The organism is Actinobaculum suis (assembly GCF_900102025.1).
Classification (GTDB): domain Bacteria; phylum Actinomycetota; class Actinomycetes; order Actinomycetales; family Actinomycetaceae; genus Actinobaculum; species Actinobaculum suis.
Map to the genome: position 1 here is coordinate 1 of NZ_FNAU01000008.1, position 57,671 is coordinate 57,671.

General features: G+C 58.5%; 49 protein-coding genes, 1 tRNA gene, 1 pseudogene and 1 riboswitch (1 of these 52 running past the window's edge). Of the genes and pseudogenes, 37 read left to right on the forward strand and 14 right to left on the reverse strand.

Translation table 11 applies throughout. From position 1 onward, the window contains the following. Both BLT47_RS09715 and BLT47_RS05230 read right to left on the reverse strand, forming a co-directional pair. Positions 1 to 271: pseudogene (locus BLT47_RS09715) on the reverse strand (hypothetical protein); the annotation flags it as partial. A gap of 23 nt (positions 272 to 294) precedes the next feature. Continuing rightward, a complete protein-coding gene (locus BLT47_RS05230) occupies positions 295 to 708 on the reverse strand; it encodes a hypothetical protein (RefSeq protein WP_049620045.1) in 414 nt (137 codons plus the stop codon). A 233-nt stretch (positions 709 to 941) separates the two neighbouring features. On the opposite strand from BLT47_RS05230, the gene BLT47_RS09550 reads away from it, so the two are divergent. Then, on the forward strand, positions 942 to 1,181 hold the full coding sequence (locus BLT47_RS09550) for a hypothetical protein (protein WP_049620044.1): 240 nt from the start codon (positions 942 to 944) through the stop codon (positions 1,179 to 1,181). Positions 1,182 to 1,534: 353 nt separating this feature from the next. Continuing rightward, on the forward strand, positions 1,535 to 2,020 hold the full coding sequence (locus tag BLT47_RS05240) for an Abi family protein (protein WP_065415079.1): 486 nt from the start codon (positions 1,535 to 1,537) through the stop codon (positions 2,018 to 2,020). 385 nt (positions 2,021 to 2,405) lie between these two features. Here BLT47_RS05240 and BLT47_RS05245 read toward each other — a convergent pair. After that, positions 2,406 to 2,479: transfer RNA gene (locus BLT47_RS05245), tRNA-Gly, on the reverse strand. Positions 2,480 to 2,787: 308 nt separating this feature from the next. Here BLT47_RS05245 and dcd point away from each other — a divergent pair. The 14 genes from dcd (at position 2,788) to BLT47_RS05315 (ending at position 19,114) form a co-directional block, all read left to right on the forward strand. Then, the gene (gene dcd, locus BLT47_RS05250; protein WP_049620042.1) at positions 2,788 to 3,387 is read left to right on the forward strand and encodes a dCTP deaminase; all 600 of its coding nucleotides are present in this window, start codon (positions 2,788 to 2,790) and stop codon (positions 3,385 to 3,387) included. Positions 3,388 to 3,756: 369 nt separating this feature from the next. Next, entirely contained in the window at positions 3,757 to 6,936 is a 3,180-nt protein-coding gene (locus BLT47_RS05255) for a Na+/H+ antiporter subunit A (RefSeq protein ID WP_083330090.1), read from the forward strand. Then, positions 6,929 to 7,477, forward strand: a complete 549-nt coding sequence (locus BLT47_RS05260; protein WP_065415078.1) for a Na(+)/H(+) antiporter subunit C — start codon at positions 6,929 to 6,931, stop codon at positions 7,475 to 7,477. The genes BLT47_RS05255 and BLT47_RS05260 overlap by 8 nt, the downstream gene beginning before the upstream one ends. Beyond that, on the forward strand, positions 7,474 to 9,168 hold the full coding sequence (locus tag BLT47_RS05265) for a Na+/H+ antiporter subunit D (RefSeq protein WP_074662474.1): 1,695 nt from the start codon (positions 7,474 to 7,476) through the stop codon (positions 9,166 to 9,168). The genes BLT47_RS05260 and BLT47_RS05265 overlap by 4 nt, the downstream gene beginning before the upstream one ends. Further along, on the forward strand, positions 9,165 to 9,800 hold the full coding sequence (locus BLT47_RS05270; RefSeq protein ID WP_049620040.1) for a Na+/H+ antiporter subunit E: 636 nt from the start codon (positions 9,165 to 9,167) through the stop codon (positions 9,798 to 9,800). Before BLT47_RS05265 ends, BLT47_RS05270 begins: the two co-directional genes overlap by 4 nt. Beyond that, positions 9,797 to 10,417 (forward strand): monovalent cation/H+ antiporter complex subunit F, encoded by a 621-nt coding sequence (locus BLT47_RS05275; protein WP_074662477.1) that lies wholly within the window; start codon positions 9,797 to 9,799, stop codon positions 10,415 to 10,417. The genes BLT47_RS05270 and BLT47_RS05275 overlap by 4 nt, the downstream gene beginning before the upstream one ends. Further along, on the forward strand, positions 10,414 to 10,791 hold the full coding sequence (mnhG, locus tag BLT47_RS05280; protein WP_049620038.1) for a monovalent cation/H(+) antiporter subunit G: 378 nt from the start codon (positions 10,414 to 10,416) through the stop codon (positions 10,789 to 10,791). Before BLT47_RS05275 ends, mnhG begins: the two co-directional genes overlap by 4 nt. Positions 10,792 to 11,316: 525 nt before the next feature. Next, complete coding sequence (locus BLT47_RS05285) at positions 11,317 to 12,495, forward strand: hypothetical protein (protein ID WP_143021777.1); 1,179 nt, start codon at positions 11,317 to 11,319, stop codon at positions 12,493 to 12,495. A 176-nt stretch (positions 12,496 to 12,671) separates the two neighbouring features. Continuing rightward, on the forward strand, positions 12,672 to 13,289 hold the full coding sequence (locus tag BLT47_RS05290; protein ID WP_176764484.1) for a hypothetical protein: 618 nt from the start codon (positions 12,672 to 12,674) through the stop codon (positions 13,287 to 13,289). A gap of 256 nt (positions 13,290 to 13,545) precedes the next feature. Next, a complete protein-coding gene (locus tag BLT47_RS05295) occupies positions 13,546 to 13,800 on the forward strand; it encodes a DUF4235 domain-containing protein (protein WP_074662486.1) in 255 nt (84 codons plus the stop codon). 48 nt (positions 13,801 to 13,848) lie between these two features. After that, positions 13,849 to 13,955: riboswitch (TPP riboswitch) on the forward strand. Between the two features lie 348 nt (positions 13,956 to 14,303). Beyond that, positions 14,304 to 15,476 carry a thiamine ABC transporter substrate-binding protein gene (locus BLT47_RS05300; RefSeq protein WP_256332540.1) on the forward strand — a complete coding sequence of 391 codons (1,173 nt, stop codon included), beginning with the start codon at positions 14,304 to 14,306 and terminating at the stop codon, positions 15,474 to 15,476. After that, positions 15,473 to 17,566 (forward strand): ABC transporter permease, encoded by a 2,094-nt coding sequence (locus tag BLT47_RS05305; protein ID WP_074662489.1) that lies wholly within the window; start codon positions 15,473 to 15,475, stop codon positions 17,564 to 17,566. The genes BLT47_RS05300 and BLT47_RS05305 overlap by 4 nt, the downstream gene beginning before the upstream one ends. Next, entirely contained in the window at positions 17,559 to 18,215 is a 657-nt protein-coding gene (locus tag BLT47_RS05310) for an ABC transporter ATP-binding protein (protein WP_074662492.1), read from the forward strand. Before BLT47_RS05305 ends, BLT47_RS05310 begins: the two co-directional genes overlap by 8 nt. Before the next feature lie 5 nt (positions 18,216 to 18,220). Beyond that, positions 18,221 to 19,114 carry a GNAT family N-acetyltransferase gene (locus BLT47_RS05315; protein ID WP_143021779.1) on the forward strand — a complete coding sequence of 298 codons (894 nt, stop codon included), beginning with the start codon at positions 18,221 to 18,223 and terminating at the stop codon, positions 19,112 to 19,114. Positions 19,115 to 19,186: 72 nt separating this feature from the next. Here BLT47_RS05315 and BLT47_RS05320 read toward each other — a convergent pair whose 3' ends face one another. From BLT47_RS05320 to BLT47_RS05330, 3 genes are all read right to left on the reverse strand, one after another. After that, positions 19,187 to 20,110: an aldo/keto reductase gene (locus BLT47_RS05320; protein ID WP_074662497.1), complete on the reverse strand. Its 924-nt coding sequence runs from the start codon at positions 20,108 to 20,110 to the stop codon at positions 19,187 to 19,189. A gap of 9 nt (positions 20,111 to 20,119) precedes the next feature. Then, a complete protein-coding gene (locus BLT47_RS05325) occupies positions 20,120 to 21,442 on the reverse strand; it encodes a DUF4921 family protein (RefSeq protein ID WP_074662499.1) in 1,323 nt (440 codons plus the stop codon). A 194-nt stretch (positions 21,443 to 21,636) separates the two neighbouring features. Further along, positions 21,637 to 22,128 (reverse strand): general stress protein, encoded by a 492-nt coding sequence (locus BLT47_RS05330; RefSeq protein ID WP_049620031.1) that lies wholly within the window; start codon positions 22,126 to 22,128, stop codon positions 21,637 to 21,639. Between BLT47_RS05330 and BLT47_RS05335 the strand changes: the two genes are divergently transcribed. After that, on the forward strand, positions 22,127 to 23,482 hold the full coding sequence (locus tag BLT47_RS05335) for an MFS transporter (protein ID WP_074662502.1): 1,356 nt from the start codon (positions 22,127 to 22,129) through the stop codon (positions 23,480 to 23,482). The two genes, BLT47_RS05330 and BLT47_RS05335, sit on opposite strands and share 2 nt — an antisense overlap. Here BLT47_RS05335 and BLT47_RS05340 read toward each other — a convergent pair. Next, a complete protein-coding gene (locus BLT47_RS05340) occupies positions 23,479 to 24,414 on the reverse strand; it encodes an ROK family glucokinase (protein WP_074662505.1) in 936 nt (311 codons plus the stop codon). The two genes, BLT47_RS05335 and BLT47_RS05340, sit on opposite strands and share 4 nt — an antisense overlap. 217 nt (positions 24,415 to 24,631) lie before the next feature. On the opposite strand from BLT47_RS05340, the gene BLT47_RS05345 reads away from it, so the two are divergent. The 8 genes from BLT47_RS05345 to BLT47_RS05375 all read left to right on the forward strand — a co-directional run bounded on the left by BLT47_RS05345 (position 24,632) and on the right by BLT47_RS05375 (position 34,674). Further along, a complete protein-coding gene (locus tag BLT47_RS05345) occupies positions 24,632 to 25,168 on the forward strand; it encodes a hypothetical protein (RefSeq protein ID WP_141670134.1) in 537 nt (178 codons plus the stop codon). Then, positions 25,165 to 25,737 (forward strand): DUF6036 family nucleotidyltransferase, encoded by a 573-nt coding sequence (locus tag BLT47_RS05350; RefSeq protein ID WP_049620027.1) that lies wholly within the window; start codon positions 25,165 to 25,167, stop codon positions 25,735 to 25,737. Before BLT47_RS05345 ends, BLT47_RS05350 begins: the two co-directional genes overlap by 4 nt. A gap of 288 nt (positions 25,738 to 26,025) precedes the next feature. Then, positions 26,026 to 27,897: a molecular chaperone DnaK gene (gene dnaK, locus BLT47_RS05355; RefSeq protein ID WP_074662511.1), complete on the forward strand. Its 1,872-nt coding sequence runs from the start codon at positions 26,026 to 26,028 to the stop codon at positions 27,895 to 27,897. After that, positions 27,894 to 28,709 carry a nucleotide exchange factor GrpE gene (locus BLT47_RS05360; RefSeq protein WP_256332541.1) on the forward strand — a complete coding sequence of 272 codons (816 nt, stop codon included), beginning with the start codon at positions 27,894 to 27,896 and terminating at the stop codon, positions 28,707 to 28,709. The genes dnaK and BLT47_RS05360 overlap by 4 nt, the downstream gene beginning before the upstream one ends. Before the next feature lie 143 nt (positions 28,710 to 28,852). After that, positions 28,853 to 29,872 carry a DnaJ C-terminal domain-containing protein gene (locus BLT47_RS05365; protein ID WP_074662654.1) on the forward strand — a complete coding sequence of 340 codons (1,020 nt, stop codon included), beginning with the start codon at positions 28,853 to 28,855 and terminating at the stop codon, positions 29,870 to 29,872. A 307-nt stretch (positions 29,873 to 30,179) separates the two neighbouring features. After that, positions 30,180 to 30,683: a heat shock protein transcriptional repressor HspR gene (locus tag BLT47_RS05370; protein WP_049620025.1), complete on the forward strand. Its 504-nt coding sequence runs from the start codon at positions 30,180 to 30,182 to the stop codon at positions 30,681 to 30,683. A gap of 82 nt (positions 30,684 to 30,765) precedes the next feature. Further along, positions 30,766 to 31,011: a hypothetical protein gene (locus tag BLT47_RS09720; protein ID WP_221884753.1), complete on the forward strand. Its 246-nt coding sequence runs from the start codon at positions 30,766 to 30,768 to the stop codon at positions 31,009 to 31,011. Positions 31,012 to 31,200: 189 nt separating this feature from the next. Further along, positions 31,201 to 34,674 carry an ExeM/NucH family extracellular endonuclease gene (locus BLT47_RS05375; protein ID WP_074662514.1) on the forward strand — a complete coding sequence of 1,158 codons (3,474 nt, stop codon included), beginning with the start codon at positions 31,201 to 31,203 and terminating at the stop codon, positions 34,672 to 34,674. A gap of 137 nt (positions 34,675 to 34,811) precedes the next feature. Here BLT47_RS05375 and BLT47_RS05380 read toward each other — a convergent pair whose 3' ends face one another. Both BLT47_RS05380 and BLT47_RS05385 read right to left on the reverse strand, forming a co-directional pair. Beyond that, positions 34,812 to 35,021, reverse strand: a complete 210-nt coding sequence (locus tag BLT47_RS05380; RefSeq protein WP_074662517.1) for a hypothetical protein — start codon at positions 35,019 to 35,021, stop codon at positions 34,812 to 34,814. 163 nt (positions 35,022 to 35,184) lie between these two features. Continuing rightward, on the reverse strand, positions 35,185 to 36,090 hold the full coding sequence (locus BLT47_RS05385; protein WP_143021780.1) for an HNH endonuclease family protein: 906 nt from the start codon (positions 36,088 to 36,090) through the stop codon (positions 35,185 to 35,187). Positions 36,091 to 36,398: 308 nt separating this feature from the next. Here BLT47_RS05385 and BLT47_RS05390 point away from each other — a divergent pair, with 308 nt between their 5' ends. From BLT47_RS05390 to gluQRS, 3 genes are all read left to right on the forward strand, one after another. Further along, a complete protein-coding gene (locus BLT47_RS05390; RefSeq protein WP_074662520.1) occupies positions 36,399 to 37,718 on the forward strand; it encodes a C1 family peptidase in 1,320 nt (439 codons plus the stop codon). A 261-nt stretch (positions 37,719 to 37,979) separates the two neighbouring features. Continuing rightward, entirely contained in the window at positions 37,980 to 39,341 is a 1,362-nt protein-coding gene (locus tag BLT47_RS05395) for a C1 family peptidase (protein ID WP_074662524.1), read from the forward strand. A 19-nt stretch (positions 39,342 to 39,360) separates the two neighbouring features. Beyond that, complete coding sequence (gene gluQRS / locus BLT47_RS05400) at positions 39,361 to 40,350, forward strand: tRNA glutamyl-Q(34) synthetase GluQRS (protein ID WP_074662527.1); 990 nt, start codon at positions 39,361 to 39,363, stop codon at positions 40,348 to 40,350. 194 nt (positions 40,351 to 40,544) lie between these two features. On the opposite strand, the gene BLT47_RS05405 is transcribed toward gluQRS, so the two are convergent. Further along, the gene (locus BLT47_RS05405; RefSeq protein WP_074662530.1) at positions 40,545 to 40,799 is read right to left on the reverse strand and encodes a hypothetical protein; all 255 of its coding nucleotides are present in this window, start codon (positions 40,797 to 40,799) and stop codon (positions 40,545 to 40,547) included. A gap of 1,003 nt (positions 40,800 to 41,802) precedes the next feature. On the opposite strand from BLT47_RS05405, the gene BLT47_RS05410 reads away from it, so the two are divergent. The 5 genes from BLT47_RS05410 to BLT47_RS05430 all read left to right on the forward strand — a co-directional run bounded on the left by BLT47_RS05410 (position 41,803) and on the right by BLT47_RS05430 (position 47,451). Then, positions 41,803 to 42,999, forward strand: a complete 1,197-nt coding sequence (locus tag BLT47_RS05410) for a hypothetical protein (RefSeq protein ID WP_074662533.1) — start codon at positions 41,803 to 41,805, stop codon at positions 42,997 to 42,999. Beyond that, complete coding sequence (locus tag BLT47_RS05415) at positions 42,989 to 43,741, forward strand: ABC transporter ATP-binding protein (RefSeq protein WP_074662536.1); 753 nt, start codon at positions 42,989 to 42,991, stop codon at positions 43,739 to 43,741. The genes BLT47_RS05410 and BLT47_RS05415 overlap by 11 nt, the downstream gene beginning before the upstream one ends. A 139-nt stretch (positions 43,742 to 43,880) precedes the next feature. Beyond that, on the forward strand, positions 43,881 to 44,402 hold the full coding sequence (locus tag BLT47_RS05420) for a hypothetical protein (protein WP_143021781.1): 522 nt from the start codon (positions 43,881 to 43,883) through the stop codon (positions 44,400 to 44,402). 296 nt (positions 44,403 to 44,698) lie between these two features. Beyond that, positions 44,699 to 45,466 carry an SDR family NAD(P)-dependent oxidoreductase gene (locus BLT47_RS05425; RefSeq protein ID WP_083330093.1) on the forward strand — a complete coding sequence of 256 codons (768 nt, stop codon included), beginning with the start codon at positions 44,699 to 44,701 and terminating at the stop codon, positions 45,464 to 45,466. Positions 45,467 to 46,011: 545 nt separating this feature from the next. Then, entirely contained in the window at positions 46,012 to 47,451 is a 1,440-nt protein-coding gene (locus tag BLT47_RS05430) for an ATP-binding protein (protein ID WP_049619505.1), read from the forward strand. 65 nt (positions 47,452 to 47,516) lie between these two features. Here the strand turns inward: BLT47_RS05430 and ybaK are convergent, their stop codons facing one another. Continuing rightward, the gene (gene ybaK, locus BLT47_RS05435; protein ID WP_049619506.1) at positions 47,517 to 48,065 is read right to left on the reverse strand and encodes a Cys-tRNA(Pro) deacylase; all 549 of its coding nucleotides are present in this window, start codon (positions 48,063 to 48,065) and stop codon (positions 47,517 to 47,519) included. Between the two features lie 62 nt (positions 48,066 to 48,127). Further along, a complete protein-coding gene (locus BLT47_RS05440) occupies positions 48,128 to 49,339 on the reverse strand; it encodes a zinc finger domain-containing protein (RefSeq protein ID WP_074662541.1) in 1,212 nt (403 codons plus the stop codon). Positions 49,340 to 49,893: 554 nt separating this feature from the next. Between BLT47_RS05440 and clpB the strand changes: the two genes are divergently transcribed. Further along, the gene (gene clpB / locus BLT47_RS05445) at positions 49,894 to 52,548 is read left to right on the forward strand and encodes an ATP-dependent chaperone ClpB (protein WP_074662544.1); all 2,655 of its coding nucleotides are present in this window, start codon (positions 49,894 to 49,896) and stop codon (positions 52,546 to 52,548) included. Positions 52,549 to 52,649: 101 nt separating this feature from the next. Beyond that, entirely contained in the window at positions 52,650 to 53,645 is a 996-nt protein-coding gene (locus BLT47_RS05450; protein ID WP_074662663.1) for an NAD(P)/FAD-dependent oxidoreductase, read from the forward strand. Positions 53,646 to 53,775: 130 nt separating this feature from the next. Here BLT47_RS05450 and BLT47_RS05455 read toward each other — a convergent pair whose 3' ends face one another. Further along, a complete protein-coding gene (locus BLT47_RS05455) occupies positions 53,776 to 54,186 on the reverse strand; it encodes a hypothetical protein (protein WP_143021782.1) in 411 nt (136 codons plus the stop codon). 158 nt (positions 54,187 to 54,344) lie between these two features. Here BLT47_RS05455 and BLT47_RS05460 point away from each other — a divergent pair, with 158 nt between their 5' ends. Then, positions 54,345 to 55,892: an amidase gene (locus tag BLT47_RS05460; RefSeq protein ID WP_049619511.1), complete on the forward strand. Its 1,548-nt coding sequence runs from the start codon at positions 54,345 to 54,347 to the stop codon at positions 55,890 to 55,892. Positions 55,893 to 56,207: 315 nt separating this feature from the next. Next, positions 56,208 to 57,290, forward strand: a complete 1,083-nt coding sequence (locus BLT47_RS05465) for a 2,3-butanediol dehydrogenase (protein ID WP_074662551.1) — start codon at positions 56,208 to 56,210, stop codon at positions 57,288 to 57,290. A 257-nt stretch (positions 57,291 to 57,547) separates the two neighbouring features. On the opposite strand, the gene BLT47_RS05470 is transcribed toward BLT47_RS05465, so the two are convergent. Continuing rightward, positions 57,548 to 57,671: the 3' portion of a serine hydrolase domain-containing protein gene (locus BLT47_RS05470; protein WP_074662553.1), read on the reverse strand. It continues 788 nt past the right edge of the window; 124 of the gene's 912 nt are visible here — the last part of the coding sequence; the start codon falls outside the window, past its right edge — the gene reads right to left on this strand; the stop codon is at positions 57,548 to 57,550.

Genomic DNA, 57,671 nt, shown 5'->3' on the forward strand with positions numbered 1-57,671 from the left:
GGCAGAAGTAGAAGAAGAGTTTTGGACTAGCAACCCAAATCACGAGAGAATGGAAATCAAGGCAAATGCCTAGGAACAAAACCCGGGGCACTTCACGGCCGGTGCGTAGGGCGCGTGTGACTTCGAGTTTGAGGGAGCCTTTGGCTTGCACGTAGATGGCTTGGTAGATCGTTTCGTGGCAGGCATGCATAGCCTTATTATCCGGGAAAGTGCGCGTGAGCCAAGCAGATATTTGTTCCGGGCTCCAGTGTTTAGCGAGTTTGTTTTTCACGGCTCTAAAAAGGGCTGGGTTGGCTAGGATTTTGGGTTGTTTGGGACGGCGTCGTCGTTCTTTCGTGGGTGGCGGCGATAGAAGTAGTCCGAAAGAAAGATGATGAAGAGGCCGATGAAGACACCATTAAAGAACATCGACCATCCCCATTCGGTGATGGGGAGCACGAGCTCTTTCGCCGCGAACAACAACCCCAGAGGAACGCTCATCACGGCATCAAGTGCAAAGCCACACGCACCCGTCACCGTTGTGGCAAGGGGACGCACACCCAGGTAAGCCGCCACGTAGATCACGCAGGCCACAGCAAGAAACCAGAGCGATAAGCCCGAGTGTCCGCTGACTGCCTCCACCCCAAGGCCGGTGGCGAACCCACCACCAATGAGTAGCGCAAGCGTCAACGCGCGCGATGCCAGATCAGGGTACGAGCTCAATCGCATGTCTGCCTCCTATACTGCAACCAATTCTACGTAGCTCATAGACGAAGGGAATCGGACCTATGGATGATTCGCGCCCTGCGTGACGGTTGGGGTGGGTCCGGTCCCGGATCGTATCGACGTCGGGGCGCGCCGCTCGCGTCAGTGCCTGCCCTACGGGTCGGAGGAGAAACATCGGGTCGCGCCATTGTTCTGGATCTCTGAAGACAACCTGCCGGTACGGGTCGTGCGTGATCATGTCCCTATGGTTTTTGGCGGCGGCAGGGTTTTTGGAAACCGTGGAGGGTGATGTCGTCCACTACGTCCATATCGAAGCTCGCATCGAGCAACTCGGTGAATGCTTCGACATTCATGAGATTGCGTTCGACAGCCTTATTTGGTGGGCAGATCGATATGGCGTGATTAGTGCTCCCCGCGCAGGCGGGGATGAGCCCCGGCGCGCTATCCGCGCTCAGCTCACCCCGCTAGGTGTCTGATTTCTCAGTCCAACTAATGGGGAGCAGTTCAACACGTGGAGGGGCATGAGGAAGCTGGAAAATTGGAGTATTGGAGCACTCTGACGCTTGATGGCTGCGTGCTTTTTGGCTCCCGTAGCAGTTACGTACTAATCTGGTCCTACCAGTACCGGCTCGCCACGTCTTCGGATGTGGTCAGAGCCGGTCATCATGTGCCGAGGGTGTCCTATCGGAACAGAGAGGCCAGGCCTCTGGCGCAATCGTGACCTAGTGCGTGCTCGGCATCAGTGTGCTATCATGGATGTCAACACGACCGGTTCCGCTGCCCATCTCGGGAGTCCAGGGCCGGTCTCTTTCTATCTTCACGAGGCCGCATGGGGACAAAGCCGTTCAAGAGCTATGAAGAACAGGTCAGCATCCTCCAGTCACGAGGATTAGGCATCGACGATCCGGCTCATGCTGCCGAAGTTCTGCGCACACATAACTATTATCGGTTATCGGGTTACTGGCACTCGATGCATCAAGTAGATCCCCAAACACGTACGGCACTCGATGTTTTCAAGGACGGCGCCACCCTCGATCTTGTCCTCGCGCTCTACGACTTCGATGCTCGATTGCGTCACGCGGTTTTTGCGAACCTTGCTCCCATAGAGCTAGCGATCCGTTCATTGCTGGGCTACCACCTCGGGGCACTTGACCCCCTGATTCATCTCGATGCATCGAAGCTCAATGCCACCGCGAGCAATCCTTCAAAGCGCACTAAGGGCGCTACTGACAGCATGTTGCTACCGACCAAGACGAGTACACCAAACAGATCAAACGCATCGAGGCCGACTACAACCACGCCACCAACCGATTGACGAACCTGGAGACGCAGATCAACGAGCGCCAAGTCAAACACAAGGCCTTGCTCACGGCATACGACCAACTCTCAAGCGCACCGATTAGCGCGTTCCAGCCAACCCAGTGGACAGCCTTGATCGACCACGCCATCGTCAGGGGGAGAGGCCATTGAGTTCTTCTTCCGCGACGGGCGCAGGATCACCATCGACCTGTAGAACTGTTCCGCATAGCTGAGCCCGCCTCATATGAGGCGGGCATTTTCATGCCCGTAACTAGCCGTCGCTCAACCCGCCAACGCTCTGACTAGGGAAAACACGAACTCGCCGACGCTTGCCGAGATCTAGGCCCCTTAGGGCATACTCGCTAAACGCAACCCCGGCCTTATCAAATGCGACGTCATAGTGGAGCGGGTGACGGGAATCGAACCCGCCTCTGCAGCTTGGGAAGCTGCCGTTCTACCGATGAACTACACCCGCAAGCAGTAAAACTGCAACGAGCAACGAGCTAAAACCGCTGCCCAGCTCGAATAGCCACTAAAGCCATCGAAACTTACTGCCGCAGCTAAAAGCTCGCGCTGGGATAAGAGTGTACCGGTTCGCCGCCCAATGAGCAAAATGTAGTTGCGCACGCCCTACGCCCACGTTCCGCGCGCCGTCGTCTTGCGCAATCCAGTGCCCACGTCCAGCGCGCCCAACCCGCATCCCGCGCACCCAGCCCGCACACGCCGCGCCCGCACCTCGAAACGTGCGGCCACAAACGGCCTAAATGTGCCAGAATCGAAGGCGTGCTACTGTCTGACGTTGATATTTACGAGTACGTGAAGGCGGGCGAGATTACTTTGGATCCTTGGGATCCGAAGATGGTGCAGCCCTCGTCCATTGATATTCACTTGGACCGTTTTATCCGGCTTTTCGATAACCACCGCTATCCGGTGATCGACCCTGCCGAACCGCAGGAAGAGCTCACGCGGCTGGTGGAAGTGCCGGCCGATGGGGATTTCGTGCTCCACCCCGGAGAGTTTGTGCTCGGCTCTACTTACGAACAAGTAACGCTCGGCCCCGGCGTCGCCTCCCGTTTGGAAGGTAAATCCTCCCTGGGCCGGCTCGGGCTGCTCACTCACTCCACCGCCGGGTTCATCGACCCCGGTTTTTCCGGGCACGTGACCCTCGAACTGTCTAACACCGCCACGATGCCGATCCGCCTCTACCCGGGCATGAAGGTCGGCCAACTCTGCTTCTTCCAGCTATCGTCTCCAGCCCGCCGCCCGTACGGCGCCGGTGCGGAAGGTTCGCGGTACCAAGGTCAGCGCGGCCCCACCGCCTCGCGTTCGTACCTTAATTTCCACCGGATCGACGTCGGCAACCACCCGCTCGACCCCGCCTAACGTAACGCGGTAGTAACGTAGCGCGGTACTAACATAGCGCGGTACTGACGTAGCGCGGTACTAACGTAGCGCGGCGCTCCCGGGTGCCGGCGTCCCGCACGTGCACCTAACGTTGTCCTAGAAACATTCGCCGCGGCGGGGCAACTTCCGCGGCGTCCCGCACGTGCACCTAACGTTACGCTCCGGCCTAATTACCAGCTAATTACCGGACCCTTTTCTTCTCACACACTATGGCTTTCAAAGCGCTCTGCACATAAAATGGTACGGTAATTTGCTCCGCTACCACCTGGGAGCACCGCACACCGAAAACACTAAAACCGCACGCAAAGCGCATATAAAACCGCACACCATGTACGCACTGGGAGGGCCATGCCAGTTCTACTTCCGCTATTTTTCTTAGGTGCCCTGTGCGCGCCGCTGATCATGAGCCGCGGGAGGGGAGGCTTTGCGGCGCTCTCACTCATTCCGAGTGCTGCGTTCATTTGGCTTCTCACGCTCATTCCCCGTACTGCCCGCGGCGATTTTTATACCGTAGACATCCCGTGGATCCCGCAAATCGGGCTCAACTTAGACATTCGGATCGACGTCCTTTCCCTCGTGCTCGCGCTCATTGCTTCCGGAGTGGGCGGGGTGGTGCTGTTCTACTCGGCACGCTATTTCAGCCGGGAAGCTTCCTATCTGGGGCGGTTCGGTGCGATTTTCCTCGCCTTCGCGGGCGCTATGCTCGGCCTGGTAACCACGGATAACACGCTGGCCCTATACGTGTATTGGGAACTCACCACCATTTGTTCCTTCCTGCTTATCGGCCACTATTCCGACCGTGCTTCTTCGCGCCGCGCCGCCGTGCAGGCCCTCGTGGTCACTACTTTTGGCGGGCTCGCCATGCTTGCGGGCATTGCGATTTTGGGGGAGGCCGAAGGTGGATCTTATTCCGCGGCGGCCCTAATTGAAGCCGCGCAAACTGGCCGCCTCGCCCCGCAACAGCCGGGCCTCATCACCGCGGCCATTGTGCTCCTACTGTTGGGCGCGCTTTCCAAATCGGCGCTCATACCTTTCCACTTCTGGCTACCCGCGGCCATGGCCGCACCCACCCCGGTTTCGGCGTATTTGCACGCCGCTTCCATGGTGAAAGCCGGCGTTTACTTGGTGGCACGCTTCGCCCCCGGGTTTGCGAGTAACCCGGTGTGGCATTGGTTGGTCACGATAACCGGCGTCGTTACCTTGCTCCTGGGCGGCTACCGGGCCCTCAAACAAACCGATATCAAACTGGTAATCGCTTTCGGCACGGTTTCCCAGCTGGGGCTCATCATGCTTTTCGTGGGTTACGGCGAACCGACGATGCTACTTGCCGGGATGATGCTTCTGCTCGGCCACTCGCTATTCAAATCCGCACTATTTCTTTCCGTGGGGGTTGTGGACGTATGCACCGGCACGCGTGACCTGCGCGAACTTTCCGGCGTGGGTAAGCAAATGCCGAAGGTGGCGATTTGTGCGGCGCTGGCAGATATGTCCATGATGGGCCTGCCACCCTTTGCCGCTTTCGTGGCCAAAGAAGCCGCCCTCACCCACCTGTGGGGCGGCACGCTGGCAGATACGCTCGTGCTTCTCGGCATCGCCGCCGGTTCGGCCCTCACCGTGGCCTATGGTCTGCGTTTTTGGTGGGGTGCGTTTATGAGCAAACCGGGCGTAGCGCCGACGCCGGTGCGGCACGCTTCCTACGTTATGGTGATACCCGTTGCGGTGCTTTCCCTGCTCGGGCTGGTAGCCGGCTTGGCCACCGAGCCGCTCAATAAATTCCTTTCCGTACATATCGACCAGTACGTGCCGGCCGGTTCGTACGGCGAACTACATTTGTGGAGCGGTATTACCGGGCCGTTTGTGCTGACTCTCGCCATTATTGCCGCCGGGATTGCGATCTTTGCGGTGCGGGAACGGTGGACGGCGTGGGGCCGCGCGCACCGCTTCCCGCTTTCCATGGAAAGCATTTACCACCGGATTATTTCCTCGCTGGAACGCGGCTCGACGATCGTCACCTCCCGCACCCAAACCGGTTCCCTGCCCGGCTATGTACAAACGATTTTCTGGACCCTCGTGATCGGCCTGCTGGTAGCGATCGCGGTGGGAGCGCCAATTTTGCCGGAAGGCGTGCGGGCGTGGGATGGCTCAGTGCAAGCCCTGGTAGCAATCGTGGGTTGCGGGGGCGCCATTTTGGCGGCCCGGGCCCGCCACCGCCTGAAGGCCGTGATCCTCATGGGCGTGGCCGGGTACGCGGTGGCCCTCACCTACGAACTGTATGGTGCCCCGGATTTGGCACTCACCCAGGTGCTTTCCGAAACCCTTACCCTCGTGGTATTCGTGTTGGTTTTGCGCCGCATGCCGATCTATTTTTCTTCCCGACGCCGCCACCGGTTCCAGGTGCGCCGCATCGCTTTGTCAGTATTAGTAGGCGTGCTCTTTGCCGGCCTGGCCATGCTCATGGCCGGCGCGCGCATCCACGCCCCGGTTTCGCAGAATTTCGCGGCGGAAGGTTTCAGCTTCGGCTACGGCAAAAACATCGTGAATGTGACGCTGGTGGATATTCGCGCGTGGGATACCATGGGCGAAATTTCCGTGATCGTGGCAGCCGCCGTCGGCATTGCTTCCCTCCTCTTTATTAGGGACCGCGCCGGCGGTACCGATCGGCTCCGTAACGTACTGGGCCTTTACAACGAAAACCGGAAGCAACAGCAAGAAGAAATGGCCCGCGATCCGCAAAGCTACCTGATGCACGCGCTCCGCCGGGACGAAAACGAACGGAAAGAGGGGAGGGGTCGGCGCTGGTTGGCTTCAGACCGGCGCCCGGGCGTCACCAGCCGGCCGATCATGTTACAGATCGGCACCCGCGTGGTATTCCATTCGATCATTATTGTTTCCCTATTCTTCCTGTTCTCCGGGCATAATCTGCCCGGCGGCGGATTTGCGGGCGGACTGCTGGCCGGTATCGCCCTGGTATTGCGATACTTGGCCGGCGGCAGATTCGAACTCGGCGTGAGCTTGCCAGTACTGCCCGCGCATTTGACGGGCTTTGGCCTGGCACTTGCCACCCTGGCCTGCCTGGCCCCGATCGTGCTGGGTGGCACGCCCCTGCAAACTGCGCGCGTAGACCTAAACATCCCGATCTTCGGGGACGTACATTTCACTACCGCACTAGTTTTCGATACCGGGGTCTACCTGGTGGTGCTCGGGCTCGTGCACGAAATCTTGCGTTCCTTGGGCGCCGAAATTGACAGGCACGGCGAACGCGAAGCCGGGCTCTTGCCAACCGAACCGCGGCTGGTACCGGCCGCCGATTCCCGGCGAGACCTGCGCGAAGAAATGCAATCACACGAAGAAGCGCGGCAGCGCGCCAAAACCATGGGCACCTACTCGCCGCTCCCATCCCGCGCGAAAGGTAGCGGCGCGAACGGTAGCGCTGGCGGCACGCCCGCGAAGGCGACCGCTACGGCAACCGCGAACGGTAACGCGCCCACCGAACCCACCCCCAGCGAAACAGGAGGAAACCGTGACTAGTTCACTTACTCTCGTCATTATGTGCGGCGTGCTGGTCGCGGTTGGTGTCTACCTGCTTATGGAGCGTTCGCTCACCCGCGTGGTACTCGGCATTTCCTGCCTGGGCAACGGGGTGAATATTATGTTCCTCATCGCGGGTGGGCGGGCCGGTAACCCGCCTTTCGTGGAGCAAAGCCAACCAGATTCGTGGTCGGATCCGCTGGTGATGGCCATGATGCTCACCTCGATCGTGATTACCTTGGCCACCACGGGCTTCCTGGCCGCCATGGCCTACCGCACTTGGCAGTTGCGGGATAACGACGAAGTGCGTGACGACGTAGAAGATCGCGCCATCGCCCTGCGCTCCGAAATCAGCGGGCACGTAGACGAAAGGTCCGAGGCCGGTACCGATCTGGAACAAACTTCTGAAGAGTTCCGGGACGAAACCGAAGGTTCGGAAAGTTTCTTCAAACCCGCTGGCCGCGTGGTGCGCCGGTGGGTGCGCCGGCAAGGCGTTATTTCTAATCCGGATGCAACCCGCGGCACGGAAGGGCGGCGATGAACGTAGCGTTACTTCTCCCTTTGCCGATCGTCCTACCGCTATTTGCGGCGGGCGTGCTCCTCGTTTTGGGGCGCCGGCGCAATGCCCAAGCCTGGACGTCCGTGGCCATAATGAGCATTGTCTTGGTCACCTCGATTATTTTGCTCATTTGCTCAGCAGATGGTCCGGTGGTGCTCGACGTCGGCAACTGGGCCGCCCCGGTAGGTATCTCTCTGGTAGCAGACCGGCTTTCGACGATCATGCTCGCCACCTCGGTGGCCGTCACCCTTCTGGTACTTATCTACTCGATTTTCCAGGGCGTGGCAGACGGCGAACGCGGCGCCCCCACCGCCGTCTACTACCCGGCATTCATGATCCTTTCCGCCGGTGTTTCCGACGCTTTCCTTACCGGTGACCTTTTCAATATGTACGTGGGCTTCGAAATGTTGCTCACCGCTTCCTTCGTGCTCCTCACCATGGGCGGCACTTCGGAACGGATGCGTTCCGGTTCGGTGTACGTGATCGTCTCCCTCGTTTCCTCCATGATTTTCCTGGCCGGCTTGGGAATGACGTACGCGGCCGTAGGTACCGTAAACATGGCGGACCTCGCCATAAAACTGCCCGAAATCGATCCCGGGATACGCCTAATTTTGCAAGTCATGTTCCTGGTAGCTTTCGGCCTGAAAGCCGCGATCTTCCCGCTTTCCGCCTGGCTGCCGGATTCGTATCCCACTGCTTCCGGGCCGGTGACCGCCGTATTTGCGGGCCTGCTCACCAAAGTGGGGGTGTACGCGATTATTCGCACCCAGTTCCTGCTCTTCCCCGGCGGAAAACTCGATACCGTGCTCGGCGTTTTCGCGATCGTCACCATGGTGGTGGGAATCCTCGGCGCCATCGCCCAAGAAAACGCTAAACGCCTCCTCTCCTTCACCCTGGTTTCCCACATCGGTTACCTCATTTGGGGAGTTTCCATTGGTAACGCCGCCGGGCTTTCCTCCACGATCTTTTACGCCATCCACCACATCGTGGTGCAAACAGCACTGTTCTTGGTGGTCGGTTTGATCGGCTGGGTAGCAGGCACGACGTCGTTGGTGAAACTCGGTTCGATCATGAAGGCAGCTCCGGTGGTAGCGGTTCTCTACTTCCTGCCCGCCATATCCCTGGGCGGAATCCCACCATTCTCCGGATTCCTCGGCAAAATCGGGCTTATTGAAGCCTCCGCGGAACGGGCCACCGGGCTCGACTACGCACTAATCGCCGCCGGGCTGATCACCTCGCTCCTTACCTTGTATGCGGTGATCCGGGTGTGGAATATGGCCTTCTGGCAAGAAGCACCGGAAGAACTGCCCGACCGCGCCTACCCGGGCGGTATGGTGGCCACCGCTTCCGGGCTGGTAGCGCTCATGCTCGCAATTACCGTTTGCGCGGCCCCGATTCGCAGTTTTACTGACGGCGCCGCCACCGAACTACTGCAACGCACCCCGTATATTTCGGCCGTCTTACCAGACTATAAACGAGGCTCGGGAATCTCTCCGGAAGTGGCCGAAAAAGATCCCGTGCCCACACCCGAACCGGGCGCCACCCCCTCGGTGAAATTCCCCTTCGGGGATGAACCCACCCAAAGTGGCCCCACCGGTAAACCCAGCAAAACGCCGCGCAGCACGCCCAGCCCGGCGCCGACTACCGCGTCCAACGGAGGTGAAACGCGATGAGTAGAGCAAGTGAAGCGATCCGTATCGCCACCCGCAGCGGCGGGAGATTCCCCAAGGCCTCGCTCGGCCTTTTGGTATGGCTAACCATGGTGTGGGTCCTACTGTGGGGCGAGGTGAGCGCCGGCAACGTAGTGGCCGGTTTCGCGCTCGCGCTTTTGGTAACCGAAATATCCCCATTCCCCGCCACCGATTACGACGCCCGTTTCCGCCCGCGCGCTTTGATACGCCTCTTCGCCATCTTTTTCAAAGACCTTGTGGTGGCCTCCACCCAAATGGCCTGGTTCATTTTCAAGCGGAAAGAACCGCGCGGCGCCGTGATCCGCGTACGCCTACGTTCCCAGTCCGATCTTTACCTGTTCCTCACCTCCTGCATGTCCACCCTGGTGCCCGGCTCCCTGGTGATTGATACCGATGCCGATACGGGCACCCTGTACGTGCACGTGTTCGACGTCGAACTTGCGGGAGGCGTTTCCGCCGCGCACAAATCTGTACTCGACCTCGAAGAACGAGTGTTGCGCGCGCTAGCTTCCGGCCGGGAACTCGTGGCCGCGGGCTTCGTGCCTGGTGCCTCCCCGAAGGCCGGGCGCCTTCCCACGCCCTTCGCCCCTGATTCTTCCGAGGAGGCCGCATGAATGCACTGACGATCGTAATCGGGATCTGCGCGGTGATGCTGTTCATTTCCGCGCTTTTGGTACTGGTACGGATCCAAAAAGGCCCCACCGCGCTCGACCGCGTAAACTCGCTAGACGTCATGGCTTCCATCATGATGAGCGCCATTGCCCTGCTGGCCAGCCTCACGCGGCGGACGGATCTGTTGGCGGTGTTTATCGTCGTCGCCGTGGTGGGCTTCCTCGGATCCGTAACCGTAGCGCGCTTCACCCGGCCCCTCGACCCGGTAGATCCGCGCGAGCTTCGCAAAGAACAGGCCGCGCAAGCCGCAGAAACCGGCACCTACAACCCGGAAGCCGAAGATGCCGCCCCGGCCCACAACCCAGATATTGACGACGCCGCCACGGACTACGTGCCGGTAAGCGCCGAAAGTGGGAGCGGGGAAGCTGCGAGCAAACCGGGAACCCAAGGAACGCACGGAACACGAGGCGCGCGGGGATCGCGTGACAGCCAAGGAACGCGAGGAAGCGAAGGGGCCCCAGGAGCGCCGGGAGCGCGAGGAAGCGAAGGTGCCCCAGGAACGCCGGGAGCGCGAGGAAGTGAAGGCTCCCAAGGAACGCACGGAGAGGACGCAAAATGACCTGGAATATTGTGTGGGATGTGGTCGGCGCGCTCTTTTTGATCGCGGGCTGTTCCCTAACTTTGGTGGCCTCTATCGGCATGTTTCGCTATGACGAAATGATGGCCCGGCTCCATATTTCTACTAAGCCGCAGGTGCTATCGCTAATTTTGTGCCTGATTGGTGCTATTTTCTTCGTGCGAGATGTTTCTGTAACGTGGACGCTGATCCTGGTGATCATGTTTCAACTCATGACCTCGCCGATCTCCGCCCACATGCTCTCGCGTACCGGATATCGCACCGGGCGGGTAGACACCGAAAATATGACGATCGACGAACTGCGTGAAGATATGCGTTTCCGCCACGAACACGAAACTGAGACGGACGGGAAATAAAAAACGATGCTGCTTCCCGGTTGGGAAAATGTATTTCTAAGTGGCCGGCCGAATAAGCCGGCCACTTTTCGTGTCACGAAGTGGGAAACAAAACCTAAGGGATAATGCGCAGTGCGTCACGGTGTATGTGAGCGTACCGCGAAATTGTACGTTATAAATCGTGCTAATAAAGCGTACCTCGAACAGTTTCCGAGGTTAAATAGTAATGGCATTCAACGAGGTGGCTGGGGAAGTTTTGGAAATGCTACAGTACCCCCCCCCCCGAGGACTTAAGGCCCGACCTTTTCCCGCTGGTCCGCCATTTCGCGCACCATAGCCCAGGCTTGAAGATAGTTGCTAAGCTCTATTTGCATTGGACTTACCCGTCTCAATCAAGGAGGGAACATGTCGAAGAACGTGAAGGGTAAGATCGCCACGCTTGCAGGGGGGGGGCTCAGCGCTATTGCCGCTGTAGCACTCGCTTTTGGAGCTAACGCTCCGGCTGCGTTTGCAGCGCCTGGCGATCAGATTAATGAAAACGCCGCCATGCCGACCGTTGTGGTCAATGCTCCGAATATGGACATCAAGGTGCCGAACATTGAAAATGCGGAGATTGTCTACACCGTCATGACTGATACTGGCGCGAAATTCACCATCACGGATGGTGATCCGAGTGGTTATTCGCTGGGCGAAGCCAACAGTGTTGTAGTCAAGGCCGTTATTCAGGGTGAAGAGTACTTCTACCTGGCTCCGACCAACGGAGCACCGGTGAAGGAAGCTACCTGGACGCTCGGAGTTGACCGTTCTCAGTTGGATAAGGCGAACGCCGAAGAAAAGAAGCAGGAAGCTAAGAAGCCTGTAACTGTTGGCCTTAACGAGGCTATGCCTACCGTCACCACGGACGGTGTAAACCGCGACATTCGGGTTCCTTCCATCGAAGGTGTCGAAATTGAGTACACGGTTAAGCCCTTTACCGGTAAAGCCTTCACGATCAAGAGCGGTGACAAGGACGGTTACTCCGTTGGTGAGGGTGATGTTGTAGTCAAGGGTGTTATTACCAATGACGCCAACTTCGGTTACACCCCCACCAATGGCGCTCCGATCAAGGAGCACACCTGGACCCTCGCTGCTCCGAAGCTGATTCCGGTTGATGGCGATGTTGTTGTTTGGTTCACCGACAAGCCGGGCGTGGAAAATGACACCTTCCGGGTTGCCAAGGTTGACCACGTCAACTACTGGTTCAAGGCTCCGGGTGCTGAAGGCTGGACCAAGGTGAATCCGGATTGGCATGGTCAGGAACTTGCTGTTGGCGCTTGCGGCGGCGAATTCCTGGTAAAGGCCAAGGCTGATCCTGGTTACAAGCTTGCTTCCGTGGAAGAAGAACCGGTATGGGGTCACTTCTTCGCGTGCGATGCGGACCAGTCTGAACAGACTGAAGGTACGACCGAAGAGGGCCCCACTGAAGAGGGCACCGCTCCGTCTGCTGAGGAAACTCAAGCCCCGGCTGACGAAGTGAAGGATCCGGCTAAGGACGCCGTAAAGGAACCGGCCAAGACCGATAAGAAGGTTGAGAAGAAGGCTGATCCCAAGGTTTCCAAGCCGAAGGCTGACGCCAAGAAGAAGCTGGTGAAGACCGGTGCGGATATCGCTGGTTTCGCCGGTGCGGCCGCGTTGCTCTCTGCGATTGGTGTGAGCGCCTTCGCTTACTCCCGCCGCAAGAAGTAATGCCTAATATCTTCTAAATTAGTGCGAGAATGCCGGCCCTGATCTTAGGATCGGGGCCGGCATTTTTTGACAGAAGGAAATGCACTTTGTGTTTTATAAATGGGTCCTTTAGCTCCAGTGTTACTGCTTCCCGTTCTGACCGGGGAAGAATTATTGGCAGCAAGAGTTTCATGCGCGTGGGCACACTCATAGCAGGCTTGTTTGTCACGCTTATCTTGGTGGCGGCAAGTTTTCTGCCGCACAGCGCGCAGGCCGATCCCAATCCAGGGCCATCCCAACCGGCCGCTACAACTGACTCCTTCCCGCTTTCCCTTGGACTTGTGGACTCCTGCGGAAAAGATGAGGATCAAGTTGTACTCCCGGAAGTTTCCGGGATCCACTATGAACAAAACGGGCAAGTAGTTTCAGGCACGGTTACTATCACTCCGGATAATCCGATCAACGTTATTCTCACCGCTGGAGATGAAACGCGGATCGTACGCACCCTTACCTGGGAAAATTTGGAACTTACAGACGAAGTTTGCGATACCGCGGCCCCTAATTCTGGTGAGGAAAAAATATCTGCGCCCGGCACCATCATTGGTAGTAAGGATAGTGCTGATGCGGGCGGCGCAGGCGTTCCGGTGTGGCAATTTATTTTAGGCGCGGTAGGCATTATTGCCCTCATCGCCTCCTTGCTGGCCTTGCGGGCGGTAAATCGGAGGAATGAACGCGAGGGGCGCAAGCTACGCATTCGTGCCCGGCACGTTGGCCCGGAACGCCCGACCCGCCCGGACCGGCCAGCTACCAAATAGCACCAGCTCAGCCCGAACACTCACCAAGTACAAACAGCAGCGATACGTATAAGAAGCGGTCTGCTTAGGTTTCGCGGGTGGGTAAAGAAAACTATCCGGCAGATTGCACCTGCCAGCTGGGAAAGAATTTCCAGGCTGGCAGGTGAACTGTGGCTGGGAACGCGGTAGTTTTAAGTCTGAACGGTGTGTGTGTCGCGCGGGGCTGATGTGGCCCGCCGTCACATGCGCATACAGGTACGTGAGGGTAGGAGTAAACGTGGATATCGGATGGAAAGTTGTAAGCGCCGGAGTGGGCCTTGTGGCCGGAGCTGTAGCAAACCGCGTAGTGGACGTGGCCTGGAAGGCCACGTTCGGCAAGGAATCGCCCAAGTCTGACGATATTGAAGTGCCGATCGTCGAAGCGGTTGCTTTCGCCGTGGTCTCCGCGGGCGTTGCTACCTTGGTTTCGCAACTATGCCAGCGCAAGGCTGCCCAGTGGTACGGCCCGGTACTGGATCGCGCCCAAGCCTAAATAGCCAGCTCTTGCGCCTCTCATCAGGCGGGCTACAATAGAGAAACATCGAAACGACAGGGGAGCGCCACGGTAGGCGCTGAGAGTGCGAAAGAACGCAGACCCTCGAACCTGATCCGGGTCATGCCGGCGAAGGGAGTCGAGATTTCTCTCCCCCGCATTTGTTGCGTGCCTTAGCTACGTCTTGGTCGCGTGTTTTGGTTGCGTCTAAAGCGGCACCTTAGCTGCGTCTAGTCGCCTCTGAGCTGTGCTTAGCCGCGCTCTGGCCGCGCTCTGGCCGCGTCTAAGTTGCGTCTTAGGTGCGTCCTGGCGGCGTCTAAGTAAAACGCGGGCGCATCTTCAGGCGGCAAGCAAATGTGGGGCCCTCCAACCTTTTCCGGAAAGGACGGAGGAAAATGGTACGTCGCGTACATAAACCAAGTAAACCAACCAGTACCTTAACAACGAGCACTTTATCAACCGGTACCTTTACAGCCAGCGCCTTAACCAAAATCGCTGGACTGTTGAGCGTTATCACGCTCGCGCTGGCCGGATGCAGTGGGAACCCAAATACGGCCAGCACTACAAATGGCCAAAACCCCACCACTTCCGAAAACGTTCCCGCGCCTGGCACGAATGGAAACAAAAATGGGGGCAAGGCCGGCGTCGTCACGGTGATGACGCACGATTCTTTCAATGTACCGCCAGAACTGATCTCTAAATTTGAAGAAGAGAGCGGGTCCCGCGTGGTGCTCACAGCGCCTGGCGATGCTGGTACCGTGGTCAACCAGCTTGTGCTCGCGGAGGGCAAGCCGGTTGCCGACGCCGTGTACGGCATCGATACGTTTACGGCCTACCAGGCACTCGACGCCAACGTGCTCGAACCCTATACGCCCGCGGCATTAGCTACCATCGCGAATACCTCCGGCACTGCGAATAGCGCTGCCACTGCGGGTACAGCCGGCACCGCGAATACCGCCGCCACTACGCCGGATCAAGATAGTGCCGCGCCTACCGGCCAGCACCCGGCGCAACTGGATGGCAAACTCACCCCTATCGACCATGGGGAAGTATGCGTGAACTATGACAAAAAGTGGTTTGCCGATAATAATCTGGCAGTGCCAGAAACTTTTGCGGATCTAGTTGAGCCGCAGTACGCAAAACTGTTGGTTACCACCAACCCGGCGGCGTCTTCGCCAGGCTTGGCTTTCTTGGCCGCCACCGCCGAATATACCGGCCAGGATCGGGAAGCCTTGCGCGAATACTGGCAGCAGTTGTTCGCGGGCGGCACCCTGGTAGAGGAAAGCTGGGCGGATTCTTATAACGCCGATTTTTCGGCTAAGGGGAGTGGGGAATATCCGCTCGTCGTCTCCTATTCGAGCTCGCCGGCGGCCGAAGAAGGTGCCACCGGGAATCTGCCACAAACCTGCATCCGGCAAACCGAATATGCCGGAGTACTGCGCGGAGCCAAAAATCCGGCCGGTGCGCAGGCCTTTATTGATTTCCTTTTGAGCCCGGACGTACAAGCGGCGATCGCCCCGAATATGTACATGTACCCGGTGGCCGATGTGCCACTACCGGAAGCGTGGGAGAAGTATGCCCCGCGAGTAACTAACCCGATCGAAACCGACCCGAAAACCTTCGGGCAAAACCGCGCCGAACTAATCCGCGACTGGCGGGAGGTGGCCGGGCGGTGAGTACCGGCACGAGCACAGACCAGGCCGGTGCAAGTGCCTACCGCGATACCGAAAATACTTGCCACGCCGCAACCACCTGGCGTAGCGGCCGGGGTGGTGGCTGGCGTGGCGGCCGGGGTGGTGGCTGGCGTAGTGGCCGGCCGCGCTGGGCACGCCCCTGCGTATTCGGGATTTCGTTGCTCCCCTGCGTTTTCCTTCTGGTGTTTTTCGCCTGGCCGGTACTGGCCATGCTCGGCAAAGGGATCGGCGCCCACGCGGCCGCGGCGAGCGTTCTTAGCAACCCGCGTACTTGGAAAATCTTTGGCCAAACCTTGTGGATGGCCGCCGCGGGCACCATCGGTTCCCTATTTTTCGGCATTCCTGGCGCGTACGTGCTGTACCGGTTACGCCTGCCCGGCCGCCGTTTCTGGCGGGCGCTTAGCATGATCCCCTTCGTGCTGCCCACGGTCGTGGTCGGCGTGGCCTTCCGCGCCCTCCTCGGCCCGGCCGGCCCCTACGGCTTCCTCCACCTAGACAAAAGCACCTGGGCAGTGGTAGCCGCCATGGTGTTCTTCAATTTTGGGGTGGTAGTACGCACCGTCGGTTCCCTGTGGGAAACTTTGCCTCCTCATAACGACGCCGCACGTACGCTCGGTGCCAGCCCGGCCCGCGCCTTTTTCACCGTCACTTTGCCAGAACTGGCTCCGGCCATTGCCGCGGCCGGCGCCATGGTGTTCCTCTTTTGTTCCACCGCCTACGGCTTGGTGCGGACTTTAGGAACACCCGGCTATGGCACTTTGGAAACCGAGATTTATACGCAAACCAACACTTTTCTTGATCTGGAATCCGCGGCCATTTATTCGGCCCTGCAACTGGTGGTGGTGTTAGTGGCCGTGGCCGTAGCGAACTATTTCCGCAACCGTACCCCGCTGGCTTTGCGGCGCCGGCCGCTGCGCCGGCCGGGCCGGGCCGATGTGCCAGCAATAGCCATTACCGGATTTGCGTTGGTATTCCTCCTTGCCGTGCCCATCGCTAACTTGGTGTTGGCGTCTTTGCGGCGTGGCCCGGCCTGGAGTTTAGCTAATTACACGGATTTGGCGCGGGCCGCGGCGGGCGGGATTAGCGTGCTTGAAGCGCTGTGGAATTCGGTGCGGGCGGCGCTCGGGGCGGCGGCGGTGGCCTTAATTATCGGCGCCATTCTTGCTTTTGTGCTCTCCCGTGGGGTGGCAAGTAACCCGCCGCCGGCGCGGAGCGGGCAACGCGGGCAGCACAGGCAGAACAGCCCGCAAGTGCGGAGCGGGCGGATCGGGCGGTGGTGGTGGCAGGCGCTGGAAGGCCTGTCTTTGATGCCGCTCGGGATTTCTGCGGTGACCTTGGGTTTTGGCACTTTTTTGACCTTGCGTTTGGCGGTGGAAAATACCCAGATTTTGGTTCCCGCAGTACAAGCGGTAGTAGCTTTGCCGTTGGTCACGCGGGCCATGCTCCCGGTGTTACGGGCAATTAATCCGCGCCTGCGGGAAGCTGCGGCTTGCCTTGGTGCCGGCCCGGTCCGCAGTTTTTTGACGGTAGACGCACGGATGGCGCTCCCAGCTCTCGGGGTTGCCGCCGGCTTTGGCCTCGCGGTAGCACTAGGCGAATTTGGGGCCAGCTCATTTTTGGCCACCGGCACCAACCAAACCTTGCCGGTATTGATCGAACGTCTAATTAATCGGCCCGGGCCCGGCAACTACGGAATGGCCATGGCCGCTTCCGTAATCCTGGGCGGGCTATGCGGCGGGCTCATGCTCCTTTGCGAAAGCCTCAGCACTCGCCGGCCCGCTGGCGCGGACAATAAGCGGAAAGTAGTAGCAGACGCTGCTGCGCGTGCCGGTGCCCAGTCGGTGAATGCCCAACCGGCCAGCGCGCGGCTCGGCAGTGCCCAGCCGGCGAGTGCTAAGCCGGCGAGTGTCAAGCCGGCCAGTGCGCAGCGTGGCAGTGGCCAGCTGGCGAGTGCTAAGCCGGCCAGTGCCCAGCCGGCGAGTGTCCAGCCGGCCAGTGCCCAGTCAGCCGGCGCGCGGTGTGCCGGCACAAACACTAACCACTTGCGGGAAGGAGAAAGCCAAGATGCTTGAGTTACAGGATTTTTCGGTACGCTATCCGGATGGTTTTGTGGCTGTTCGCGGCGTGGAACTCACCGTAAAAACTGGGGAAACCGTGGCCTTACTAGGAGCTTCCGGTTCGGGGAAATCTTCGCTGCTACGCGGAATTGCTGGTTTGGAAGAAACCACGGGGAGCGCGCGGATCAACGGCGTCGATATTACTCATACACCAACCCATAAGCGCGGCGTGGGCATGGTGTTCCAAGACGGCCAGCTTTTCCCCACCCGGAATGTGGGCCGCAATATCGCGTACGGGATTGAAAAACATTTGCCGGCCGCCCAAGTGCGGGAAGAAGTAGCTCGCTGGCTGGCCATTATTGGCCTCGAAGGTTACGAGAGGCGGCCTATTACCACGCTTTCCGGGGGCCAGGCACAACGGGTGGCGCTGGCGCGAGCTTTGGCTCCGGCCCCGCGCGTCGTCCTTTTAGACGAACCACTATCCGCACTGGATACGCAACTGCGCGGGGAACTCGCGGTTTTTATCCGGCAACGTTTGGCCGCCACGGGCACCACGGCGGTGTACGTAACACATAATGAAGAGGAAGCGGAAACAGTCGCGGGCCGCGTCCTGCAAATGCGTGACGGCGAGCTATGGGCCCAAAGCCCCGACAGAGTAGACTAGCGGGTATGGTCCGAGAAATAACTCCGGCGGAGGTGGCGGAATGGGCTGAGCGCGCCCTCGCACACGCCACGAATATTCGGCAACGCGCCGGGCTTTTAGACGCTGTTTCAGGGCCGGCTTTCGCCACTGAACTACGGGATGAGTTCCGCGTCGGCTTACCGCGCGACGATAGGACTTTCGTCAATGCGGATCTTTCCCAATGGATTTGGATTTCCTCGCAAAAACGTTTAACGGTGCGCGATGCCCGGGTGGAGGCCGCTGAACCGTGGCTACCAGCTTTGCGGGAAGCTACCGGCGGGAAAGAATTCACGATTTCCACTTTCGCGGGTTGCACGGATGCCGATCCAATACTTGCCGCCTGCCCGCACCGGCTCCGTTCGATCGAAATGGCCGCCGCTTTACCTTCCATTGCCGTGGTTCCCGCCGGCACGCCAGACGTCACGCTACGGACGATGACCAGCCGGGAACTGCGCGATTTCCTCGAAATAACTTCTGATGAGCTGGCCGAACAACAATTGGGCACACATCCGGATAAAACCTATCCGGAACTTAAAAAACGAGCTTTGCTGCGGGCACGCCACCAACTTTCCGACGGCGTTTCCACTCCCGGCCACGAACTGTTTGCGATCGTGGTGAACGGCCGGGATGTTGGGGGCATGTGGGCACAACAGGACGGGCCGCGCGTGCGCGTGTGGAGTCTAGTGGTGTACCAGGACTACCGCGGGCGTAGCTATTCACGTGCCGCCCTGGCCCAAATTGCTATTGCTATGAGCTTCCGGGGCGTGCGATTTATGTCAGTCCCACTGGTTTCCACAAATACGCACGCCCGGAGCATCTTCGAACTCGGCGGATTTAAACTCGCCCGCAAAAACTTCTGCGCCCGCGCCGTGGAAGCGTAAAAGATCGGCGTAGAGGCGCGTTGAAACGCCTCGCGCCCGCGCGCGCTGGTCCACCCCGCGTCTAACTATCTTCTACGCAAAGTGCGCGGAGGCCTGGGTGAGCCGGTCCAACTGGGCTTCGCTAAGTTCCAGCTTCGGCGCCGCCATTAGCGCATCGAGCTGGGAAACCTTGGAAACGGAGGCGATCGGCGCCGTCACGCCTCGGGCAAGCTGCCAGGCGAGCCCCACCGTGGTGGGAGCCGCCCCAACCTCTTCCGCAACCGCCACAAGCTCATCCACCACGTGGAAAGCTTCGGCGGAAACGTAACCGGAAGTCATATCTTGCCGCTTCACCCCGTCCAAATCTTCCGCCTTCCGGTATTTACCGGTCAGCATCCCGGAAGCTAAAGCGAAATAAGAGAAAGTAGCAGTATTGTATTCGCGTGCCAGCGGCAGGAAACTCTGCTCAAATTCGGCGCGATGCAAAAGGCTATACTGCACCTGCAAGGCAACCGGTTTCGTATCGGCCAGCTCGAACCATTCCCGCATCCGTTCCGGCGTGAAATTCGAAAGCCCAATCGCGCGGATCTTCCCGGCTTCCACGAGCTTCTCGAAAGTTTCCACTTGCTCGGCTACGGGCACTTCCGGATCGTCGTAGTGCAAATAGTACAGGTCAATATAATCCGTGCCCAAGCGCGTCAAAGATTCTTCGACGGCGGCCTGCACATTCGCGCGGGCCAGGCCTTTACGGCTCGGCTTACCTGCTACCTTGGTGGCCAGCACGATCTGTTCCCGCTTGCCCGATTTCTTGAACCAATCGCCAATAATCTTTTCGGAGGCGCCGCCTTCGCCGTCGTACCACGAAGGATAGCTATCGGCAGTGTCCAAAAAGTTCCCGCCGCGCTCCACATAAGCATCCAAAATATCGAAGGCAACCGGCTCGGTAGCCGTCCAGCCAAAGGGGTTAGTACCTAAATTGAGTGGGAAGATTCCCTTCCCCGCAATAGTGAGTTCCATATGTGAATATTACGCTATATACCCGCGGGCGTATCGCAAAGAATTGACTTCGCAGGTGCATTCGGTGGCGATGGAGATACCGGGCGCGAGTTTGCCATCCGCGCGCAGTTCGAGCAGCACCGGCACCACCCGGTCCCGTAGCGACCACGGGTCGATTGTGTTCACGTAAATCTTGGTTCCGCCTTCGAAGCCGGCCAGGGTGGAAACGCGCCATTTGATGAGCACGCGCCAAGGGGCTGGCACGTCCATATCGATTGATTTGGCATACCACTCCTCGTTTGTGGGTACGTCTGGGCCGGTGGCGGCGTGCATGGCGTGCACGAGGTCGGAAACATCGCGGAATTCGGCCTCGCTCAGATCGAATGGTTGCTGAGCTTCGGAACGGGACCACACTTCCAAGGTGGGGTAGCGATGGCCGAAACCGGCATAGGCCACGGCATGCTCATTTTCGGCTATTACCAGGTTTTGGTAGCCCGCATAGTCTGGCCCGTATTCGTTGAAGATATTCGGGTTTTCGCGGATGCGCGGCACCTCGTATTGCTGGTTGACGGAACGCGAATCGATAGAGACTAGCTGTTTGTGCAGGTGGTCGAAGGAAGCTCCGGCCGGTTTTAGCCAGTTTTGGAATACCTGCACGTATTTCACGTAGCGGTTTTGTGCATACAACTGGGCCATCGCATCCGCCGTAATCTTCATGTAGACATAGTGCTGTTCGGGCGTCATAGTGCCAGAACTGAAACGTTGGCTACGGTCGGTAGCGCCGGGCAGGTAGTGATCATGTGCCACGATTAGATCATGCCCGCCCCCAAAGAAGGGTTCCGCCAGGTCTAGTTTTTCCCGTTCGGAAAGCTCGTTCCAGGTTTCTTCCGGCATTTTCGAGGCCAGCGCCTTTTGCCTTTGTACGGAAAGTACGTGCGCCCGGCCGGCCGGATCAGCCACGTAGCGTTCCATGTGCTCACGCGCCGCGGAAGGCATGGTGTACCCGTAGTTTTCCGTCCAATACGAATAGGGCACGATTTCGAACAGGTTGGGAATGCGGCGGAATTCCCACGGATCTGCTAGCACGTCTACCGGCACATTGCGGGTGATATTGCCCTGCGCATCAATCCGCGATTTTTCGGGCGGAGTTTCCAGCACACGGTCCGCGCAAAAAGCGCAATATTTGCCGGGCTCGCCGCTAAGCGGCCCCGACTCTACGGCGTCGAGCCGTAAAGGCCGGTCGGCACGCCCCGGAACCGTCCACACTTGGGTTCCCGAAAAAGGATTGCGTTGTTTGATAGTGCCATCAGGCAGTTTAGAAATAGGAGCGGCGATATCAAAGTGTTGCACCATGCGTATGCATCCATTCTCAGGTACCGCCACGCGCGGTAGCGGTACTGTTAGTTTCCTCAGTTTAGGGGTGAGTATTTTTCCTTCCCGGTTCTAGAACGTAGTAATCCCCATCCGTGCTAGAACGTAGTAATCCCCGCCGGTTCTAGAACGTAGTAATCCCCATCCGTGCTAGAACGTAGTAATCCCCGCCGGTTCTAGAACGTAGTAATCCCCGCCTGGGCGAGCGTCATATAGGCCTGGTGTACGAAAGCGGAACGGATCTGAATCTCGTAGCTATTGGCGCGGGTAGTGCGCACGGAAGCAAAATCGCGCCGCCCACCTTGCAGTTTCTGCGCCACCGCGTTCACGATACCGCCTAAAATTGCGCCCACACCGGCGCCCATGAGCAGTGCCTGCCCAGCTACTTGCGGCATAAACAGCACCCAGAACAGGCCGATGAACGCGCCCCACAGTGCGCCACTTAAAGCACCCATACCGCCCGCGCGCAAAGTGGTCATCCGCCCGGTTACCTGTTCCACGGACTCTAGATTTACGCCCACGATCCGCGCGTTCTGAATAGGGAAGCCCGCATCCGAGAGCGTGTCGATAATATGTTCAGCTTCCGCGTAGCTGGAAACCTCCGTGATAGACCGGTAATCATGATCAGCGCCGGGATCGTACCGCCGCCCGCCAACATTTTGACTCATGTTTAAAACTGTAGGCGATCAGGTGATCTGTAAGGTAGGAGCTGTGAAACTTCCGCGTCAAATTTGGGTCTTAGTCTGCACAGCTTTCCTCATTGCCGTCGGTTACGGCGTGGTGGCACCGGTTTTGCCAAATTACGCGCAAAGTTTCGGGGTTTCCATATTTGCCGCCAATGCAGTAGTTTCAGTATTTGCTTTCTTCCGCCTGCTCGGCGCTCCACTTTCCGGGAAGGTCAGTTCTACGGTGGGGGAGCGCAAGGCCTACATGACGGGGATTTCTATCGTCGCTGTTTCCTCACTGGCCTGCGCATTTGCCCCAAATTACGCGACCTTGTTGATATTGCGCGGCTTGGGCGGCTTGGGCTCGGTAATGTTCACGGTAGCGGCATTGGCCTTGATTATCCGGTACGCGCCGGCCGGTGGCCGCGGGCGCGCCTCCGCCGCCTATTCCGGGGCCTTCCTGATCGGTGGCATCGTGGGCCCGGCGCTCGGCGCTTTACTGGCACCGCTAGGAATGCGGGCGCCGTTCATTTTGTATGCGGTAGCGCTATTCATCGCCTCCTTTGTGGTGGGGTATGCCACGCGGCACGGCGCGGTAACGGGTGGTGCGCCGGCTGGTGCGGAGGATACAGGTGATGCTGGTTCTGCGAGCAGCGTTGCCGATGCCGGTGTTGCCAGTGCCGAAAGTTCTGGTGCCGGTGGTTCTGGGGCCGATGTTGCCGGTGCCGACGCCGCTGACCGCCCGCGTTTAACCTTGCGCGCGGCCATGAAATACCGGCTTTTCTGGCATTGTTGTTACACGCAGTTCGTGCAAGCCTGGACCAATTTGGGGGTCCGTAATTCTTTGGTGCCGTTGTTCGCGGCGTCGTTCGCTACCGGGCCGGCGTGGTTGAGCGGCGCAGTTTTGGCGGCTTTCGCGGCGGGTAATGGGGTGGCTTTACTGTTTTCGGGCCGGCTCTCGGATCGTTTTGGCCGCGCGCCCGGCATGGTGTTTGGTTTGCTATGCGCGGGTACATTCACCCTGGGGATGGGTTGGATGAACTGGCCTTTGCTGTTGGCCACAGCCGTTTGTGCCGGCTTTGGTTCCGGCTTTATTCAGCCCAATGCGCAAGGGGCGATTGCGGATATGGTGGGGGACCGCGAAGCATCGAATGTGCTGGCCGCTTTCCAGGCGGCTGGAGATGTGGGCCAAATCTTGGGCCCGCTAGTGGCGGGGGCCATCACCGACTCTTTCGGCTACGGCCCGGCCTTCCTAATTTCTGGCCTGCTCACCCTTTCTGCCGCACCGCTCTGGCTGCGCCGGTGGCGGCGCGATAAACGCGAACGCGGCGCAGAAAATACGCGCATCCAAAGCTAAGCTGCTTGGCGGGCCAGATCGGCGGCGCCGATAATTCCGGCGTCGTTGCCTAAAGTGGCCAGGCGAATCGGGGTGGGCGGGCGGTGATCGGAGGCGCTCAGGTACTGCGGGAGCTGTTCGAGCACCGGGTCAAGCAACAAGGAACCGGCTTCGGAAACGCCGCCCGCTAGCACCACGACCTGCGGATCGAGCAAAGAAATCAGGTTGCTTACGCCTATCGCCGTGTAGCGCGCGACGGTCCGGAAAATATCGAGCGCCATGGGATCGCCGGCTTGGGCCGCGGCCGTTACTGCCAGTCCGGTGGCCTTGCCGTTGCCGTGCGCGAGGATCGTTGCTCCGCTTTCCGGGTCTGCGGCGGTGCGTTCCACGGCATACCGCGTGAGGGCCGTACCGGAAGCGAAAGCTTCCCAGCAGCCCGGTTTGCCGCACCCGCAAATCGGGCCTTCTGTGGCCAGCCGCATATGCCCAATTTCTCCGCCAAAACCGGAGTTGCCGCGTACCAGTTTTCCGTTGGCAATAATTCCGCCTCCCACACCGGTACCAATAGTGACGGCGACGGCGGAAGAAGCGCCGGCTGCGGCTCCGAACTTGTATTCACCCCAGGCGGCGGCGTTTGCGTCGTTTTCCACGATCACATCCACGCCGGCAATAGCTGCCACTTCCTGGCCGAGCGGTTCATTTACCCAGGAAAGATTGGGAGCAAAAATAACTGTGGAACGATCGGCAGATACATAGCCAGCTGCGCCAATACCTACATGTTGAGCACCGCTATCGGCAAAATCCAGGATGCTGGCCGCTACCGCCTGGGCGATTGCTTCCCGGTCTCCCGCCGGAGTTTCCCGCCGCACGCGTTCAATAATTCTTCCGGACTCATCCACGAGCCCGGCGGCAATCTTCGTGCCGCCAACATCCACACCGATGCTCAAACTCATGCTCACAATCTTACTGCACGAAGCCGGGCGAACTCTACGCAGGCGCGTGCTGGCCCGGGTGTGTGTATTTCCGGGTGTGTGGATTTGTTGCGGGAAAGGGTTTGTGGCGGGGCACGAAGTCGAGTTCTGTGGAAACACACCTACATGAAGCAGACTGTGGAAAGAGAGGAAAGCGTACGAACAAGCCGGTACGATGTATGCAGAGGAGGTGGCGCGTATGGCGCAATCGTGGGTCCTTTCCGTAGAAGAAATGCTCGAACGTAATCAAGCGGAAGCAAAAGAGGCTTCTGCGCAAGAATTACTTGTGCCCTCGGCAGCGCGCGTCACCGAGCAACCGGCAGGGCAAGATTTTTCGGCATATGGGGCTGCCGCAGCAGCGCAGGAGATTCTCAACCGTGATGGTTGCTTGAATGACGTCTGGCGTTTCTGTGTATTACAAACCATTGACTACTACAACATGGCTGTTAAATTCCAGTGGGATGTGGCGGAAGTTTTCCGAGAGCAACCGGAAACTGACGTTGCTCCTGCCAAAGCCGCGCTAGCGTCATTAGCTGAGTTCCTTTCCGCGCGAGATGGTTGGAAAGCTCCCGGCTGGGCAAAGCAGGAAAAAGCGCTCGATGTGCCGTGGTTTCCGATGGAACGGCCTGAATACACTCTAAGCGCGCACGCTTATGAGGAAGCTCGAGTGGAATCGCCACAGGAATTCGTGCATCGCAATATTTTCATTACTCTGCGGGATCTCAATCGGGTATGACTACACCAGATTTTACGCGCGAAGATTTCGCTGGCCTGTTTTCCGAACTTGCAGAGGTCCTAAAAAGTGCCGGGCATAGGGCTCAGATTTTCGTGGTTGGTGGTGCGGCTATGGCGCTCGCGTATGACGAGGAAAGAACGACTCGCGACGTCGATGCACTGTTTACAAATACCGGGGCAACGCGACAAGCGGCGCTCGTGGTAGCTCGTCGGCATGGTTTGCCAAATGACTGGCTAAATGATGCGGCAAAAGGCTTTTTGCTCGGTAACGATCCAGCTCCAAAAACCATATTCGAGTTCGAAAACCTAATTGTGCAGGTCGCGTCTGCAGAGTATCTACTCTCAATGAAGCTAATGTCCGGTCGCCCAGGTCGAGATTACAGAGATGCAGCGCTGCTTTTTAACGTGGCTGGGTACACAACGGTTGAAGAGGCCGTGAATCTGCTGGAAAGAACGCAACCTGCATCACTCCTGCTGCCAAGACATCGATACATTTGTCTCGAAGTGGCACAACTTGCGTTGGAGTTGCGAGGAGAAACGTCTGCAGACGGCGATGGTCTCCAAGGCTAGTAAGACCTACATGTGGTCATGAAACGTAGCGCTGAGCGTGCGCGACCTGTGCAAGGCACCGAGAAAAATCCGACTTGCTACTGAAAAGACGCCAGCCCGCCAGCCGGCAAATTTCGCTATGCGGTGAAGTACGTAAAAACTCGCGGGAATAAAACTCCGCACCCTAAAGTTGAGTTAGGTGGACTCAAGAAAAGGGGAGTCGGCTGGACATAACTTCGGTCGATGATCCAAACTTGGGAATGAACTGATATTGACCCCGAGAGCGCTACGGCGCGAAGGTGAGGAAAAATGGCACGAGCAGTAGGAATCGATCTGGGTACCACCAATTCTGTGGTAGCCGTACTGGAAGGTGGCGAACCGACGGTTATCGCCAATGCGGAAGGTTCGCGTACCACCCCGTCCGTCGTCGGCTTTTCGAAGAACGGCGATGTACTGGTTGGGGAAGTGGCGAAGCGCCAGGCGGTAACGAATGTGGACCGCACGGTTTCTTCCGTCAAGCGGCACATGGGTGAGGACTGGAAAGTCACGATCGACGGCAAGGATTACAACCCGCAGCAGATTTCGGCCTTCGTTTTGCAGAAGCTGAAGAAGGACGCCGAAGCCTACTTGGGTGAGGAAGTAACGGACGCGGTAATTACGGTTCCGGCTTACTTCAATGATTCCCAACGCCAGGCCACGAAGGATGCCGGCACGATTGCCGGTTTGAACGTGACGCGTATCGTTAACGAGCCGACGGCGGCCGCACTCGCCTACGGTTTGGAGAAGGGCAAGGAAGATGAAACCATCCTGGTCTTCGATCTGGGTGGCGGCACTTTCGATGTGTCCCTGCTGGAAGTTGGCAAGGATGAAGACGATTTCTCCTTTATCCAGGTGAAGGCCACCAGCGGTGATAACAAGCTGGGCGGTGACGATTGGGATAACCGGATCGTGGACTGGCTGGTCCAGCAGGTCAAGGCCAGCTCCGGCGTGGAAGTTTCGGGTGACAAGATCGCCATGCAGCGCCTACGCGAAGCAGCTGAAAAGGCCAAGATTGAGCTTTCGGCGGCAACCAGCACGCAGATTACCCTCCCGTATCTTTCGATGACGGAATCCGGCCCGGTGAATGCTGATGAAACTCTTACCCGCGCCAAGTTCGAAGAAATGACGAAGGATCTGCTTGAGCGCACCAAGGCTCCGTTCAATCGCGTGATTTCCGATGCGGGCATTTCCGTGGGCGATATTGACCATGTGGTGCTCGTGGGTGGTTCTACTCGTATGCCGGCCGTAACGGAAGTGGTCAAGGAACTCACCGGTGGTAAGGAACCGAATAAGGGTGTGAACCCGGATGAAGTGGTGTCCGTAGGGGCGGCTTTGCAGGCCGGCGTGATTACCGGTGACCGCAAGGACGTGCTCCTCATCGACGTCACCCCGCTTTCCCTTGGAATTGAAACCAAGGGCGGCGTGATGACCAAGCTGATCGAGCGTAACACCGCTATTCCGACCAAGCATTCGGAAGTCTTCTCTACCGCGGAAGATAACCAGCCTTCGGTTTCCATTCAGGTGTTCCAGGGTGAACGTGAGTTCACGCGGGATAACAAGCCGCTCGGCACCTTTGATCTGACGGGTATTGCCCCGGCCCCGCGCGGAGTTCCGCAAATCGAAGTGACCTTCGATATCGACGCCAACGGCATCGTGCATGTTTCGGCGCGCGATAAGGGTACCGGTAAGGAACAGTCGATGACGATCTCGGGTGGTTCGCGCCTTTCGGATGAAGAAATTGATCGCATGGTCAAGGACGCCGAAGCGCACGCCGAAGACGATCGGAAGGCAAAGGAAGAGGCCGATACCCGGAACGAAGCCGAACAGGCCGTCTACTCCATCCAAAACCTCATCAAGGATAACAAGGATAAGCTTTCCGATGCCACGGTAACGGAAGTGCAGGCAGCGGCCGATAAGGTAACCGAAGCGCTCAAGGGTACAGATGTTGAGGCCGTGCGTAGTGCTCTTACCGAACTGAATGAGAAGGCGCAGAAGATCGGCCAGGAAATCTACCAGGCCCAGCAAGCCGAACAGGCCCAGCAGGGTGATAGCAGCTCCACTGCCGGAAGCACGAAGACTTCCGGGGGCGACGACGACGTAGTAGACGCCGAAGTTGTGGATGACGAGGGAGGCAATAAGTGACACAAGAGAATCTGAATCAACACGACGAGGGCCCGGAAGAGGTGCCCGCCGGCGCGGATTCGGGTACTCATGTGGCTGATACCTCCGCTAATTCGGCTCCTGCGCCCCAAGCTGGCGGCGCCGAGGCGGCGGCCGCATCCACAGAAAGCGGCGCGCCGGCCGAAGCTGGCAATACTGCTGAGGCTGGTGCCGCTGGCACGTCCGGTACCGCCGGCGCGGACGGCGTAGCTGGTACAGCTGGTGCAGCTGGCGCGAGCACCGCGAATGCAGGTTCTGACGCGGATGCAGGTTCTGCCACGGATGCCGGTTCTGGCGCGGAGGATGATTCCGCGGCGGAAGAGGGCTTGGCGGATGATCCTTTGCAGGGTGCGATGGATACCATCGCTCAACTGGAGGATCAGCTCAAGCGCGCGCAGGCTTCCCTGTATAACACGGAGGCGGAGTACAACAACTACGTGAAGCGGTCAAAGGCCGAATTCCAACGCCACCGCGAAAGCGGCGTGCAAAAGGTACTCGAAGCGCTTTTGCCCGTGCTTGATGATGTGCAATTAGCTCGTGACCACAATGATCTGGACGGCGGGGCTACCAGCCTCATTGCCGAAAAACTGGAACAAACCCTGTTCACGAATTTCGACGTGAGCCGGTACGGGGCAGTTGGCGATCCCTTCGATCCGGAACTGCACGAGGCCCTCATGCATGAGACCTCGGCCGAAGTAGAAACCGAACAGATCAAAACTCTCATCCAGCCCGGCTACAAGATTGGCGAGCGGGTAATCCGCCCGGCCCGCGTCGGCGTCGTCTCTCCCGAATAGTGCGGCGCCGGGGCTGTACCGGCACGAGAGAGAGTAGTGGTAATCGAAACGAGAACAGAAGGGAAAGGGGGCGAGCTGGCAGGTGCTGGTTCGCCCCCGCAGAGGAAAATAAACACGCATAGTAAGCGAGGGAGGTGAGAGGCGTGGCGGCAAGTCAAGACTGGTTAGAGAAGGATTTTTACGCGGAACTAGGTGTTAGCAAAGACGCGTCTCAAGACGATATTAAGAAGGCCTACCGCAAGCTTTCCCGCAAATGGCACCCGGATCGGAATTCCGGTTCGAAGGAAGCGGAAGAAAAATTCAAGAAGATCGGCGAAGCCTACCAGGTTCTCTCTAATCCCGAAGAACGCAAACAATACGATGCTATTCGCGCCCTCGGGGGCGGTGGCGCGCGGTTCCGGGCTGGCGGGAGCGGTTCGGCGGGGGATGCCGGAAGCTTCGAAGATCTCTTCTCCGCCATGTTTGGTACACCTGGGGCTGGCGGGAGCGGCAATACGCACAGCTGGACTTATCGTTCTGGCGACGGCGGCTTCTCCGACCCATTCTCCGGGCTTTTCGGGGGCAGTACCGGCGGTTTTGGGGGCTTTGGTTCCCAGCGGCGGGCCACTCGCGGCCAAGATTTCCAAGCGGAGATTTCTTTGCCTTTGCGGCAAGCCGTTGCGGGCGCTACCGTGAAAATAAATACCCGCCAGGGTAAATCGGTGACCGCGCGCGTACCGGCCGGAGTGAGCGATGGGCAGACCATTCGCATCCCCGGGAAGGGCGGGCCGGGTACTAATGGCGGGCCGAACGGGGATATCCTCGTGAAGATTCACGTGGAACCCCACCCGGTGTACGAAGTTGACGGCGATGACGTTTACGTCAACTTGCCGGTCTCCTTCTCCGAAGCTGCCCTGGGGGCAACGGTTACCGTGCCCACGCTCGAAGGTAAGCAGGTACGGGTGAAAATCCCGGCCGGTTCTTCTACCGACAAAGTGTTGCGGGTGCGCGGCAAAGGGCTGAAGAAGAAAAACGGTATCGGCAACGGCAATATGTACGTGCGTATAAAGGTCGTGGTACCGAAGAAGATGTCTGCCGAAGCGGCACGTGCCGTCGAAGATTTCGCGCAGGCCACCGCAGGTGCCGATCCCCGTGCCGATTTCGCGCAGCTCGCCGAAATGTAATGCAGCTCGCCAAAATGTAATATTGGCGCGAAACTTCGGGAAACGATTCTGGTGGGGTAGTGTGCGTGGCGTGCTGCCCCACCAGTCACCAATATGTGGAATATGCGGAATATGTGAAATATGTGGAGCGGAATAATATCCGCCCCCGAAAAGTTTATACGTATAGGGCTTAGCGGAGCTTAGAGCTTAGCGGGGCTTAGCGGGGCTTCGCAAGAGTTTTACACGTACAAGACTTAGTTTTACACGTACAGAACTTTGTAAAAATAGTGCAGAAATAGTACTGCAAGAATAGCGTGGGAGGGGAGAAATGGCGGGGCGCGATTCAGCACTTTTGACGGTCTCGGTTGCCGCAGAACTGGCCGGCATGCACGCGCAAACACTGCGGCAATACGACCGCCTGGGAATAGTAGTGGCACGGCGTACCAAAGGTGGAGGCCGGCGCTATTCACTAGCAGACGTAGAAAAACTGCAGGAAGTACAGCGGATGTCACAAGAAGAGGGCATCAACCTGGCCGGTATTTCCCAGATTTTAGAACTTAGAGAAGAGATCCGGAAGCTCGAAGAAAAACTGACGCGGGCTCACAACCGGGCCGCGCGCCTGCAAGCAGAACTTGATGCTCGTAAGGCGCGCGAACGGCGGGTTTTTGCTACCGGCTCGGATGGTTCCACCATCCAGGCTCCTTCGCCCGAACAGCTGCGCGCTTACCTGCGAGCCATGGCTACCGAAGCACAGCTACGCACGCTCGCCCAAATCGAAGCGGCCGGGCCCAACCAATCCACCAAGGCCCTCGTACCTTATGTAATGCAGTAAGGGCTTGCGAGGCTATAAAGCTCGTTATGCCGTAAAGGCTTGCGGTGTTATAAAGCTTGCGGTGCCATAAGAGCTGCAAAACTTGCAGATCGCCGAACCGCTCCCGGTCTCGCCTTTCACGACTAAAACTCACCTCGGCGCTATCCAAAATAAGCGCGGCGTATCCAGCCGCGTGCACATAGCAGTAAAAAATGGCCCGTGCCCGCCAATACTGGGCACGGGCCTAAAATGCCGGCCCGCAAGTTTGCGTTCATTTTCTGTTTGGGAAATCTTTATTCGTCTATGTTGCTATCTGCTACGGGGTGCGAAACTATCGCAAGGCAATTAATTTGAAGGACCGGGTTAACGGGTTTTGCGGGGCGCGAGAGGAGTAGTGTGAGGAGCGCAATGCCCGGTTCGAAGAACTCTGTGCAGTTGGAAAGATGCTGCGCAGTTTCGAAGCACGATGCCAGCTTTCGTAGGGATTGCGGGTGTTGCGGTCTTCCCCCAGAGTTGTGAGAAGTGAAAGGCACAAGTAGTGAAGAAAATAGCAACTGCGGTAGCCGCGTGGATCGCCGCTGCCGCCGTCGCGGTTTCACCACTCGTTTCTACGCCTCCCGCCATCGCCTCACTCGATGGCCAAGGGCTAGTAATTAACGAGGTGTATACCCGAGGTGGTTCCCAAGGGTCCGCCTATAACAAGAAATACGTAGAGCTTTATAATCCCACCGCATCTGAGGTTGACCTCACCGGTCTTTCTCTCGGTTACACCACTGCTAAGGGCCGGCCGCAAGAATCGCTGGCTTTGGCCGGGAAGATTCCGGCCGGTGGTTTTTATGTGATAACTGCCGGCGCTAATAATCCGGGTGCGGGTGAAGCGGTGCCGGAAGACGCAACGGCGTCGTTCAATTTGGCGGCAGGTGGCGGCACGGTAGTGCTGGCCCCCAGCGATACCATCGCGCAAGTTCCCACGCAGGGAGATGTGGCGGGTAACGCGCAGGTGGTCGACGCCGTTGGTTGGGGCACCGGTGTGGTTTACGAAAAGGCACCCGCCGCGGCGCTGAGCAGGGCACAACGCGATGCCAACTCTTATTCGCGCACAAACGGAAAAGACACCGACGATAACTCCGCCGATATCAGCGCCTTACCGGCCACTCCCGGAAAGGCAAATCAGGCTAACGGCGAAGACGCAGCTACTGGAGAAGCGCCCGGTGGCGAGGAAACCACCGCACCAGAAACACCTACGATTGTGCCGATTCGGGATATCCAGGGCCCGGGTGATACCTCGCCGCTAGTAGACCAGGTGGTTACCACGCAGGGAATGGTCACCGCGGCTTACCCGGAAGGTGGGTTCAACGGCGTCTACATTCAAACTCCGAATGTGGAACACGATGGTGAGCGATCGGACGGGATTTTCTTGCACGGCAAGGGAATCGCGCAGGGCGTGGCCACCGGCGATATGGTCGAAGTAACCGGTACGGTTGCGGAATACTACGGGCTCACCGAAATCAAGGTGGAAAACTATAAGAAGATTGCGGCTCCGGAAGGAGCACAAGTTAAGGAAACTGTGATTCCGTGCGGCTCCGTTGCGGAACAGATGGAACCGTATGAGGGCATGTTGGTCAGCGTGAGCGGCCCGCTTACCGTTACGGATAACTATTCCACGAACCGGTATGGCGAGATCACTTTGGCTTGCGGGGAAGAACCGTTGTGGCAGCCTTCGGAGAAATATAATCCTTCCACGCACCCGGTAGAAATCGCGGAATTGGCAGCCGCGAATGAAAAGAACCAGATCCGTTTGGACGATGGGCGCTCGCAAGCTTTCCTCGGCCGCAATTCGGATCCAAATGTGCCGCTCCCGTATGTTTCGACTACCGATCCGGTGCGGGTGGGTGCGCCTGCAGAAATGCAAGGCCCCACGATTTTGGATTACCGCAATAGTGCATGGAAGTTGCAGCCGCGTTTCCCGGTCACCTTGAAAGATGGTACGGACCGTAGCCAAGAAGTAGTGAAGTTTGAGAATACGCGGACGGCTACGCCCGCAGAGGTGGGCGGCGATGTTTCTATTGCTGCTTTCAACGTGCTCAACTACTTCACCTCGCTAGGTGAAGACCAACAAGGTTGCCGCGGTTACACGGATCGGGAAGGTAAAACCACCGGCAGCGCGAACCGGTGCAAGGTGCGGGGCGCTTTTTCGAAAGCCGCTTTCGAACGCCAGGAAACTAAGATTGTGCAGGCAATTTCCGCGCTCGATGCGAGCGTGGTGGGTTTGCAAGAAATTGAGAACACTGCGCGGGTGACGGGTGATAATTCCCGCCGGGATGAAGCTTTGGCCCATTTGGTGGGAGCACTGAATGAATATGCGGGCAAGGATGTGTGGGCGTATGTGAAATCGCCGGCACAGCTCCCGCAGGGAGAAGACGTAATCCGTTTGGCCTTTATCTATCAGAAGGCGAAGGTGACGCCGATTGGTGATTCGCAGATTCTCGATGACGATATTTATCGGGGTACTGCCCGCCAGCCGCTAGCCCAAAAGTGGCAAGCTTTGGATGAGGCAGGCAACCCGGCCGGCAAACAGTTTGTGGCGATCACGAACCACTTCAAGTCCAAGGGGTCTTTGGCCGCCGGCCACAAGGATGATACGGACGAATACCAGGGCAATAATAATAAGCTCCGCACCGCGCAGGCGCAGGCTTTGTACCGGTGGGTGGAGAGCGAGTTCGCGGATACCCCGGTATTCTTGCTGGGCGATTTCAATTCCTATTCGCAAGAAGACCCGATCCGGGTATTCACCGATTCCGGGTATTCGGATATCGGTATCGACAAGGCGCCAGGCCACTTCACGTATCAGTTCTCGGGCAGGGTCGGTTCGCTGGACCACGTGCTCGCTAACCCGGAAGGGGCCAAGCTCGTGGAGGGAGCAACGGCCTGGAATATTAACGCTCCGGAATCGATTGCGCTCGAGTATTCGCGCTACAACTACAACGTCAAGGACCTGTGGGATCCGCTAACCCCGTACCGGGCTTCTGATCACGATCCCTTCAAGTTCGGGATCAAGGTGTTCGACGCCGCTCCCGAGCCGCAGCCGACGATGCCGGCCCCCAAGCCGACGACGCCGGTGGCGCCGGAGACTACTGCGCCGGTAACGCCGGAACCGACTGCGCCGGTAACGCCTGAGCCTAAGGAAACAACGCCGGAACCGCAGCCGACTACTCCCGAGCCGCAGCCGACCACCCCCACCCCGGAACCGACTGCGCCGGTAACGCCGGAACCTACGGCTCCGGTAGAACCGAAGCCAACCACTCCGGCATCGGCTCCGTTGCCATCGCAGGATCCCTCCGGTTTCCTGTATGTGAATACTTGGGGTAAGCCGGCAGCCGATTACACCTTCAATTACGGGAATCCGGCAGATGAAGTCTTTTTCGGCGATTGGGATGGTGACGGTATAGATACGCCGATGGTGCGCCGGGGTAATTTGTTCCTAGGTACGAATGCGCGTAACGGGATTGCCCAGTTCGAATTTGCTTACGGTGTGCCCGGGGACCGCGTGATCGTGGGAGATTGGGATGGAGACGGCAAGGATGGCCTCGCCGTCGTGCGGGGTAACCAAGTGTTGTACCGCAACTCCCTGACTTCCGGAGTGGCGGAAGGCCAGGTCAATTATGGCCATGCGGAAGATACCCTCCTGGCTGGCGATTTCGACGGCGATGGCCGCAGCGAATTGGCAGCTATCCGCGGGAGTCGGATTTTCGTGCAGGACCAGCTGAGCGATACGCGGGGCCGTATCGAATTTGCGTACGGTACACCGGGCGATACTTACCTGGTAGGTGATTTCGACGGCGACGGCGCGGCCGGCATCGCGGTGAAGCGCGGCAATACCTTCTATCTGCGCAATGCTTTGCGCACGGGGGTTGCGGAAGGCGAATACTCCTACGGTAACAGTGGCGATATTGCCTATTTGGGCGATTGGGACGGCAACGGTACGGAAACCCCGGCGGTAGACCGGCGCTAGCTGAAGTTCGAGCTAAGGCTGGCGGCCTGCTCGGAGGTAGCTAAATGCCAGTTGCTATGGCACATGCAACCGAGGCGGGGAGATATTGCTCTTAGGCAATATCTCCCCGCCTGGCTACATCTCCCCGCCTCGCCTGGCTACGCAGTATTAGCGGCCTCTTGGTTCTGACGCCTTCTAGAAGCGCGATTGCGGATGATTAATTCTCCACACCAGTAGAGGTTAATTCCGCCTAAGAGACTGGTGAACAGCATGGCGGTGTCAAAATATGAGACTCCTGGCCGGGCCACCTTCAGGGAAACATAGCCCAAGACGATAGCGAAGGCGGTCAGTTCATGTAGCAAGTACATGTCGTCTCCTTTGACCTAACGCCTGATTGCGAATCTATCTTATACCCGCGCTGTGAAGCTGGTAATGAAGATTCTGGGCCAATTTGATTAGCGTGCGTTGGTGCGCTTTTCCATGTTCGGTGGGCTGTTGCTGATGATGTTTATTCGCCCGCAGAAGCGCGGTTTAGGTGCGGGGAAGCTCCTGGCCGGGGCAGGTCTCTAGTACCTCGACCATGGCCGCGCGTTCTTCTGCAGTTACCGCAATCTCGTATTTTTGTTTCACAGCTACTTGCCGGGAGACGTATTCACAATGGAAAGCGGTGTTTGGCGGTAGCCAGGAAGCGGCATCCGAGTGGCCTTTCGATTCATTTTCATGCCCGGAAACCGCGAGCAGATTTAGCGGATCTGTGGCCAGGGCGAAGCGTTTCGCGGGAACCCACTGGGCCGCGCCTTTCTCCCAGGCGTCGTACAGTGCCACCACGTGATCGATTTGCACCGAGTTTGGATTCTTTTCTCGGTTGAAATGAATCTTTTTGCCCGAATACGGGTCGTTGAGCGTTCCGGTTCCCACCACGCAATGCGGTGGCGTATTCTTCCCTTTCCAATATTTCGGGTTCTGCAACTGCTGGCCCAAAATCTCGTTGCGTTCATTGCAACCGTCACCGTCCGTATCCGGCCAGCCGTGCCCCAAACCAAATTCGGCGCGGTCATAGTCTTTGCCCTGCGTATCCGTGTTAGCTGCCGTGGCGGCGGGCAGATTGCGTGCCGCGGTGAGTGCGTCTCCGCCGGCTACTGGTTGGGAAATAAAATCGGTGGGCTGTTGCGCCTCTTGCCCGGCCTTGCCCCAGGAAAACGAATCCACAACGAGCGCGCCGAACACGAATAGCACGATCAAAAGCATGATAAAGCGATTCGTTTTCCGCATGCGTTCCTGTTTACGCCGGCTCGGAGCCCGCCGTTTCCCAGTTTTTGGTCCCCCTTCGCCAGGCCGGGAAGAATTGCCGACGCCGTTCAGCGTGCGTTGCAGTTTCTCCCTGCGGGCGCGGTTCTGGTGAGAGTCATGGTGGCTGGGTCGGAAAGATTGTGCCATTGCCCCAGGATAGCGCGCTGCGGCGTCGGCGCCACTAAACACCGCCTACCGCACAGTGCTTGCCGCGCGCTACCGGCGGTGGAATCCGCGCTACTCGCCGCGCGCTTCCCGCTACCGCACCTCCTTTCGAAGCCCTAAAGTTGCGGTGCAGAAAACCTGCCGCCGCGGGTGGCAGAGGTCTAGACTTGGTGTTTATTGGCATGAGCGAGGCGGCTGGTTTCCGGCGGAAATCGCGGCCGCACGGCTAGGCGCACGAACATGCGCTCAGCGGATGCGAATAGCGGATGCGAACAGTGGAAAGGGAGAGAATGGCGCAGGCCCTCAACTCGGAAAAGATTGCCGAATACGCAGAAAAGTTCGCGGCAGACGCGCGGGCACGGATCGTTCAGAACGCGGTCACCCAAACGCCGATCGCAAAGGTAGCGGAGGATCGTGAGGTCATTAACTCGATCGATCCTTCGATGTCCGTCAAGGTAGATAAGTGGCCGGTTACGAATCAGAAGAAATCGGGGCGGTGCTGGCTGTTTTCCGGGCTAAATTCTTTTAAGGACGCAGTGTATGCCGAAACCGGGCTGAAGAATTTTGAGTTCTCCCAGAACTACCAACATTTTTATGACAAGCTCGAAAAGGCCAACTATTTCCTCAATTCTATGATTGAGCTGGCCGATTCCACTTCGGAACGCGATGATCGCACGGTTCACTTCCTGCTTTCGGATCCGATTGGTGATGGTGGCCAGTGGAATATGTTCGTGGCTTTGGTGGAAAAGTACGGCGTGGTTCCCAAGTATGCGATGCCGGAAACCGAATCTTCCTCCAATACCGGCGCGATGAATCGCACCCTGGAAATGTTGCTGCGGCGCGCGGCGCGCGATATTCGTAACGCGCCGGCGGGGGAGCGCGAAGAAATCCGGGCCACCACGATGGAACAGGTCTACCGGGTGCTTGCTATTCATTTGGGCACCCCGCCGCAGAAGTTCCTTTGGCAGTGGGAAGATAAAGACGGCGAGTTCCACCGCGAAGGCGAGTTCACGCCCCAAGAATTTGCGCGTAAGTACGCGCCGAATCTGGGCGAATACGTGTGCGTGGTAAATGATCCGCGCAATGCATACGGCAAGCTCTACACGGTAGACCGGCTCGGCAATGTGGTGGGCGCCAAGCCCGTCACCTACTTGAATGTGCCGATTGCAGTGATCCGCCAGGCGGTTATTGCCGAACTGCAAGATGGCCGCCCGGTATGGATGGGCTGCGATACCACCAAGCAGGCAGACCGCGACCGCGGTATTTGGGACGGTCAGCTCTACGACTACGAAGGCACCTACGGGATCGACCTGGAGATGTCGAAGGCGGATGAGCTTCGCTTCGGCGAATCTATGATGACCCACGCCATGGTCTTCACCGGGGTGGATCTGGTGGATGGCCAGCCGCGCCGCTGGCGGATCGAAAACTCGTGGGGCGAAGGAATGGGCGATAAGGGTTTCTGGACCATGAATGATTCCTGGTTCGACCAGCACGTATTCGAAATCGCGGTGCCAGCTTCCCGCCTGCCCGAAGAATACTTGCCCGTACTGGAAACCGAACCTGCCGTACTTCCCGCTTGGGATCCGATGGGTTCGCTCGCCCGCGGCTAAGACCCACCGCATCGGTACCCGCGCGGTTAGCGGATGAATCGGTACCCGCGGGGTAAGCGGGTGAATCAGTACTTGCGCGGTAAGCAGGTAAATAGGTACTCACGCGGTAAGCGGGTGAATCAGTACCCGCGCGGTAAGCGGGTAAATCGGTACTCGCGCGGTTAGCGGGCGGGTACTTGGAAGAAAACACACGAACTGCGGGCCGGGGCGAACGCGATGTAGCGCCCGGCCCGCAGCTAGTAATAAGGAGAGTGGTTGGCTGTGACAGCCGCCGATATTTCTACCACGCAGTTAGCCCAGTGGGCACAAGATTTTACGGACGACGCCGCCGCCCGGCTGGCGCAAAATGCCGTCACTCAAAATCCGGTTTCTCGCCTGGCCCAAGATCCGGGGCGGGCCGCCGCGCTGGAAGGCGCCACTTTCTCCCTCAAAGTCGATAAGTGGGAAGTTTCGAACCAGAAGCAGTCTGGCCGGTGCTGGATGTTTGCCGGCTATAACGCGGCGGGCCGGCCGGGCGTGCTCCGGGCTACCGGTTTGGAAAACTTCGAGTTTTCCTTCGCCTACTTGCAGTTCTTCGACCAGCTCGAAAAAGCCAATGTGTTCTTGGTGCACATGGAAGAACTGGCAGACGTTCCTTTTCCAGGCGAGTTCTTGACGCCGAGCGAATCGGTGCAAACCGAACGCGATGCGCGCACGGTGGCCACCATGCTGGAATCTCCGGTGGGCGATGGCGGCTGGTGGACGTCTTTCACGAACCTGGTGAAAAAGTATGGGGCCGTGCCCAAGTACGCCATGCCGGAAACCGAATCGAGTTCGAACACGAAGGAAATGCACGCGGCGCTCGTGCGGCGCTTGCGACGCGCCGCCTGGGAAATGCATACTTCCCCGGCCACTGAGCGGCCGCAACTACGCACCCAAGCCCTGGCCGATGTGTACCGGATTTTGCGGATCCACCTGGGCACCCCGCCCGAAAAGTTCATGTGGCAATGGGAAGATAAAGACGGCAAGTTCCACCGGGAAGGGGAACTCACCCCACAAGAATTCGCGGCCCGCACGCTTCCCGATCTGGACGATTATCTGTGCTTGCTCGCCGATCCGCGCCTTACCGTTGGTGAGTCCTATGTGATTGACCGGAGCGAATCTATGCTCGGCAAACCGCAAGTTTTCTGCGTGGTCCCCATGGAAGTGCTACAGAGTGCTACCGTGGCCACGCTCCGCGAAGGCGAACCCGTGTGGATGGCCTGCGATGTGGGGCAAGATATGGACCGCAAAAAGGGTATTGGCGATCCGCAACTGTTCGCACGCGGTGAGTTGTACGGCGTGGACATGAGCCTAGAACGGCACGCCGGAATCTGCACCAAGGAATACCTGCCCACCCACGCCATGGCATTCACCGGTGTGGACCTGGTAGACGAGGTGCCGCAACGGTGGCGGATCGAAAACTCTTGGGGTGAACAAAACGGCGCGAAAGGCTACTTCACGGTTTCCGACGCGTGGTTCACCGAACACACCTACCTGGTAGTGGTCAAGGAAAACGCGATCCCGGCAAAATGGCGGGAACGCGTGCTCGCCGCGGCCCAGGCCACCCCGCACGTACTACCCATTTGGGACGTGCTCAGCTAACCAGAGAAACGCTACGCTCATGCCCAAGACCCCAACAAAGCCGGCTAGCTCCGAAACTGATCCGTGCGGTCGCTATGCGCCCAGCCCCACGGGTGAACTACATTTGGGAAATTTGCGGACGGCTTTGTTGGCTTGGGCGCTCGCGGCCCGGCACGGGCGGCATTTTGTGCTCCGCATGGAAGATCTCGATAGGGAACGCAGCCGGCCGGCGTACGCGCAAGCCGAGCTGGCAGACCTGGCGGCTATCGGGATCACGTGGGATGAGCCGGTGCAGTACCAATCGTGCCGCGGCGCTTTGTATGAGCGCGAGTTTGCGCGTTTGCAGGCGGCCGGTTTGCTCTATGAGTGTTACTGCACGCGCCGAGATTTAGCGGAAGCGGCGAGCGCACCAAACGGAACGCCCGGTATTTATCCGGGTACGTGCCGCGCTTTGGGCCCGAAGCAGCGGGCAGCTGGCCGCGCAAAACTGGCGGGAATGCGGCGCGGCCCGGCTTTGCGCCTGCGTGCGCAAGTGCGCGAGTTAACGGTGCGCGACGCCGTGGCCGGTACCTTTACGGGGCCGGTAGATGATTTTGTGATCCGGCGCGGAGATGGAGTTTTTTCCTATAATTTCGTTTCCGTGGTAGATGATTGTGCAGCGGGAGTGCGGGAAGTTGTGCGCGGGGCAGACCTGTTGGCTTCCACTCCCCGCCAGGTCCATTTGCAGCAGCTTTTGGGTTACCCAAGGCCAGATTATTACCACGTGCCCATGGTGTTTAATTCGGCGGGCCGGCGCTTAGCTAAGCGCGACGGCGCCGTTACGCTTAGCCGCTTACGCGCCTATGGTTGGGACGGGCCGAGTGTGGTCAAACTCCTCGCGAAGTCTTTGGGCATTGTGCTTGGCAGTGGGGGTACGGCGCGCGAATTGGCCTGCGAGTTCGCGCAGAAGCTAACCTTGGACGCACTTCGTTGCGATCCATGGTACGTAGACGTGGAGAAGCTCGAAGCTGGCCCGGCGCTTGCCAGCTAGGACCAGCTAGGACCAGCCAGAACTAGTCATAAGCAGTTAGGACCGGCCAGAAGTAGCTAGGGCCGGCCAGAACTAGCTAGAAGCACTAGGTGCTACCGGCATTGTGTGCGGCGGCTTTAGCGCGATCTCGCGCGGTGGCTTTGCTGCGGTCGCGTGTGGTGGCTTAGTACGTGGGACTTTTAGTAACCCGCGGCTTAAAACATGAAATAGATGAACAGGGCGATGATTACGATGATTGCAATACCGCCAAACACCCATCGCAGCGCGCGGCGCTGTTTTTTCGGAAGGTAATCCTCGCCGGGCACGTAGCCGCCAAAATCGTAGCCGCCATGTTGATCGGCGCGATCACCAAAAAGCATGGATGGTGGGTTGTTATCGGCGGTTGTGGAGTGGGCATCCTCGCTCGAACCGCGCCGCGAGGAGTCCGTACGTCGTCCCCAGAAAGCCATCGTTCTTTCCCCTCCACCGCGAATCGATTGCGCCAATCACGTGGCATCACGCGAAAGGTGCCTAGCAGGACCGCTAAGTGCACTTAGTCTAGTGTGATCTGCCCCCAGATATGCAGGCCGTGTCACTTTTTGGAAGGGAATGTTGGGCTTGTTGGGCTTGCCCGCAAGTTGTTGATATTTTTCTAGGCGGCTTCCAAGAATACTTTATGCCCACCAACAAAACGTAATTAACACAAAGCGGTGTTGGACGTATCGATTATTTCATGTCGCGAAGAATAGCGTTTGGCAACAGTTGCGGTGCCTATGGTGGTGGTTTTCCTCCTGCAAAATGAGTTACCTTCAATCGGGAGAGTCGCTTGCTCTTCCTGCCCTTTGGTTGGTGGGTGCCACCATAGGGTGGATGGCATTATTCGCTGAGGTGTGGGCAGCCCTGCTAATCCGGCAGAGAGCTTTAGCCCGCCGCTTGCCCGTTCACGCGTAACGTTATATCGGCACCAAATCGTTAACTAAGTACTTAAGTGTGTTGAAAACCAATCTGCTTGGGCGAATTGGGGAAGCGATCGAAACTGATGTGAGGGAACTTCCTTAAAGGTGTTGACGGTTTCCGCGCTCCGATATAAAGTGACCCCATCCACATAAGATGCGTGGTGTTTGGAACATTACGCTTTGAAAGTTGGTGGGCAATGAGAACGAAAAAACGTGGGCTAGCGGTTGCCGTTTCAGCTCTCCCTCTTTCTAGCGGGCTTGGCATTAATGGTCTGTTGCATGCCGCGATCTGAACCGTATTGACTGATCGGCGGACGTACAAAATGGTGGGGCGTGGCTCAGGCGGCTCCTTGAGCCGTGCCCCGCCCTTCTCTTTCTGTTGTTGAAAGTGAGGGTTGAATTGGCACGAATATTGCTTATAGAGCTGAGAACCTCTCGTAGCCGGTGGTGGTCACTGCTACTTGCAGGTGTTTATCTTTTGGTTGCCTTGTTACTGTCGGAACGCGACGGTTGGAAGGTGTGGCTTAATGAAGCATCTATTTCCGCGGTTACGGGGATCTTGTTCGCCGGCATTCTAATTCCCATAATTGCGGCTATCGAGCAACAGATTTGGCGCAAGGGTACGCTTTCGGAACTCGGCGGAGTGGCACCTGGTAAGAAGTTGCTCGCCACAGCTGTGCGCCTGGGCGTTAATATGTTTTATTTGGCCTTGGTACCGCTCATAATTTCAACCGTGGTAATCCGGATTATGGCCGGGATGGCGGGCGCGAAAAATGGTATTTTCACACCGGTCTACGCGGTGCTGTGCGTCGTGTTTGCCTGTGCATTAATCTGCATTGGGAGCGCAATTGGCGATATGCTCCCCTCGCGCATTGCCGCGATAGTGGCGGCCGCAGTTGTAGGATTTGTGCTTTCCACGTATCTTTCCCCGGTACCGGCAGCTAATGATCCGTGGACGAAGGTGTCCTTGGCCGGCTATGGAGCAACCATAGGAACCCTGCTGGGTGGCATTATTTTGTTGCTACTCGGAGCCCTGACTAGGGGTGAATCAAGAGGAAATGTTCGTGCCACTACGGCGCAGTTGGCGCGTGGCAGTGGAGTTTCGATCCTCGCCATTGTCTGTGTTGCTTTGTTCTTTAACGGGCCGGTACGGGTTAACGGTGCCTTGCGAGATCCGCAGCCAGGAATATGCGCGGAAAAGGGTGGGGCACGGGCCTGTGTATGGCCGGGCGATGAAGTGCGTCTGCCCTTCCTGCTCAATGTTGCGCAGAAGCTTGCTCATATTTACGAAGCCCTAGGTGAACCGCGGGAAACTCTTACCGTCGTCGAAAAACAAATAATTGGCGGGGATTACACCGTGAGCCCAATGACCGGCGGCGATGGTGGCTTGTGGCTTGCTGCAGATTCGGTTGCCTTCGAAATGCTGGCTGACCGGATGGGGCAGGCGCAAACGGTGTGCCCCACAGTAGAAAAATCCCAGGAAGAATTAAGTGCCGAATGGGATATGAACTGGAAACTAAACGAAGTGTTCACGCAATATCTTTTCGGTGGCGAAAGGCCTCCGGAGGTCGAAGTTGAAGATGCGGCAATTGATGCCTCTTTGGGGGAGATTCGGGCGAAAACGCGTTCCTGGAGTGAAGCGCAACAAGCGGACTGGATCGTTTCCAATATCAAGGCGATAGATAACTGCGAAAGGCTGAAAGATGCAGATTAAAATTGAAGGCCTGGCTCAGGGATATGGAAGTAAAACCGTTTTCAGTGGAGTATCGATGGATGTCGGTCCCGGAATTACTGCTCTGATTGGCGAAAACGGTGCTGGAAAAACTACTTTCCTGCGTACTTTGATTACCCAACTTCGGCCGAAAGCCGGGCGGATTCTTTATGACGACGCCGTACCTGGTACTGCGCGTGCCCGGCGCAATTTGCGGGAGCGAATCGGCTACTTACCACAAGAATATGAGGCTGACAGCCGGTTTACGGTAGAAGATATTCTGCATTACACAGCCTGGATGAAAGGCGCGAGTTCCCGCGCCGATTTTGACGCGATACTAAAGCTCGTAGATCTAAGCGAATCTCGAACCACTAAATACGGCAAACTTTCCGGCGGCATGAAGAGGCGAGCAGCGATCGCGAGCGCGGGGGTAACTGATCCGGATTTGGTTGTTCTTGACGAGCCGACTGTTGGCCTGGATCCAGCACAAAGGATTCGTTTCCGGGCTTTGCTTGACAAAATTCGGGATAAGACCGTAATCGTTAGTACGCACCTTATTGAAGACGTGGTGGCTTCCGCGGATCGCGTGGTGGTGCTTTCTAACCATGGGGTTGCGTTTCAGGGTACGCCCGATGAGCTTGCGGCACGCAGTGTGGTGGCGGCTGCGCCGGGCGCGCCGCAGTTGGGCAAGCTCGAACAAATCGAACAGAGCTTCTTGCAACTTATTGGGGAAAGTAATGTGTGAGCGGCCAGGAGACTCTACACAAAATTGTAGAAACAATAGGGAAGTGGGCCAGGTGCGGGGAGCTTGGCTGGCGATAAAAGCGCGAAACGGGCAGGTGCTTATCCCCGTGCTTTTCGTAGCGAGTCTTGCGCTTGGCCATATGAGCAAAGCTACTTACAATTTCATGGCACGTGGCGGTTTGCAGGTGCCTTTGTTCAATGCTGCTACCGTGGTTTTCGGTATTTTGGTGGGCTTGCTCGTGGTGGCTGGCACGCCCCAAATGGAGGCCTTAGCCAGGTATCGCCCGGCGGTAGTGGCGTGTGTGCTGGTGGTTATAGGCGAGATTTGCGGGTGTTTGGCTCTGGGTATTGGGCTGTGGGTGGCGCAAGGGAGTTTTTCTCCGGAAAACATTTTGCACCTGTGCCGGTTGGCATTGTTTTATGGCGCTTTGGGGATTTTCTCTAGCGTTTTTTGGGGCAGGTCGCTCGGGTGGTTGTTGCCGGTGGTTTCGGTCCCGCTATGTTTCTTCCTTGGGGTGGACGGAAACGGGATCCCTTATCCCTGGAATCCGGTATCCGCTCCGATTACGGACTGGCCGGCCACTGTGCTAGTGGCTACCTTGTTGGTCGTTTCGCATGGGTACCTGGTTTATAAACCGTGGACGGTGCGTGGGGGAAACTAGTGGCGAGAAGTGCTTTGGGGTAAAGTCGCGCCGGCCTACCTCTTCTCTTAGCGCTAAAGTGAATCGGCTTGCCGTCGCCCTGCTTTCCATTACTAGAAACCGTGCCTTGTATAAGACAATTCGTAACTAGCTGATACTCTGTTCACTTCGAGCCGAGCTGGGGACTTAAGGCCTAAAGAGGGTTATGCTGGTTCGGTGCCTAAAGCACGATGTGGCCAAGGGAGCTTTGCCCTTAAAACAAGGGAGCTTCACCCTTAATAACAGGGGTGTATGTTTCCGCAACTAAGGAGATGGAAATGGCGTATATCACTCTTACTGATCGGTCGGTTATCGTTACCGGTGCCGGATCTGGTGTGGGCCGCGCGATTGCACGTGCGGTGGCCGCGCAGGGTGCGTATGTAGTCGTCGGGGATATCAATGCGGAAACCGCGCAGGAAACCGTGGATATGATCGCGCAGGAAGGCGGCCAGGCAAGCGCCGTCGTCGGCGATATTTCGGCATCGGAAAACGCGGCGCAGCTGGTAGCAGAAGCCGTGGCGCACGGGCCATTGCGCGGCGTGGTGAGCAACGCGGGCGTTATGGACAACAACGCGGGTGTTGGTGAATACGAAGAAAAGCGTTTCGATCTGATCTTCGCGATCAACGTGCGCGGCCCCTTCCAGCTTCTGAAGGCGGCGATGCCCGAACTGAAGAAGAATGGTGGCTCGATCGTAAACATCGCCTCAGCCGCGGCCATTCGCGGTGCGGCAGCCGGCGTTATCTACACGGCGTCCAAGCACGCCATTGTGGGCCTGACGAAGAACACTGCCTACCGCTACGCGAAAGAAGGGGTGCGCTGCAACGCCATTCTCCCCGGCGGGGTAAATACCAACATTGGCAAAGAAATGGCCAAGCTCAACCTGGACCCGCAGTCGATGGAAGTCTTCGCTGGGCTACAGCAAGCGTCCGTGCGCATTGCCGAACCGGAAGAGATCGCGCATACCGCCGTATACCTGCTGGCCGATGAAACCAGGAACATCAACGGCGCGCTCATCAACCACGACGCCGGCTGGTGCGCTGGATAAAAGACGCGCCTTCTAGGGTGGAGGGCGCTCCCGGAGGGCTGCGTGTTGCCTACGGGCGGTGTTGGTTACTTCCCTAGTGGTGAGGGGCAAGCCCAGTCTTGCCCCTCTTCTTTTTAACTTCCTCTTAACTTCCCCATCTTCCCCACGGGTGTGTTGAGTTGTGGTTGAGTTGGGGAGGCTGGTTTGCGTGATGGAGTGGCTGAAGTGGCGGATTGGTGCGGTTTGCGGGCGATTTTGGAGCTTCCCCTTAACTTCCCCATCTTCCCCACCGGTGTGTTGAGTTGTGGTTGAGTTGGGGAGGCTGGTTTGCGTGATGGTGTGGTTTAAGTGGCGGGTTGGTGCGGTTTGTGGTCGGTTTTGAGGCTTCCTCTTAACTTCCCCATCTTCCCCATCTTCCCCATGGGGGTGTTATGTTGTGGTTGAGTTGGGGAGGTTGGTTTGCGTGATGGGGTGGCTGAAGTGGCGGATTGGTGCGGTTTGTGGTCGGTTTTGGAGCTTCCCCTTAACTTCCCCATCTTCCCCACGGGTGTGTTATGTTGGGGAAGATGGGGGACGAGATTCTGGGAAGGCCTCTGGAAGATGTGGTCAAGGAGATTCGCGATATTGCTACTGACACCCAACGTATTGAGGTGAAGAGCTCGGTAGGTAAGGATATTTTGCCTACCCTCAGTGCCTTTTCGAATTCTGGGGGAGGCATCCTCATTATCGGCTTGAGCGAACGGGAGGGATTCACGGTCGCAAAGGGTTTCGATGCGTCTGCCGCGCAGAACGCGTTGGTCTCCCGCTGTAATCAAATGACTCCGCGAGTGCACCCTGAGATACGGATCGAGCCATTTGAAGGGTCATCTGTAATCGTAGCGAGTGTCCCTGAGATCTCCGCGCATGAAAAACCATGCTACGTAACGGAAAGAGGAAGATACGGGGGATCTTTCCGGAGGTCTGGTGAAGGCGACCAAAAACTGTTGCAATATGAAGTTGACCGGCTATTGGAAGAACAACGCCCTCCGCGCTGGGACGAAGATCCCGTCGAAGAAGCTGAATTGGCAGATCTTGACAGCCATGTCCTCAATGCGTTTCTAGAGTCACAGCGGGCTATTCGGCCACGAACCTTTGCGGATGGGCAGGAAACTGCACTGACCCGACTGAAAGTTTTAAAGGACGGCAAACCCACGCTGGCGGCCTTGCTGGCAATGGGAGAGTATCCGCAAGAATTTTTCCCGCGCCTCACCGCAACTTTTGCGCTCTTTCCGGGTACTTCAAAAGGGGATATTGGGACCGGCTCCCGGATGCTAGATTCCAAGTCTTTTGCTGGCCCGATACATGAGATCGTGGAGAATGTGGTGAGTGCGGTACGCGTGAATATGCGTGAGGGTGGGTTTATTGGGGAAGTCTACCGTGAGGAACTCCCGGATTATCCGCTCGTCGCCGTACGCGAAGCCATCGTTAATGCTCTCATGCATCGTGACTATTCGCCGCAGGCGCGGGGCACGCAAGTGCAAGTAAATATGTTTGTGGATCGCTTGGAAATAATGAGCCCGGGTGGGTTATATGGCGGCGTAACCCTTGAATCTCTCGGCACCGCGGGGCAAAGTTCCACCCGCAATGAGCGGCTGGCGACCTTCTTGGAAAGCCCAGCCTTGCCCGGCGGGGCCTTGGCAGAAAACCGCGGAACAGGAATTCAAGTTATACAGACTGCGCTTGAAAGAGCTCTAATGCCACCTGCGGAAATGTATAACGATCTCACTCAGTTCACGATTATCTTCCGGAAACGACGCGTGGCACCAACGGAACGTTATGCGACAGCGTATGACAAAGTGAAAGCACAACTCGAGAGCCAAGAGAGTGCTAGCACCACGGAGTTAATGGAGAAAACCAAGCTCAGCCGTACTTCCATACAGCGCGCAATAAACAGGCTGATCGAAGATGGTATAGCTGAGCCAACTGAACCACCGCGGAGCCCTAGGCAAAGATACCGGGCCCGCTAACCGTATAGGAGACCTTTCCCGGACGGGTTGTCACTGCCGAGTGCACCCGGGCAGGTTGCCGACACCTAGAAATGCCGGGAGAAATCGGCGACGGCGGCGAACTTTCCTTGCGGGGCAACCCGTACCAAATCCGCGGGCGCAAGTTTTACGGAAAGCGTGCGCTTCCCACCAGAAACCAGCATGTATTCCAGCTCGCGCGCGGATTCATCAATAAAAGTAGGCGAGGTGATCTTTTGCCCGAGCGGGGAAATCCCACCCGTCACGTAACCGGTACGGCGTTCCGCGGCCGCCGGATCCATCATGGAGCCCTTCTTCCCGCCCGCAGCTTTCGCCAAAGCCTTCAAATTGAGCATCGCATTAGCCGGCACCACCGCTACCACCGGTTTACCATCGACCTCCGCCAGCAAAGTCTTGAATACGGTAGCCGGATCCAAACCCAAGGCCTGCGCCGAATCTAACGCATACCCATGTTCCATATGCGCGGCGTGTTCATATTCGACCTCCGTGAACGGCACCCCAGCCTGCTCCAAAACTTGCAAAGCCGGAGTCGCCGCCGCGCCCGGCTTTTGGCCCGCCGCCCCGCTACGCCCGCGGTCTCGCTTCTTCTTTGCCATACTTCCTAGGGTAGTACCTTCCCGCGCGGCCCCACGCCAGCGGAGATACGGCGTCGTACCCGCTAGTGTTGGCAACCCGGACACCAGAAGAGGCGGCGGCCAGCCATTTTTTCTTCGGCGATTGTGGCGCCGCAACGCACGCAAGGCCGGCCGGTGCGATGGTAGGCCACAAAGCGGGAAAGTTCCGGGTCATCTGCGGGGATTGGGTCGGGCTGGTATTCCGGCGGGATGGTAATAATGATGCCGGTAGCTACGTCCTTGCTCATGTAAAAGCACAGGTCATCCCAAAGTTTTTCCCATCTTTGCACGGATACCTTGTTGGCGGGCCGGTGCGGGGAAATCCCGATATGCCACAAACAATCTGCCCGGTAAATATTGCCCGGCCCGGCCACAAGCGACTGGTCCATTACCGCCTGCCCGGCAGGAATGCGCCGGCGGCGCACGCCCTCCACGAAGCGCTCCCGATCGCCGGGCTGATTCCGGATCGGATCGGGCCCCAAAGTGGCAAGCTTTTCTTGCACCTCGGCGCCCGTCAAAATATTGCATTGGGCCGGGCCGGTCAGCTGCGCCACCGCCGCCGCCCCCACAATGCGCAGCCGCGTAGTAGGCCGCGGGGCAAGCGCGGCCGTGACTTCAATATTGTCTTCCGGAAATTGAAGCGAGGTAGTCATGTCCTTCCCGCCATCAGTAGCTTGCCGCATAGCCGCCATCATCCCGGAATCTTCCGTCGGGGAAATCTGAATCCCGGCGCCCCCTAAATCTGCTACGCCGGCTCCCGCAAAAGCCCATTTTCCGTACAAACCCAAATGGATCTGCAACCACACCGGGCCTTCCTCGCCCAGCTCCGCCTCCGGAATTACTAATTCCGCGTTTTCTGCGGGGGCGTTTTCCGCAGAGGAGTTTTCAGCCGCGTGCGGGTGCGCCGCAACCACCGCGTTAGCGCTTTCCGCAAACGCCGTGCCAGCGCTCTCCGCAAACGCGGAATTGGTAGGAACTGAAACCGCGGAATTGGTATCGGTGGCTGCAACCGGCGGGGCGGGCGCATCGGCCGGCGAAATAGGTGCATCGGCTGGCAGGGCAGGCACATCGGCCGCAGAAAAGAAGGGCCAGAAAAGATGTTTGCCCCAGGCTTGGGCCCGGCCGGGGATGCGGCCATCGAGTATTTGTGCCCCGGCCGCGAAGCGCCCTTGCGGGGAAGAAGTATGCACGGGCCGCCCGCCAAATAGTGTGGTGAGAATCCGGGCATGCCGGTGAATGGAATGGCCCTCAGGCATTTCTGCGCTCCTGCTCCTCGTTCCGCTCAACTTAGCTATGACTCTATAAAAATGCTATCTGGAGACATTCGATTATAGGTGGGCAGGGGTTTTCGGGACATGCCCTAGCTCTCTCAATCCCGTCGCAGCCGCGCCGCGCGTCCCCGGCCGCAGCCGCGCCACGCGTTCCCCAGCTGCAACCTGTGCCCAGTCCTTCCCAGTTGCGGTCTGCACCGCGCCTCTCGGCCGCAGTCTGCGTCTTGCTCTCCCGTACACGTCCCTCTGCCCTGCGCCACATAAACTCAGGAAAGCTTGAGTGGAATAGACTCAAGAACTTGCGCGTTGTCTTTATCGGACGGGGAAACTACAAGGGTGAACCGGCCGCGCAAGGTGCGAACCGGCAAGGCCTTAGCCACAGCGTAGGTACGTGTTACGCCGTCGTTCTGCAGCGGCTGGCAGCCACGGCTGGCTACGGCGGCGGCGCGTTACGGCGGCGCGCTACGGCGTCGGGCTGCGGCGTAGCGTTGCGGCGGCACACACCACGGCAATGTTCCCCATGAGGAGAATTGGAGAAAATGGATAAGTACACAACGAAATCACAGGAGGCGCTAGCACAAGCTGTGCAGCAGGCAACTGTGGCAGGCAATCCGCAAGTGGAGCCGCTACATTTGCTAGGCGCACTCCTGGAACAGGAAGGCGGGGTTGCCAACGGCCTGCTGGAAGCCGTGGGTGCGAACCGTGCGAATATCGTCAACCGCGTGAATGGGGCATGTGCGGCTTTGCCGGCAACCAGTGGCGCTTCGGTACAAAACCCGCAAGCGGCACGCACTCTCGCGCAAGTACTCAGCCAGGCAGGGAAGGAAGCCACCGCGCTTTCCGATTCCTACATTTCCACCGAGCACTTGCTGCTTGCCCTGGCCGAATCCCAATCCCAGGCAGGGGAAATCTTGCGGGCGGAAGGCGCTACCCATGAAGCACTCATGGCAGCGCTCCCGAATGTGCGCGGATCGGCACGCGTCACTTCCCCCGACCCGGAAGGCACCTATAAGGCGCTCGAAAAGTACGGGCAGGACCTCACGCAAATGGCTCGGGAAGGAAAAATGGATCCCGTGGTGGGCCGCGATAGCGAAATCCGCCGCGTTATCCAAGTACTCTCGCGCCGCACAAAAAACAACCCGGTACTAATCGGGGAGCCCGGCGTCGGGAAAACTGCGATCGTAGAAGGGCTCGCCCAGCGCATGGTAGACGGCGATGTGCCCGAGTCCTTGCGCGGCAAGCGGCTCATTCAGCTCGACGTAGCTTCGATGGTTGCGGGTGCCAAATACCGCGGCGAATTTGAGGAACGGTTCAAGGCCGTGCTCAACGAAATCAAGGATGCCGACGGCGAAATCGTCACCTTCATTGACGAAATCCACACCATTGTGGGTGCCGGTGGAGGTTCCGAAGGCGCCATGGACGCGGGCAATATGCTCAAGCCCATGCTCGCCCGCGGGGAACTGCGGCTCATTGGCGCCACCACGCTAGACGAATACCGCGAACACATCGAAACCGATCCGGCCCTCGAACGCCGCTTCCAACAGGTGTACGTGGGAGAACCGAGCGTGGAAGATACGGTAACTATCTTGCGCGGTATCGCACCCAAATACGAAGCACACCACAAGGTGACCATCACGGACGGCGCCCTGGTAGCCGCCGCACAACTTTCGAACCGGTATATTACCGGCCGGCAACTACCCGATAAGGCAATCGACCTGATCGACGAAGCCGCCTCGCGCCTGCGGATGGAACTCGATTCTTCCCCGGAAGAGATCGACACCTTGCAACGGCAGGTAGACCGCCTAAAAATGGAGGAATCCTACCTTGCCGATACGGAAGATCCAGACGCCGCCACCACGGAACGGCTCGCCGAAATCCGTGCCGAACTGGCCGATAAGCAAGAAGAACTCTCCGCGCTCAACGCGCGCTGGGAATCCGAAAAAGCGGGCCGCAACCGGGTGGGCGATTTGCGCGTACAACTTGATGATTTGCGCACGCAACTCGAACTGGCCATCCGCGAAGGACGCTTCGAAGATGCCGGCCGCCTACAAAACCGGGACATCCCGGGCGTAGAACGCCAAATCGAACAAGCCGAAGCAGCCGAAAAATCCGGTGCCGGTAAGGAAACCGAACCCATGGTGGCCGAACGGGTTGATTCCGAAGAAATCGCGGAAGTCGTAGCCGCATGGACGGGTGTACCGGTAGGCAAACTACTACAGGGCGAAACCGAAAAACTGCTCAACATGGAGCAGGAGATCGGCAAGCGGCTCATCGGCCAAGAATCTGCGGTGCGCGCGGTATCCGACGCGGTGCGGCGCTCGCGGGCCGGCGTTTCGGATCCGAACCGTCCCGATGGTTCCTTCATGTTCCTCGGCCCCACCGGTGTGGGTAAAACCGAACTGGCGAAGTCTTTGGCGGAGTTCATGTTCGACGACGAACGGGCCATGGTCCGTATCGACATGTCCGAATACGCGGAGAAACACACCGTTTCGCGGCTTATTGGTTCCCCTCCGGGGTACGTGGGCTATGAGGAAGGTGGCCAGTTGACGGAAGCGGTACGCCGCCGCCCGTACTCGGTAATCTTGCTCGACGAAGTGGAGAAGGCCCACCCGGACGTCTTTGACGTTTTGCTGCAGGTACTCGATGATGGCCGGCTCACGGATGGGCAGGGGCGAACCGTGGACTTCCGCAACACCATCCTCATTATGACTTCTAACCTGGGTTCTGCTGCGCTCGCGGATCCGAGCCTGGGCGAAGAGGAGAAACGTAATGCGGTAATGGTGGATGTGCGGGCCCACTTCAAGCCAGAGTTCTTGAACCGTTTGGACGATATTATTATCTTCCAGCCTTTGACGATCGAACAGATCGGCAAGATCGTAGACCTGCAGGTGAGCCAGTTGGAGGCACGGCTGGCCGAACGGCGCATCCACTTGGATGTAACCGCGGCAGCCCGCGACTATCTGACTTTGGAAGGATACGATCCAGCCTATGGGGCCCGCCCGCTACGCCGGCTCATCCAACGCGAAATTGGCGACCAGCTGGCCCGGGAAATCTTGGCCGGGCACGTGGAAGATGGCGATACCGTCCGCGTAGACGTAGCCGTAGGCGATGTGCCCACGGATGCGCAAGGCCGGCGGCACGGCCTCAACCTCACCGTGGAAGATAAAGCTACCGCGGAAAGCGTGGAAGCCTAAAAAAACTGAGAGGCCTCGGCTACTGCGCCGAGGCCTCTTTTGTGACTAATATCGGGGGAAGGTCTCCGAAAAACCAACGACGGTGGAAGAAGATGATGGAAATGGCCGAAGAACGTATTGAAGACGTCATTATTGTTGGAAGCGGGCCGGCGGGATGGACCGCCGCAATCTATGCCGGCCGGGCCGGCCTCAGCCCGCTCGTATTAGCTGGGAAAAAACCTTTGGGCGAGCTAATGCGCACCCACCGTGTATACAATTTCCCCGGCTTCGCCGAAGGCATTGAAGGCGGGGAGCTTATGGACGAAATGCGCGTGCAAGCTCTGCGTTTCGGGGCGGGCGTGATCTACGAAGAAGTAACGGGCTTCGCGCTATCTGAGCCCATCAAAGTGGTCCGTACCGATGAACGCGTGTACCGGGCCAAGGCCGTGATCTTGGCGGTGGGAGCACGGGCCCGCCAGCTCGGAATTCCGGGAGAAAACGAATTTGCGGCCCGCGGGATTTACTACACTTCCCGCGTGAACGGCCCGGACCTAGAAGGCAAAGAAGTGGCCGTAGTAGGCGGGGGAGATTCTGCGGTGATCGCCGCTTCCTTCCTTTCCCGCTTCGCCCGGAAAGTGCATCTCATCCACCGGCGCGACCACTTGCGGGCGGTTAGCCCACTGGCCGAACGCGTGCAGGATGCAGAGAACATTGAGATCCACTGGAATACGGAAATCACCCAGGCACTCGGTCCGCGCGATGGGAATCTGGAAGCGATCCGGGTACGTACCGCGGCGTCGGCCGCAAACGTAGGTAACGGTACCGAAAGTACAGAAAACGATACGGAAACCGATATTCCGGTAGATTCGCTTTTCGTGGAGATCGGCCGGGAACCGAATACTGCGCTTTTGCAGGAGGAACTAGACCTGGGGTCCAATGGCTACATTTTGGTGCAGGCACCATCTTCGCGCACCAGCCGTTCCGGCGTCTTTGCCTGCGGTGATGCGATCGATCCGGTGTACAAGGAGGCGATCAACGCGGCCGCTTCCGGGTGCCGGGCAGCTATCGATGCGCAACGGTACGTAGAAGATATCGACGCCGTCGCCGCCGCCAAGTAGGCCGTGGAAGCCGCCGGCAAGCAGGCCGTAGAAGCTGCCGCTAGGCAGACCGTGGAGGCCGCTGCCAAGTAGACCGTGGGGGAAAACGAGCGCCGAGCCGCTAGGTAGGTGCCGGGCTGGCAAGCAGGCGCTACGCGGCGCGAGACGCTACCGCGTAAGCGCCGGCCCACGGTTGTGGCGTGTTATCTAGTTGCCGAAAATGGGCTTGTGCGCCGGACGGCTGGCCTGCCAGCTGGCTCGCCTGCGCGTTTGCTTGCGCGCCTGCCTGCTCGCTTGCCTCGTACAAAGCTTGGCGGCGGGCTTGGCGGCGGCGTGCCCGGCGGCGCACCATTACGAAGCAGGCGATAGGGCCCGCAAAAGGTATGAGCGCAATCGCGCACCACAGCACTTTCACGCTCACCGGTAGGGAAGAAAGCGCCACCCAGTTGAGGGCGAGAAGGAAGAAAATCAAAGCGAGTGCGCACGCGGCCAACACCAAACCGATTACGCCGATCACGGCCGGGAGGTTCAAACCGCGCACCATGTCCATGAGCTTGTCCATGTTTTAAAGCTAGGGCGGGCCGGGCGAAAAGGGATGGGCGCCAGCTCTCTTCGATGGTAGACCTAGGTGTACCATCGGGCGGCGCCCGGCTCCGCCCGGCTCCGCCGCGCGGCAAGTTTCCGTGGCCAGTGCCGCGCGAGCTGGATAGGATTAGGTGCATGACTTCCCGTGCTTTTGATCTGGGCGGTATCGACCCGCTGGATTTGCCGGCAGTGGAGCTGGCCCAAGAAATGAAAAATGGACGCGTGGACCCGGTAGAACACACCGAACGGGTGTTGGATCGTGCCCACGGCCCAGGCGCTACCATCGGCGCCTTCGCCAGTTATGCGGAAGATCTATCTTTGCGGCAAGCCGAAGCGGCCCGGCAGGCCATTGCCGCCGGAGACCAACGGCCCCTCCTAGGTGTCCCCTTCCCGATCAAAGATGCCACGGCAGTAGAAGGCTTACCTTTCGAACTGGGTACGCCCTTGCTGGCCGGCAATATTGCTAGCCACACGGACGGCGTGGCCCAAGACATCCTGGACGCCGGCACGGTAACCATTGGCAAAACTAATGTGCCCGAATTCTTGTTCCCCGGCTATACCGAACCGGAAGGGAAAACCCCGGCCCGTTCGCCGTGGGATTTGCGGCGCACGGCCGGCGGTTCCAGTGGCGGATCGGCCACGGCAGTAGCTGCCGGTATCGTCCCCATCGCCCACGGGAACGACGGCGGAGGTTCGTGCCGCATCCCGGCCGCCTCCTGCGGCATTCTCGGCCTGAAAACTACGCGCGGCCTGGTTTCACCCGGCCCGCACGGCAATGCCGGCCCCGGTTTAGGCGTGCATGGCGTACTTACCCGCACGGTTATGGATATGGCAGCCGGGCTGGACACGATCGCCCATATTCGCCCGGGCGACGACTACCCCTACCCGCACGAATACTCGTATTTGCAGATCATTCGGGCCGAACCGCGGCCCACTAGCACCACTTTTGAAGGATTGCGGGTAGGTGTACTTACCGAACCGCTCAATGTAGACACAAACGTGCATTCCGGGTGTCTGAATGCGGTAGACCGCGCCGTTAGCCTCCTCGAAAGCATGGGCGCACAAATCACGCGGATTAGCCGCCCCTTCGGCCCGGAAGATTGGGCGGCTTTCATGCCGATCTGGCAGAGCATGGCCGTCACCCTCCCGATCCCGCCCGGCGGCGTCGAAAAACTCAAACCGCTCACGCGGTGGCTATACGAAACCGGGCAGCAAGTAAGCCTCAAAGAATTTTTGGCAGCACAAGCAGGAATGCAGGCAATCGCCCGGCGCATGGGGCTCGCTTTCGCAGATTTCGACGTGATTCTCACCCCCGGGCTCGCTAAACCCGTGGTGGAACCGGGGTGGATGGAAATCCTGGACGACCCAGCGAAAGACTTCGAGCGGCAATGCGAATACACGCCGTGGACGAGCTCCTGGAATATGTTCGGCCCGGCCGCCCTCGCCGTGCCGCTACACCGCGAGACCATCCAGCGCGGCCAGTTCCGTGCCGAAAGCGATTCCGACGGCGTCCTTCCCGCCGGCGCTCCCGCCCGGCCAGACGATAACGAGCCGATCGAACTGCCCTTCGGCGTACACTTCGGCGCCGTGATGCCCGGCCAAGAAGCGCTCTTGCTGCGCATCGCCCGCGCCCTGGAAATCCTCGACCCGTGGCCAGCCATTAAACGCCCGGTTGCGGCATAACGCGGCAAGGCACAGCTACGCCGGGCGGAAGCGGCCAGTACGGTTGCGCTGGGCCTAGCCCGGCCTAGTATGGCGCGGCGCGGCTACGCTGAGCCGAAGCGCAGCCGCGCGGTTACCGGGAAGGGCCGGCATGTAACTAGGGCAACGAGCACTAGTGCGGCCAGTGGCGGAGCTCTATGTTCGCACGAGAAAGAAACGCCCAAAAAACACGCCGTCCCGAACAGCCTTAAATCCAGCGTTAATCAAAATGCGTACTACTCTGGTAGCGTGCGGAAATTCCTTCCGTGACAGCGAAGTCTCAAGGAGAGGAACACTATGAAGGCAGCACGTTATTACGGTAACCGTGATATTCGGATCGAAGACATAGAACCGCAGCCCTTACTGCCGGGCACGGTTCGTATTGACGTGGCATGGTGCGGTATCTGCGGTTCCGACCTGCACGAATATTTGGACGGCCCGATCTTCTGCCCGCCCAAGGGCCACCCGCAGCCAATTTCTGGGGAGGAATGCCCGGTCACGCTCGGCCACGAGATGTCCGGCGTCGTTGCTGAAGTAGGCGAGGGCGTAGAAAAGGTAAAGGTAGGGGACCACGTAGTGGTGGAACCGTACCTGATTTACGACGACGTAGACACCAGCGAAAAGTCCACCACCTACCACCTTTCGAAGGATATGAACTTCATTGGTCTGGGTGGCGGCGGCGGTGGCCTCTCCGAAAACATCGTGGTCAAGGAACGTTGGGTGCATAAGATCCCGGATTCGATTTCACTGGACGAAGCAGCGCTCATCGAACCGCTTTCGGTGGCAGTGCATGGCGTGCTCGACCGCGGGGAAGCGAAGAAAGGGCAGTTCGCGCTGGTGGGCGGGGCTGGCCCGATCGGGGTGCTGTGCGCGGCGGTCCTCAAGGCCGTGGGATGCACGGTGGCAGTTTCGGAGCTTTCGCCAAAACGGCGTGAAATGGCGCTGGAAGCTGCGGGCGTGGATTATGCCTGGAACCCGAACGAAGTTGACATCGTGGAAGAAGTGCAGAAAGCAACCGGCGGGAAGGGTGCCGAGCTGGCTTTCGAATGCACTTCGGTAGACGCGGTGCTCAACCAGCTGATTGCGGCGCTCGGGCCGCGGGGTGTGCTCGTAAATATGTCAATCTGGGGCCACCGCCCGCAAATCGACATGCATTCCGTAGTCATGAAAGAAATTGATGTGCGCGGGGTGATCGCCTACGTGAATACGCATCCGAAGACGATCGAGCTGGTCGCTTCCGGAAAGATCAACCTCAAGCCGTTCATCACCCGCAAGATCAACGTGGAAGACCTAGTAGAGAAGGGCTTCGAAACCCTTATCCACCACAACGAGGATCAGGTGAAGATCCTTGTTTCCCCGAACGGGCAAGGCGAAGACTAAACGCTTAGCCCTGGCTAAGAGTGCGCTACTGGCGCGAGCGTACCGCCGCAAAATGTGCGGTACGGCGAGAAGCTAGCGCTAACGCCAAAAAGGAATAACGTGCGCCGCGAGGGCGCGGGCTGCGGCTCGCCCCTCGCGGCGCGGGCTTTAATAAAGCCGGGCTTTACTACAGTCTGGCTTTACAGCCTGGCTTTATAGCACACCTTTATAGCCCGCCTTTACCGCCCGCCTTTACCGCCTACCTTTCCCGCCCGCCTTTATAGCCCGCGCATTTCGGCGGTTATGGCCGGCCAGGCGTGGGAGTGGGCGCGGCCGAATTTCTGGGCACCCAAGAAAATGCCGGCTTTGCCCAGGTCTGGGTCTACCCAGATAAAAGAACCC

Excerpts from the sequence above, each read along its gene's own strand:
- BLT47_RS05230 (WP_049620045.1), bottom strand. The coding sequence starts at position 708 with ATGCGATTGAGCTCGTACCCTGATCTGGCATCGCGCGCGTTGACGCTT.
- BLT47_RS09550 (WP_049620044.1), top strand. The coding sequence starts at position 942 with ATGTCCCTATGGTTTTTGGCGGCGGCAGGGTTTTTGGAAACCGTGGAG.
- BLT47_RS05240 (WP_065415079.1), top strand. The coding sequence starts at position 1,535 with ATGGGGACAAAGCCGTTCAAGAGCTATGAAGAACAGGTCAGCATCCTC.
- BLT47_RS05255 (WP_083330090.1), top strand. The coding sequence starts at position 3,757 with ATGCCAGTTCTACTTCCGCTATTTTTCTTAGGTGCCCTGTGCGCGCCG.
- BLT47_RS05265 (WP_074662474.1), top strand. The coding sequence starts at position 7,474 with ATGAACGTAGCGTTACTTCTCCCTTTGCCGATCGTCCTACCGCTATTT.
- BLT47_RS05270 (WP_049620040.1), top strand. The coding sequence starts at position 9,165 with ATGAGTAGAGCAAGTGAAGCGATCCGTATCGCCACCCGCAGCGGCGGG.
- BLT47_RS05275 (WP_074662477.1), top strand. The coding sequence starts at position 9,797 with ATGAATGCACTGACGATCGTAATCGGGATCTGCGCGGTGATGCTGTTC.
- mnhG (WP_049620038.1), top strand. The coding sequence starts at position 10,414 with ATGACCTGGAATATTGTGTGGGATGTGGTCGGCGCGCTCTTTTTGATC.
- BLT47_RS05285 (WP_143021777.1), top strand. The coding sequence starts at position 11,317 with ATGCCGACCGTTGTGGTCAATGCTCCGAATATGGACATCAAGGTGCCG.
- BLT47_RS05310 (WP_074662492.1), top strand. The coding sequence starts at position 17,559 with ATGCTTGAGTTACAGGATTTTTCGGTACGCTATCCGGATGGTTTTGTG.
- BLT47_RS05315 (WP_143021779.1), top strand. The coding sequence starts at position 18,221 with ATGGTCCGAGAAATAACTCCGGCGGAGGTGGCGGAATGGGCTGAGCGC.
- BLT47_RS05320 (WP_074662497.1), bottom strand. The coding sequence starts at position 20,110 with ATGGAACTCACTATTGCGGGGAAGGGAATCTTCCCACTCAATTTAGGT.
- BLT47_RS05325 (WP_074662499.1), bottom strand. The coding sequence starts at position 21,442 with ATGGTGCAACACTTTGATATCGCCGCTCCTATTTCTAAACTGCCTGAT.
- BLT47_RS05335 (WP_074662502.1), top strand. The coding sequence starts at position 22,127 with ATGTTTAAAACTGTAGGCGATCAGGTGATCTGTAAGGTAGGAGCTGTG.
- BLT47_RS05330 (WP_049620031.1), bottom strand. The coding sequence starts at position 22,128 with ATGAGTCAAAATGTTGGCGGGCGGCGGTACGATCCCGGCGCTGATCAT.
- BLT47_RS05340 (WP_074662505.1), bottom strand. The coding sequence starts at position 24,414 with ATGAGTTTGAGCATCGGTGTGGATGTTGGCGGCACGAAGATTGCCGCC.
- BLT47_RS05345 (WP_141670134.1), top strand. The coding sequence starts at position 24,632 with ATGGCGCAATCGTGGGTCCTTTCCGTAGAAGAAATGCTCGAACGTAAT.
- BLT47_RS05350 (WP_049620027.1), top strand. The coding sequence starts at position 25,165 with ATGACTACACCAGATTTTACGCGCGAAGATTTCGCTGGCCTGTTTTCC.
- dnaK (WP_074662511.1), top strand. The coding sequence starts at position 26,026 with ATGGCACGAGCAGTAGGAATCGATCTGGGTACCACCAATTCTGTGGTA.
- BLT47_RS05370 (WP_049620025.1), top strand. The coding sequence starts at position 30,180 with ATGGCGGGGCGCGATTCAGCACTTTTGACGGTCTCGGTTGCCGCAGAA.
- BLT47_RS05380 (WP_074662517.1), bottom strand. The coding sequence starts at position 35,021 with ATGTACTTGCTACATGAACTGACCGCCTTCGCTATCGTCTTGGGCTAT.
- BLT47_RS05385 (WP_143021780.1), bottom strand. The coding sequence starts at position 36,090 with ATGGCACAATCTTTCCGACCCAGCCACCATGACTCTCACCAGAACCGC.
- BLT47_RS05390 (WP_074662520.1), top strand. The coding sequence starts at position 36,399 with ATGGCGCAGGCCCTCAACTCGGAAAAGATTGCCGAATACGCAGAAAAG.
- gluQRS (WP_074662527.1), top strand. The coding sequence starts at position 39,361 with ATGCCCAAGACCCCAACAAAGCCGGCTAGCTCCGAAACTGATCCGTGC.
- BLT47_RS05405 (WP_074662530.1), bottom strand. The coding sequence starts at position 40,799 with ATGGCTTTCTGGGGACGACGTACGGACTCCTCGCGGCGCGGTTCGAGC.
- BLT47_RS05415 (WP_074662536.1), top strand. The coding sequence starts at position 42,989 with ATGCAGATTAAAATTGAAGGCCTGGCTCAGGGATATGGAAGTAAAACC.
- BLT47_RS05420 (WP_143021781.1), top strand. The coding sequence starts at position 43,881 with ATGAGCAAAGCTACTTACAATTTCATGGCACGTGGCGGTTTGCAGGTG.
- BLT47_RS05425 (WP_083330093.1), top strand. The coding sequence starts at position 44,699 with ATGGCGTATATCACTCTTACTGATCGGTCGGTTATCGTTACCGGTGCC.
- BLT47_RS05430 (WP_049619505.1), top strand. The coding sequence starts at position 46,012 with ATGGGGGACGAGATTCTGGGAAGGCCTCTGGAAGATGTGGTCAAGGAG.
- ybaK (WP_049619506.1), bottom strand. The coding sequence starts at position 48,065 with ATGGCAAAGAAGAAGCGAGACCGCGGGCGTAGCGGGGCGGCGGGCCAA.
- BLT47_RS05440 (WP_074662541.1), bottom strand. The coding sequence starts at position 49,339 with ATGCCTGAGGGCCATTCCATTCACCGGCATGCCCGGATTCTCACCACA.
- clpB (WP_074662544.1), top strand. The coding sequence starts at position 49,894 with ATGGATAAGTACACAACGAAATCACAGGAGGCGCTAGCACAAGCTGTG.
- BLT47_RS05450 (WP_074662663.1), top strand. The coding sequence starts at position 52,650 with ATGGCCGAAGAACGTATTGAAGACGTCATTATTGTTGGAAGCGGGCCG.
- BLT47_RS05455 (WP_143021782.1), bottom strand. The coding sequence starts at position 54,186 with ATGGACAAGCTCATGGACATGGTGCGCGGTTTGAACCTCCCGGCCGTG.
- BLT47_RS05460 (WP_049619511.1), top strand. The coding sequence starts at position 54,345 with ATGACTTCCCGTGCTTTTGATCTGGGCGGTATCGACCCGCTGGATTTG.
- BLT47_RS05465 (WP_074662551.1), top strand. The coding sequence starts at position 56,208 with ATGAAGGCAGCACGTTATTACGGTAACCGTGATATTCGGATCGAAGAC.